Source organism: Nitrososphaera sp., assembly GCF_037447015.1.
Classification (GTDB): Archaea; Thermoproteota; Nitrososphaeria; order Nitrososphaerales; family Nitrososphaeraceae; genus Nitrososphaera.
The window spans coordinates 3,519-55,384 of sequence record NZ_JBBIHK010000011.1 but is presented as its reverse complement, the minus strand read 5'-3'; the positions used below and the strand labels follow the sequence as shown (position 1 = coordinate 55,384).

Annotated in this window: 68 protein-coding genes and 1 tRNA gene; 26 read left to right on the top strand and 43 right to left on the bottom strand. The window is 57.5% G+C overall.

What is annotated here, in order from left to right; genetic code table 11:
* A partial coding sequence (locus WKI84_RS06200) for a methyl-accepting chemotaxis protein (protein ID WP_337862662.1) occupies positions 1–1,221 on the bottom strand: 1,221 nt, incomplete at its 3' end.
* Between the two features lie 246 nt (positions 1,222–1,467).
* Positions 1,468–1,698 carry a hypothetical protein gene (locus WKI84_RS06195; protein ID WP_337862661.1) on the bottom strand — a complete coding sequence of 77 codons (231 nt, stop codon included), beginning with the start codon at positions 1,696–1,698 and terminating at the stop codon, positions 1,468–1,470.
* A gap of 177 nt (positions 1,699–1,875) precedes the next feature.
* Between WKI84_RS06195 and WKI84_RS06190 the strand changes: the two genes are divergently transcribed.
* Positions 1,876–2,625 carry a hypothetical protein gene (locus WKI84_RS06190; protein WP_337862660.1) on the top strand — a complete coding sequence of 250 codons (750 nt, stop codon included), beginning with the start codon at positions 1,876–1,878 and terminating at the stop codon, positions 2,623–2,625.
* On the opposite strand, the gene endA is transcribed toward WKI84_RS06190, so the two are convergent.
* From endA to WKI84_RS06135, 11 genes are all read right to left on the bottom strand, one after another.
* Entirely contained in the window at positions 2,622–3,212 is a 591-nt protein-coding gene (gene endA, locus WKI84_RS06185) for a tRNA-intron lyase (protein ID WP_337862659.1), read from the bottom strand. The genes WKI84_RS06190 and endA overlap by 4 nt on opposite strands.
* Before the next feature lie 120 nt (positions 3,213–3,332).
* Positions 3,333–3,641, bottom strand: coding sequence for a hypothetical protein (locus WKI84_RS06180; RefSeq protein WP_337862658.1), 309 nt, complete (start codon positions 3,639–3,641; stop codon positions 3,333–3,335).
* 67 nt (positions 3,642–3,708) lie between these two features.
* Positions 3,709–4,590: a radical SAM protein gene (locus WKI84_RS06175; protein WP_337862657.1), complete on the bottom strand. Its 882-nt coding sequence runs from the start codon at positions 4,588–4,590 to the stop codon at positions 3,709–3,711.
* Between the two features lie 113 nt (positions 4,591–4,703).
* The gene (locus tag WKI84_RS06170; protein WP_337862656.1) at positions 4,704–5,135 is read right to left on the bottom strand and encodes an Rpp14/Pop5 family protein; all 432 of its coding nucleotides are present in this window, start codon (positions 5,133–5,135) and stop codon (positions 4,704–4,706) included.
* Positions 5,090–5,629 carry a hypothetical protein gene (locus tag WKI84_RS06165; protein ID WP_337862655.1) on the bottom strand — a complete coding sequence of 180 codons (540 nt, stop codon included), beginning with the start codon at positions 5,627–5,629 and terminating at the stop codon, positions 5,090–5,092. Before WKI84_RS06165 ends, WKI84_RS06170 begins: the two co-directional genes overlap by 46 nt.
* A gap of 53 nt (positions 5,630–5,682) precedes the next feature.
* A complete protein-coding gene (locus WKI84_RS06160; RefSeq protein WP_337862654.1) occupies positions 5,683–6,153 on the bottom strand; it encodes an RNA-binding domain-containing protein in 471 nt (156 codons plus the stop codon).
* A gap of 51 nt (positions 6,154–6,204) precedes the next feature.
* Positions 6,205–6,906: a 40S ribosomal protein S3a/S1 gene (locus tag WKI84_RS06155; protein WP_337862653.1), complete on the bottom strand. Its 702-nt coding sequence runs from the start codon at positions 6,904–6,906 to the stop codon at positions 6,205–6,207.
* Between the two features lie 41 nt (positions 6,907–6,947).
* A complete protein-coding gene (serS, locus tag WKI84_RS06150; RefSeq protein ID WP_337862652.1) occupies positions 6,948–8,231 on the bottom strand; it encodes a serine--tRNA ligase in 1,284 nt (427 codons plus the stop codon).
* A 20-nt stretch (positions 8,232–8,251) separates the two neighbouring features.
* Positions 8,252–8,548 (bottom strand): KEOPS complex subunit Pcc1, encoded by a 297-nt coding sequence (locus WKI84_RS06145; protein WP_337862651.1) that lies wholly within the window; start codon positions 8,546–8,548, stop codon positions 8,252–8,254.
* Entirely contained in the window at positions 8,505–9,974 is a 1,470-nt protein-coding gene (locus tag WKI84_RS06140; RefSeq protein WP_337862650.1) for a DHH family phosphoesterase, read from the bottom strand. The genes WKI84_RS06145 and WKI84_RS06140 overlap by 44 nt, the downstream gene beginning before the upstream one ends.
* Before the next feature lie 9 nt (positions 9,975–9,983).
* Positions 9,984–10,433 (bottom strand): 30S ribosomal protein S15, encoded by a 450-nt coding sequence (locus WKI84_RS06135; protein WP_337862649.1) that lies wholly within the window; start codon positions 10,431–10,433, stop codon positions 9,984–9,986.
* A 126-nt stretch (positions 10,434–10,559) separates the two neighbouring features.
* Between WKI84_RS06135 and WKI84_RS06130 the strand changes: the two genes are divergently transcribed.
* The 3 genes from WKI84_RS06130 to WKI84_RS06120 all read left to right on the top strand — a co-directional run bounded on the left by WKI84_RS06130 (position 10,560) and on the right by WKI84_RS06120 (position 11,859).
* The gene (locus tag WKI84_RS06130) at positions 10,560–10,997 is read left to right on the top strand and encodes a hypothetical protein (protein ID WP_337862648.1); all 438 of its coding nucleotides are present in this window, start codon (positions 10,560–10,562) and stop codon (positions 10,995–10,997) included.
* Between the two features lie 112 nt (positions 10,998–11,109).
* Positions 11,110–11,481, top strand: coding sequence for a hypothetical protein (locus tag WKI84_RS06125; protein WP_337862647.1), 372 nt, complete (start codon positions 11,110–11,112; stop codon positions 11,479–11,481).
* 135 nt (positions 11,482–11,616) lie between these two features.
* A complete protein-coding gene (locus tag WKI84_RS06120) occupies positions 11,617–11,859 on the top strand; it encodes a hypothetical protein (protein WP_337862646.1) in 243 nt (80 codons plus the stop codon).
* Positions 11,860–11,939: 80 nt separating this feature from the next.
* On the opposite strand, the gene WKI84_RS06115 is transcribed toward WKI84_RS06120, so the two are convergent.
* Together WKI84_RS06115 and WKI84_RS06110 are read right to left on the bottom strand one after the other, a co-directional pair.
* On the bottom strand, positions 11,940–13,145 hold the full coding sequence (locus tag WKI84_RS06115; protein ID WP_337862645.1) for a nucleotide disphospho-sugar-binding domain-containing protein: 1,206 nt from the start codon (positions 13,143–13,145) through the stop codon (positions 11,940–11,942).
* A 41-nt stretch (positions 13,146–13,186) separates the two neighbouring features.
* Positions 13,187–13,807 (bottom strand): TIGR00296 family protein, encoded by a 621-nt coding sequence (locus WKI84_RS06110; protein WP_337862644.1) that lies wholly within the window; start codon positions 13,805–13,807, stop codon positions 13,187–13,189.
* Between the two features lie 428 nt (positions 13,808–14,235).
* On the opposite strand from WKI84_RS06110, the gene WKI84_RS06105 reads away from it, so the two are divergent.
* The 3 genes from WKI84_RS06105 (at position 14,236) to WKI84_RS06095 (ending at position 15,565) form a co-directional block, all read left to right on the top strand.
* On the top strand, positions 14,236–14,403 hold the full coding sequence (locus tag WKI84_RS06105) for a hypothetical protein (RefSeq protein WP_337862643.1): 168 nt from the start codon (positions 14,236–14,238) through the stop codon (positions 14,401–14,403).
* A gap of 65 nt (positions 14,404–14,468) precedes the next feature.
* A complete protein-coding gene (locus tag WKI84_RS06100; protein WP_337862642.1) occupies positions 14,469–15,335 on the top strand; it encodes an isocitrate lyase/PEP mutase family protein in 867 nt (288 codons plus the stop codon).
* Positions 15,335–15,565: a hypothetical protein gene (locus tag WKI84_RS06095; protein WP_337862641.1), complete on the top strand. Its 231-nt coding sequence runs from the start codon at positions 15,335–15,337 to the stop codon at positions 15,563–15,565. The genes WKI84_RS06100 and WKI84_RS06095 overlap by 1 nt, the downstream gene beginning before the upstream one ends.
* Here WKI84_RS06095 and WKI84_RS06090 read toward each other — a convergent pair whose 3' ends face one another.
* From WKI84_RS06090 to cobO, 5 genes are all read right to left on the bottom strand, one after another.
* Positions 15,566–16,105: an acyl-CoA thioesterase gene (locus WKI84_RS06090; protein ID WP_337862640.1), complete on the bottom strand. Its 540-nt coding sequence runs from the start codon at positions 16,103–16,105 to the stop codon at positions 15,566–15,568.
* Positions 16,106–16,140: 35 nt separating this feature from the next.
* Entirely contained in the window at positions 16,141–17,187 is a 1,047-nt protein-coding gene (locus tag WKI84_RS06085; RefSeq protein WP_337862639.1) for an NAD(P)/FAD-dependent oxidoreductase, read from the bottom strand.
* A 22-nt stretch (positions 17,188–17,209) separates the two neighbouring features.
* The gene (locus WKI84_RS06080; protein ID WP_337862638.1) at positions 17,210–17,407 is read right to left on the bottom strand and encodes an RNA-protein complex protein Nop10; all 198 of its coding nucleotides are present in this window, start codon (positions 17,405–17,407) and stop codon (positions 17,210–17,212) included.
* 10 nt (positions 17,408–17,417) lie between these two features.
* On the bottom strand, positions 17,418–18,227 hold the full coding sequence (locus WKI84_RS06075) for a translation initiation factor IF-2 subunit alpha (protein ID WP_337862637.1): 810 nt from the start codon (positions 18,225–18,227) through the stop codon (positions 17,418–17,420).
* A gap of 69 nt (positions 18,228–18,296) precedes the next feature.
* Complete coding sequence (gene cobO / locus WKI84_RS06070; RefSeq protein WP_337862636.1) at positions 18,297–18,884, bottom strand: cob(I)yrinic acid a,c-diamide adenosyltransferase; 588 nt, start codon at positions 18,882–18,884, stop codon at positions 18,297–18,299.
* A 108-nt stretch (positions 18,885–18,992) separates the two neighbouring features.
* Between cobO and WKI84_RS06065 the strand changes: the two genes are divergently transcribed.
* Entirely contained in the window at positions 18,993–19,952 is a 960-nt protein-coding gene (locus tag WKI84_RS06065; protein WP_337862664.1) for a PH domain-containing protein, read from the top strand.
* A gap of 121 nt (positions 19,953–20,073) precedes the next feature.
* The gene (locus WKI84_RS06060; protein ID WP_337862635.1) at positions 20,074–21,537 is read left to right on the top strand and encodes a cobyrinate a,c-diamide synthase; all 1,464 of its coding nucleotides are present in this window, start codon (positions 20,074–20,076) and stop codon (positions 21,535–21,537) included.
* Here WKI84_RS06060 and WKI84_RS06055 read toward each other — a convergent pair.
* From WKI84_RS06055 to WKI84_RS06025, 7 genes are all read right to left on the bottom strand, one after another.
* Positions 21,526–22,233, bottom strand: a complete 708-nt coding sequence (locus tag WKI84_RS06055) for a precorrin-8X methylmutase (RefSeq protein ID WP_337862634.1) — start codon at positions 22,231–22,233, stop codon at positions 21,526–21,528. The two genes, WKI84_RS06060 and WKI84_RS06055, sit on opposite strands and share 12 nt — an antisense overlap.
* Complete coding sequence (locus WKI84_RS06050) at positions 22,226–23,005, bottom strand: CbiX/SirB N-terminal domain-containing protein (protein ID WP_337862663.1); 780 nt, start codon at positions 23,003–23,005, stop codon at positions 22,226–22,228. Before WKI84_RS06050 ends, WKI84_RS06055 begins: the two co-directional genes overlap by 8 nt.
* 46 nt (positions 23,006–23,051) lie before the next feature.
* Positions 23,052–24,212: a cobalamin biosynthesis protein gene (locus WKI84_RS06045; protein WP_337862633.1), complete on the bottom strand. Its 1,161-nt coding sequence runs from the start codon at positions 24,210–24,212 to the stop codon at positions 23,052–23,054.
* A 32-nt stretch (positions 24,213–24,244) separates the two neighbouring features.
* A complete protein-coding gene (locus WKI84_RS06040) occupies positions 24,245–25,489 on the bottom strand; it encodes a cobalt-precorrin-5B (C(1))-methyltransferase (RefSeq protein WP_337862632.1) in 1,245 nt (414 codons plus the stop codon).
* Positions 25,490–25,492: 3 nt separating this feature from the next.
* A complete protein-coding gene (locus WKI84_RS06035) occupies positions 25,493–26,251 on the bottom strand; it encodes an SDR family NAD(P)-dependent oxidoreductase (protein WP_337862631.1) in 759 nt (252 codons plus the stop codon).
* A gap of 70 nt (positions 26,252–26,321) precedes the next feature.
* Positions 26,322–27,464, bottom strand: a complete 1,143-nt coding sequence (gene metK, locus WKI84_RS06030; protein ID WP_337862630.1) for a methionine adenosyltransferase — start codon at positions 27,462–27,464, stop codon at positions 26,322–26,324.
* Between the two features lie 60 nt (positions 27,465–27,524).
* Entirely contained in the window at positions 27,525–27,782 is a 258-nt protein-coding gene (locus WKI84_RS06025) for a U6 snRNA-associated Sm-like protein LSm6 (RefSeq protein WP_337862629.1), read from the bottom strand.
* 190 nt (positions 27,783–27,972) lie between these two features.
* On the opposite strand from WKI84_RS06025, the gene WKI84_RS06020 reads away from it, so the two are divergent.
* Together WKI84_RS06020 and WKI84_RS06015 are read left to right on the top strand one after the other, a co-directional pair.
* The gene (locus WKI84_RS06020) at positions 27,973–28,743 is read left to right on the top strand and encodes a hypothetical protein (protein ID WP_337862628.1); all 771 of its coding nucleotides are present in this window, start codon (positions 27,973–27,975) and stop codon (positions 28,741–28,743) included.
* A 57-nt stretch (positions 28,744–28,800) separates the two neighbouring features.
* Positions 28,801–29,964 carry a glycosyltransferase family 2 protein gene (locus tag WKI84_RS06015; protein ID WP_337862627.1) on the top strand — a complete coding sequence of 388 codons (1,164 nt, stop codon included), beginning with the start codon at positions 28,801–28,803 and terminating at the stop codon, positions 29,962–29,964.
* Between the two features lie 284 nt (positions 29,965–30,248).
* Here WKI84_RS06015 and WKI84_RS06010 read toward each other — a convergent pair whose 3' ends face one another.
* Positions 30,249–31,274: a hypothetical protein gene (locus WKI84_RS06010; RefSeq protein ID WP_337862626.1), complete on the bottom strand. Its 1,026-nt coding sequence runs from the start codon at positions 31,272–31,274 to the stop codon at positions 30,249–30,251.
* Between the two features lie 106 nt (positions 31,275–31,380).
* On the opposite strand from WKI84_RS06010, the gene WKI84_RS06005 reads away from it, so the two are divergent.
* Positions 31,381–31,725, top strand: coding sequence for a dUTPase (locus WKI84_RS06005; RefSeq protein WP_337862625.1), 345 nt, complete (start codon positions 31,381–31,383; stop codon positions 31,723–31,725).
* Positions 31,726–31,739: 14 nt separating this feature from the next.
* Here WKI84_RS06005 and WKI84_RS06000 read toward each other — a convergent pair whose 3' ends face one another.
* The 5 genes from WKI84_RS06000 to WKI84_RS05980 form a co-directional block, all read right to left on the bottom strand.
* Positions 31,740–32,234 (bottom strand): hypothetical protein, encoded by a 495-nt coding sequence (locus WKI84_RS06000; RefSeq protein ID WP_337862624.1) that lies wholly within the window; start codon positions 32,232–32,234, stop codon positions 31,740–31,742.
* A 19-nt stretch (positions 32,235–32,253) separates the two neighbouring features.
* Entirely contained in the window at positions 32,254–32,658 is a 405-nt protein-coding gene (locus WKI84_RS05995; RefSeq protein ID WP_337862623.1) for a pyridoxamine 5'-phosphate oxidase family protein, read from the bottom strand.
* Positions 32,659–32,735: 77 nt separating this feature from the next.
* Positions 32,736–33,050, bottom strand: coding sequence for a hypothetical protein (locus tag WKI84_RS05990; RefSeq protein ID WP_337862622.1), 315 nt, complete (start codon positions 33,048–33,050; stop codon positions 32,736–32,738).
* A gap of 62 nt (positions 33,051–33,112) precedes the next feature.
* Positions 33,113–33,721: a hypothetical protein gene (locus WKI84_RS05985; RefSeq protein ID WP_337862621.1), complete on the bottom strand. Its 609-nt coding sequence runs from the start codon at positions 33,719–33,721 to the stop codon at positions 33,113–33,115.
* A complete protein-coding gene (locus WKI84_RS05980) occupies positions 33,718–33,930 on the bottom strand; it encodes a hypothetical protein (RefSeq protein WP_337862620.1) in 213 nt (70 codons plus the stop codon). The genes WKI84_RS05985 and WKI84_RS05980 overlap by 4 nt, the downstream gene beginning before the upstream one ends.
* A gap of 64 nt (positions 33,931–33,994) precedes the next feature.
* On the opposite strand from WKI84_RS05980, the gene WKI84_RS05975 reads away from it, so the two are divergent.
* From WKI84_RS05975 to WKI84_RS05965, 3 genes are all read left to right on the top strand, one after another.
* Positions 33,995–34,831, top strand: a complete 837-nt coding sequence (locus WKI84_RS05975) for a methyltransferase domain-containing protein (protein ID WP_337862619.1) — start codon at positions 33,995–33,997, stop codon at positions 34,829–34,831.
* Between the two features lie 56 nt (positions 34,832–34,887).
* On the top strand, positions 34,888–35,271 hold the full coding sequence (locus WKI84_RS05970; protein WP_337862618.1) for a hypothetical protein: 384 nt from the start codon (positions 34,888–34,890) through the stop codon (positions 35,269–35,271).
* Positions 35,272–35,406: 135 nt separating this feature from the next.
* On the top strand, positions 35,407–35,592 hold the full coding sequence (locus WKI84_RS05965; protein ID WP_337862617.1) for a hypothetical protein: 186 nt from the start codon (positions 35,407–35,409) through the stop codon (positions 35,590–35,592).
* Positions 35,593–35,866: 274 nt separating this feature from the next.
* On the opposite strand, the gene WKI84_RS05960 is transcribed toward WKI84_RS05965, so the two are convergent.
* From WKI84_RS05960 to WKI84_RS05950, 3 genes are read right to left on the bottom strand one after another with little or no spacing between them, the layout of a single operon-like run.
* Entirely contained in the window at positions 35,867–36,280 is a 414-nt protein-coding gene (locus WKI84_RS05960) for a hypothetical protein (RefSeq protein WP_337862616.1), read from the bottom strand.
* 44 nt (positions 36,281–36,324) lie between these two features.
* Positions 36,325–37,017, bottom strand: a complete 693-nt coding sequence (locus tag WKI84_RS05955; protein WP_337862615.1) for a hypothetical protein — start codon at positions 37,015–37,017, stop codon at positions 36,325–36,327.
* A gap of 2 nt (positions 37,018–37,019) precedes the next feature.
* On the bottom strand, positions 37,020–38,174 hold the full coding sequence (locus WKI84_RS05950) for a plastocyanin/azurin family copper-binding protein (RefSeq protein WP_337862614.1): 1,155 nt from the start codon (positions 38,172–38,174) through the stop codon (positions 37,020–37,022).
* Positions 38,175–38,376: 202 nt separating this feature from the next.
* Between WKI84_RS05950 and WKI84_RS05945 the strand changes: the two genes are divergently transcribed.
* Complete coding sequence (locus WKI84_RS05945) at positions 38,377–38,778, top strand: VOC family protein (protein WP_337862613.1); 402 nt, start codon at positions 38,377–38,379, stop codon at positions 38,776–38,778.
* A gap of 18 nt (positions 38,779–38,796) precedes the next feature.
* On the opposite strand, the gene WKI84_RS05940 is transcribed toward WKI84_RS05945, so the two are convergent.
* A complete protein-coding gene (locus WKI84_RS05940) occupies positions 38,797–39,810 on the bottom strand; it encodes a methyltransferase domain-containing protein (RefSeq protein ID WP_337862612.1) in 1,014 nt (337 codons plus the stop codon).
* A gap of 284 nt (positions 39,811–40,094) precedes the next feature.
* On the opposite strand from WKI84_RS05940, the gene WKI84_RS05935 reads away from it, so the two are divergent.
* Positions 40,095–40,331: a hypothetical protein gene (locus WKI84_RS05935; protein ID WP_337862611.1), complete on the top strand. Its 237-nt coding sequence runs from the start codon at positions 40,095–40,097 to the stop codon at positions 40,329–40,331.
* A gap of 96 nt (positions 40,332–40,427) precedes the next feature.
* Positions 40,428–40,571, top strand: coding sequence for a hypothetical protein (locus tag WKI84_RS05930; protein WP_337862610.1), 144 nt, complete (start codon positions 40,428–40,430; stop codon positions 40,569–40,571).
* Between the two features lie 96 nt (positions 40,572–40,667).
* Here the strand turns inward: WKI84_RS05930 and WKI84_RS05925 are convergent, their stop codons facing one another.
* Together WKI84_RS05925 and WKI84_RS05920 are read right to left on the bottom strand one after the other, a co-directional pair.
* Complete coding sequence (locus WKI84_RS05925; protein WP_337862609.1) at positions 40,668–41,162, bottom strand: GTP-dependent dephospho-CoA kinase family protein; 495 nt, start codon at positions 41,160–41,162, stop codon at positions 40,668–40,670.
* Positions 41,163–41,195: 33 nt separating this feature from the next.
* A complete protein-coding gene (locus tag WKI84_RS05920) occupies positions 41,196–42,323 on the bottom strand; it encodes an Mrp/NBP35 family ATP-binding protein (protein ID WP_337862608.1) in 1,128 nt (375 codons plus the stop codon).
* Between the two features lie 149 nt (positions 42,324–42,472).
* Between WKI84_RS05920 and WKI84_RS05915 the strand changes: the two genes are divergently transcribed.
* The 3 genes from WKI84_RS05915 to nadC are packed head-to-tail and all read left to right on the top strand — an operon-like array spanning position 42,473 to position 44,191.
* On the top strand, positions 42,473–43,087 hold the full coding sequence (locus WKI84_RS05915; protein WP_337862607.1) for a DNA-directed RNA polymerase: 615 nt from the start codon (positions 42,473–42,475) through the stop codon (positions 43,085–43,087).
* Positions 43,088–43,276 (top strand): transcription elongation factor subunit Spt4, encoded by a 189-nt coding sequence (gene spt4, locus WKI84_RS05910; RefSeq protein WP_337862606.1) that lies wholly within the window; start codon positions 43,088–43,090, stop codon positions 43,274–43,276. It abuts the gene before it with no gap.
* On the top strand, positions 43,277–44,191 hold the full coding sequence (nadC, locus tag WKI84_RS05905; RefSeq protein WP_337862605.1) for a carboxylating nicotinate-nucleotide diphosphorylase: 915 nt from the start codon (positions 43,277–43,279) through the stop codon (positions 44,189–44,191). It abuts the gene before it with no gap.
* Here the strand turns inward: nadC and nadA are convergent, their stop codons facing one another.
* Positions 44,192–45,142, bottom strand: coding sequence for a quinolinate synthase NadA (gene nadA / locus WKI84_RS05900; RefSeq protein ID WP_337862604.1), 951 nt, complete (start codon positions 45,140–45,142; stop codon positions 44,192–44,194). It abuts the gene before it with no gap.
* 191 nt (positions 45,143–45,333) lie between these two features.
* Between nadA and WKI84_RS05895 the strand changes: the two genes are divergently transcribed.
* Positions 45,334–45,516: a 30S ribosomal protein S30e gene (locus WKI84_RS05895; RefSeq protein WP_337862603.1), complete on the top strand. Its 183-nt coding sequence runs from the start codon at positions 45,334–45,336 to the stop codon at positions 45,514–45,516.
* Between the two features lie 67 nt (positions 45,517–45,583).
* A complete protein-coding gene (locus WKI84_RS05890; protein ID WP_337862602.1) occupies positions 45,584–46,417 on the top strand; it encodes an aspartate dehydrogenase in 834 nt (277 codons plus the stop codon).
* 75 nt (positions 46,418–46,492) lie between these two features.
* Here the strand turns inward: WKI84_RS05890 and WKI84_RS05885 are convergent, their stop codons facing one another.
* Positions 46,493–47,488: a plastocyanin/azurin family copper-binding protein gene (locus WKI84_RS05885; protein ID WP_337862601.1), complete on the bottom strand. Its 996-nt coding sequence runs from the start codon at positions 47,486–47,488 to the stop codon at positions 46,493–46,495.
* 157 nt (positions 47,489–47,645) lie between these two features.
* Here WKI84_RS05885 and WKI84_RS05880 point away from each other — a divergent pair, with 157 nt between their 5' ends.
* A complete protein-coding gene (locus tag WKI84_RS05880) occupies positions 47,646–47,909 on the top strand; it encodes a TRAM domain-containing protein (RefSeq protein ID WP_337862600.1) in 264 nt (87 codons plus the stop codon).
* A 183-nt stretch (positions 47,910–48,092) separates the two neighbouring features.
* Positions 48,093–48,503: a cupredoxin domain-containing protein gene (locus tag WKI84_RS05875; RefSeq protein ID WP_337862599.1), complete on the top strand. Its 411-nt coding sequence runs from the start codon at positions 48,093–48,095 to the stop codon at positions 48,501–48,503.
* Between the two features lie 10 nt (positions 48,504–48,513).
* On the opposite strand, the gene WKI84_RS05870 is transcribed toward WKI84_RS05875, so the two are convergent.
* Positions 48,514–49,635: a GTP-binding protein gene (locus WKI84_RS05870; RefSeq protein ID WP_337862598.1), complete on the bottom strand. Its 1,122-nt coding sequence runs from the start codon at positions 49,633–49,635 to the stop codon at positions 48,514–48,516.
* Between the two features lie 77 nt (positions 49,636–49,712).
* Positions 49,713–51,374, bottom strand: a complete 1,662-nt coding sequence (locus tag WKI84_RS05865; RefSeq protein ID WP_337862597.1) for a zinc ribbon domain-containing protein — start codon at positions 51,372–51,374, stop codon at positions 49,713–49,715.
* 109 nt (positions 51,375–51,483) lie between these two features.
* Here WKI84_RS05865 and WKI84_RS05860 point away from each other — a divergent pair.
* Positions 51,484–51,589: transfer RNA gene (locus tag WKI84_RS05860), tRNA-Glu, on the top strand.
* Positions 51,590–51,866: the final 277 nt, after the last annotated feature.

Here is a 51,866-nt window from a genome sequence, read left to right as displayed (position 1 = left end):
GAACATGACCATCAGCTCTGTGACGGGGGCGCGGACTGACACGTAGCCGGTTATCCGGCCATCCCCGTCCCTTATCGGATTGATTGTGGCCTTGACCCAGTATATCGAGCCATCCTTGGAGCGGTTGCGCACGTAGCCTGTGAACGTCTTGCCTGCTGTCACCGATTTCCATAATGCTTCAAAGAGCAGGGGCGAATGGAATCCCGACTTTAGGAGGCGATGACTCTGGCCCATCAACTCGGAGGAGGCAAAGTGGGCGACTTCAAGAAACTTGTCGTTCATGTAGGTGATGTTGCCGTCAAGGTCGGTCATCGAGATGATGTTGGCCTGGTCCATGATGCCGGTTATCTTGGCCAGCGTCCTGGCAGCGTCGCTTGCGTCGAGGATGGTCGAAGTCTCGTTGCGTTTCAGCTCCCTGAGCCGGTCGATCTGGCGCAGGTTTTCCTGCGAGACCGAGGCGACCTCTTCGCCAGACTCGGCTACCTCTTCGCTCCCGCTTGCCGCTTCTTCGGCAGCGCTCGATATCTCGTGCATGGATGCGGTGATGCCGGCAACCATCTGTGCCACCTTGTCCAGCGAGCTGAGAACTTTTGTTATTACTTCATAAGATTCTGCAAGCGAGACGTTCCCCTGCTCGATATGCTGCATGGTCGTTGCGGCAACCTTCTCGAGGTTCTTGACCGTGCCAGAAATGTCATCTGCGCCCTTCATAGAGCTGTCTGCCAGGCGCTTGACCTCGTCGGCCACGACTGCAAACCCTTTGCCGCTATCCCCCGCCCTGGCAGCCTCTATCGCCGCGTTGAGAGCCAGAAGGCTGGTCTGGTCGGCTATCTTTGTAATAAGGTTCACCATGCTGTAGATTTTTTTGAGTTCGCTTCCAAGGATGGCTATCTCGTCAAACGACTTGGAGACTCTCTCCTTGAGGATATTCATCTTCTCCATGCCCAGCTGGGCCTCCTTTGCAGCCTGCTGGATCGCCTCGTTTGAGGAGGTGGTCTTTTGCATTGCGGAATTGACGCTGGTAGCGGTATTTTGCACCGCAGACGATATGTCTTGGACGCCTTTGGCGACCTCCTCTATGGTGCGGGTCTGCGTCGTAGTGGCAGTGGCCATTTCGTCCAGGGTCGCAGTTACCATTTTCGAGGCAGAATCTGCCTTGTCAAATGACTTTAAAACACGACTTATCAGCTTCTCGTCGCCAACTTCTTCTTCTTTGTGCACTACCTGTTTCTGTTTCAGCACCTGCATACGTCAAAAATTTTGGCGGGCCTATAATTCGCAGCGTGTGTCGTGTGCCATACATACACACATACACGCGCGCATTCGCGCACGCATACACACACATGCACCGCCTCAAGGTACGGCGACATGTCAAAACACGTCTAAAAAATGGAGAGCGCGGCTCCGCAGGGGCAAACAGGGTAAAAGCAGGCCCCGGGTCCCTACACCGTCGCCAACTTTTTCCGGTCAGCGGCCCCTGCCGCTACTGCTGCCCGGCTTGGCGACCTTGGTCTCTTTGGACTCGTCGACGACCTTGACATCGACCGGCTTTTTCATGCGCTTTTTGTACTCCTGTGCGTATTTTTCCGCCTGCTCTTTCGTGTCAAATATCGCTTCGCCCCGGAACGAGCCTTTTTCGTCTATCAGGCTGACGGTTCCCCACTGCCCATTCTTGCCCATCTTTTTTACTGAAAACATTTTTGACGGCACGCATGAAAAGCCAGTGCCGGTATTTAAGATCACAGGAACTTGGTTGCATGGTGCCAGGCAGGCAGGCAAGCAAGCAACCTGCACACATGCATGCGCGCCCTGCCCGTGATGAGGCGGGGCGCGCCACCAACTTGATAAACAACCCTGGAAATATTATCGGCGGGATTGAGCTCGGGAAATCCGGAAGCAAGATTTACGATAAACGTCAAAGAGGGCATAGTCGAACTCGAAGGCAAGGAGAGCTTTGTTGACAAACATCTGGAAAAGTTTGAGGAGATATTCAAGGCGGCAGTCAGGGAGGCCATTTCAAACAACATCAACGCCGTGGCGCTAAAGGCGCAGCCAGCTGCGGCGCAGGCGATGGCCTTGCCCAATAACCACCCTCATCATCAACATCAACAACAACAGCAGCAGGAGATGATGATGGCTCCATTGCAACAGCAGCAAGAACCTGCCGCGGCCATCACCAGCCCAAGCAACGCCGTAGCCCGTGCGCCAGAGCAGCAGCAAAAACCCCGGCAGCAGACGCCGCGTCCCTCGCCCACCCTGCCGCCGATACCGGTTGACCTGAAGGCAAACGCAGAGAAGCCTGGCCTGCGCGAGTTTTACGCAGAGAAAAAGCCTGCCAACCACTACGAAAAGACGGCCGTGTTTGCGTACTATTTGACGAAATTCAACAAGGAGCAGGAGGTCAGGTACGGCGAGATACTTTCGTGCTATGAGGAGGTGGACGAGAAAAAGCCAAGCGTGGTCGACATCGTCAAGAACTCGGTGCGCTACAAGGGGTGGCTCGAACACGGCTCTGACAAGTTCTCGTGCAGGCTGACGATATCCGGCGAGAATTTCGTCAAGTTCGACCTGCCGGCCGCAAATGGCAAGAAAGAGTCTCCTCCTTCTTCGCTGGCGTCGGCCTAGGCGCGCCACCAGTCAAAGCCGACGTAATCTATTTTCTTTTCAGCCATTTTTGGTATGGCAAGTATGAACTGCTTTTTCACCGTCGTGGCAAGCCTGCCGGCAAGCACGATGCCGGTTGCGCTCAGCTCGTCAGTCGCCCTGAACACCTGCACCAGGTAAGGCGCGTGGTCGATACCCGGCCCTCTTTCATAGACTGCAAAGTCGCAGCCGAACTTGATTCCCGGCGTCACCGCATAGCCCTTGTCGCGCAGGTCCTGGAAAACGAGGTACTTGGCATCAAAGTCGACGTACTGCTTTTTGCACATCTTTTTTATCTCGCCAAGCGGGACGGCCCTATTGCTGCCACTACCGTCGCCCTGCTGCTGTTGTTGTTGCGACGACACCTTCAGCCTGCCCTTTTCCACGAGGTAGCAGCCCTCTATCAGGTCGAGGACAAGCGGCGAGTCGAACTCGACCCCCTTTGGCTTGGGCACGCCTATGGGCTTGCCGTAATAGCCAGAGCCGTAGAGGGCGCGCGAGCCGGCAATGTCCCACACCACTATCCTGTTGCCGACGAGCCTGCCGGATATTATTGTCGCTGGCGACACGGTGCAATAGTGGCGACGCCTGCAGGATATTAACCCTACCTACTGCCACACAACCACCTTGGCGGAGAGAAAAAGAAAGATCGTCGCGCATATGTGTGTGTGTGTGCGTGTGTATCTCTTTTAGCCGGCCTGATCCCCGTTTCCGCCCTTTGCCAGCCCCATGCCGTAAACCGCGGCATAGAATATCCCGACGGCGACTCCGAACGCGGCACCTCCTATGATCAGGGTAAGGACCGCGGCTATCGCCATTGTCACAAGGTTCTGCCAAAAGTCGCCTGCGTCAGGATGCAGCGCGCCGTAAACCGCGGCAAATATCAGCTGCCCCACGATGATCACGGTGGCGATGCCTACTGCAAGCCCGAGGAGCACTATTGCAAGGGTCCGCCGGGGACTGCCAAAGCCCATTCCGCTGTTTTTCTTTTGGTGCATCGATACGGGTACTCTTGCGCATAGATGTACTTGACAGTTGCCGAACGTAATACCCGAAAATAGTTAGTTAGAATCCGCGCAGGAACTTGGGCTTTAACATCTCTGGATGCTGCTTTAGGTTCTGTATCAGAGCAAGCACCCTTTCCCTGTCCTCCGGCATCGTCCCCTTGATGGAATACACGTTGGACGCGTGGTTTGCCCGAAACACCACCGACGTCTTGGGGTTCATCCCCTGCACGAGCATCTCCAGCTCGTCGAGCACCTGCATGTCGTCGATAAACTCAAAGGGCTCGCCGTACTTGCCCATGAACTCGTCGCGAAGGCTGTCGTCAAGGTGCAGCGTTAGCGCGCCCACATAGTCTGGCGCTATCTCGCTCAACACTTTTGCAGTGTCTGCGATGTGCTCCTTTGAATATTTCCTGCCGCCAAGGCCCAGTATCACCATGCACGAGAGGACGTAGCCGTGCTTTTTGGCCTTGCCGCACGCCTGCACTATCGACTTTTGCGTGGCGCCCTTGGTCACCTTTTTCAGCACAATGTCGTTGCCGCTCTCTATGCCGACGTAAAACATGTCAAGCCCTGCCGCCCGCAGCTCCTGCAGTTCTTTGTCGGTCTTTTGCAGCAGGTTCTTGGGCATGGCGTAGCAGGACACCCGCTCAAGCGCAGGGAATTTCTCGCGCAGGTACTTCAGTATCGGCACCATTTTGTCTTTTGACAGGTTGAGCGCGTCGCCATCTGCCAGGAACACCCTTCTGGTGTCAGGATAGTATTTTGACATCATGTCTATCTCAGCTCGGATTTCGTCCCACGGCCTCTCCGAATATTCCTTGGTGCGGTACATGTCGCAGAAAGAGCACTTGTTGAAGGAGCAGCCAAGCGTCACCTGGAATATCATCGAGCCGGCTTCAGACGGCGGCCTGTAGAGCGGGTAGTCGTAGGCTAGCTCCATAATACATTCCTAAAACGGCGCTCCGAATAATTATAACTTTTGGGTCAGTTCGTCGCGAGATCTTCATCGCTTTTGACTCAGTCTGGAGCAGCGAAACTCACCTCATCCCCGTTCTAAAGCTTGTCACCGACAGCGGTATTAACCTTTGCAGCAGCCTGCGCTTTTGCCGCGGCAGCTGCAATCCTCCGCTTTAGCCTCCTTGCGCTTGAAGACATGTCGAGCGTGACCATCGCCGGGGCCGGAACAAGAGCTATAGAGGCCAGCACGTGCTCTGCCTCACGCAGGCTGCAGCGCACGATGATGATGATAGAGTTGTTGTTATCGTCGCGGTAGGATCTCAGGAGCTTGAGGGACGCCCTTGCCGACCCGACGCTGCCAAAGAGCTCTGAATGGCGCCTGACTATGGCGGCAAACGCCTCGTCTCCGATGGAAGGGGCCGTTGCTGCTGCAGGGCCGCCGCATGCCATGACAGAGATGTAGCGCCGCTTTTCGCGCCTCTTTAGCGTACGCGCACCCTCCTCCCCGACAGGCGGGATTCCAGCCACTTTTCAAGGCCCGCCCAGTGCCTTTCCGGGTCGATTCCACAGGTGCGGAGCAGGGCATCGAAGGACCTGCCCGACACCATCTCGCACCGGGAAGTGGCGCCGCTTGAAAGCACGAGCTGGCAGCCAGACGAGTGGCAAAAGCCGGCCAAGGCCGAGACATCTGCAAGCCAGCGGGCCACGCCTGCGGCGTCCATGCGCCTTGCCTGCGCGACCGTCATTTCAAGCCCGACTCCTGCCTTGGCCTTTTTCTTCAGCCGGTCCTTGACCCTGCCAAAGTCGCTGACCGTGACAAGGTCTGCGTGCGAAGCGTCGTCGGCGTTGTCGGAAACCATGAGATAGTCGTATGCCACGGCCGCCTTGCCCGGGGGGTGCTGCCGCAGCCTGTATATGAAATGGGTGCTGCCGTTGTGGTTATTGTTGCCCGCCGGCGCCAGGGAAGATACTACCCCGATTCTTGCAAGGCCAAGCTCCCTTGCAGCCTCTGCTATGGCCATATCCAAGTCGCTGCCGCCCGCACCAGCAGCAACAACAACTGCTGCTGCAAGATCTATCCTGTTGACGAAGAAAAGAGCCCCCTGTAGCTCGAAACATTGCCCGAAGGCTGGTAGCGCCTGACGGGCTTGAACTTGATCCTGACCGCATCCGACTCTGCAAGCGCGACCCTGCCGTTGCTGCACAGCCTCTGCTTGTCCAGCCGGAGGTACAGGTTGCCCCGCTCGTCTGAATACTCGTCGATATAGTCTGCAAGGTGCTGCCTGTCGGGGCTGTTAAGCGCAGAAGCTATTCTGGCAAACAGCTCGCCGGCCTGCCTGCTGTTTGCCACGTTTGCCCGCAGCAGCAGTATCCGGTTGCCAAAGTGGCCCTCCGACGCCTCCTCTTCAAACCCCGAGACGCCCAGCGCAGCCTCTACCGCTGCAAGCACCTTTTCTCTGTCCTCGGTTGCGTGCAGTACGAGGTTGACCTCGGCTCCAGAAAAGCGCGGCTCTTCCTGCTGCTGGTGATGATGGGGGTTTGGCATTTGAGATGCGACTACAACAAAAGAAGGAAAAAGAGGGGCTAAAAAAAGTTGTTATTGTGCCGGCTGCTCGGCCGCGATTTCGACAGGCTTGGCGTCGGTCATGGCCCTCGACTCGGGGGTCGAAACAAGCTTTGTTTTCTTGATGCCGATGTGCCTTATCGTGGCGATCTTTTTCACTTCGTTCAGGATCGCCGCGCCTATCAGGCTGTTGGTCTCCCTTGGCACCTCGCCGGACTTGCTGCCCGTGACTTGCTGCACAAACTGCTCGACTGTCATCTGCGGGATCCTCTCCGAAAGCACCCTGTGTGCTGTCAGGCGGATCTCGTGCTTTTTGGAGGCGTTGACGCGCCTCTGAGTGAACGCGATGAGTGCGACCCTGAAGGTGTGGCCGTCCTGCGTGGTATAGTCGTGCACAAAGTTGACCATCGAGCTTCCGCGCCTTATCAGCGAGCGCAGAAACTCCTTGGCGTACTCGTGGCCCTTAAAGCGCGTGTTGGCGGTGCCGTCGTTTATCTTCTCGACCTGTATGAAGACCTTTATCTGGTGCTGGTCCATGCTCTGGTCGGGGTTGCCCTTCATCATGTCATGGAGTGTATTTTCAATGACCCTCCCCTTGGCCTGCTCGGCGTCGGTTATGGGAACGTAATTAACTGATCCAGGCGGCTCGAACCCGGCCGGCTTGTTGACGACGACCCATTGCTTGTCTCGCCACTTGTCGCGGACACGGCCCCCCTTCTTAGCTCCTTTAGCCATTGCAAGTTACGCTTGCTGTCCAGAATATATATTGTTCGTCGTCAGGCGGGAGGGCGGATTTCCTTCTCATCGCCCATGTATTTCTGCAAGACCTGCGGGATCCTTACGGTGCCCTCTGCCATCTGGTAGTTCTCCATTATTGCGACCAGAGTGCGCTGCACCGCCACGAGTGTGCTGTTGAGCGTGTGCACGTACCTGGTGTCCTCGTTTGTGCGGTCGCGGAACCTGATGGACAGCCGGCGCGCCTGGTAGTCGAGGCAGTTTGAGCACGACACTATCTCGCGGTAGGCGCCCTGGCCGGGCATCCACGCCTCGATGTCGTACGTCTTGGCCGAGATCTTGCCGGTGTCGCCTGACGACAGCAGCACGACGCGGTACGGGATTTGCAGCCGGTCGAAAAACTCTTGCGAGATTGCGAGCATGCGCTCGTGCTCTTGCCAGGAATCTTCGGGCCGGCAGTAGACAAACTGCTCCACCTTGTCAAACTGGTGGACCCTGAAGATGCCTTTCATGTCCTTGCCGTGCGCGCCGGCCTCCTTGCGGAAGCAGGGGCTGACGCCGGCGTACCTTATCGGCAGCTGCTTGCCTTCCAGAATCTCGTCCATGTGCATGGCCGCTATGGCGTGCTCGGACGTGCCTATCATGTACAGGTCCTCGCCCTCTATCTTGTATATCACGTCCTCAAAATCGCCCAGGATGACGGCCCCTTCCATTGGCTCCCTGCGTATCATGTACGGCGGCTGGATCAGCGTGTAGCCCTTTTCTGACATAAAGTCAAGCGCAAAGTGGACAAGCGCCGTGTTCATGCGCACGAGCGCGTTCTTTAAAAAGTAAAAGCGTGCGCCAGAGATTTTTGCGGCCCGCTCGATGTCCATCAGGTTCAGGGCGTTGGCAATGTCAACGTGGTCTTTGGGCTTGGCTGTTGGGTCTTTCAGGATGATTGTTGGCGGCGTCTTGACCACGACGTTGTCGCGCTCGTCCTTGCCGTCCGGCACCGACTCGTGGAGCATGTTTGGCAGGAGCATTGCCAGCTTTTTGTATTCGGCCTCTGTTGCCAGCCTGTCCTGCTCTGCCTTTTCAAGGCCGGCTCCGACCTGCTTCATCTCGGCAAGCTCTGCGCTGGCGTCCTGCTTGGCCTTTTTCTTTGCAGCGACTGCCTCTGACAGCCTGTTTTTCTTGTGCTTCAGCTCCTGCGTCTGGATTATGAGGTCGCGCCTCTTTTTGTCCAGCGCAAGCAGGTCGTCTATCGGGAAATCAGAGTGGCGGCGCGCAAGCATTGCCCGCACGGCGTCAGGGTTTTCCTTCAAAAGCCTGGGGTCGAGCATTTTTTCTTTCTTTCTCCCCCTTATCCCATCATTACCCTTTTTGCCACCGACAGGTGCTCAAGCACCTCGTCAAGCGTGCTTGCAACCGTAGCCAGCGAGACGAGCCCTCCCCTGCCGGCCAGCCTCACGTGGACGGTTCTGCCTTTTGCAAAGATCTCGACGGACAAGCCTTCTGGCATGTTTACATTGTCTGGTATTAATGCCTTGACCGCCGAGCGCGCCTGCGCGGCAGACGGGAACGCTATTGCGACTGCCACGTCAGAGTCAGGCTGTTTACGTTGGTGTTGCTGCTGCTGTCGTCGCAAACTTTTCGTCATTTATGGCCGACCTCAGGCACGCAAGAAAGCTGTCAATAGAATGGGAAGGTATCCTGCAGCCGGCCGCAGCCGCGTGACCGCCGCCGGTCCCGCCGTTCTGCTCGGCGCAGTGGCGCATTATCAGGCCAAGGTTCGCATTGGACGTGCAACCCAGGGCCTTCCTCGACGAAAAGCGGTAGCTTCCGTCCTGCGCAAGCGTGCGCACGAAAAGGAGCCGGCCAGCAAGGGTGGGTGAGCCGCTCAAAAGCGACGACACGGCTCCAAGCATGTCTTCTGCCACCAGCCCGTCGCCGTTTACGATCGCTACTCTACCGCCGCCACTGTCGTCTGACGACGACACCCTCCACTTTTCGCTGAAAATTGTAGAGATGTACGTCCGGAGAGTAGTCCTGTACTCGGCGTTTATCTCCTCGCCGGCGGTGAGCATGGCGTTCCTGTCGCCCATGCATATCGCCACTCCGACGCCGGACTTGCCTATCCTGCCGCACGCGTTGAGCAGGGTGGCAAACTCGCGGGCGTCGCGCAGCTGGCTGCGCTTGTCCTCGCCGGTGAGCGTGTACACGTTTCCTATCAGGTCGTCAATCACGCTTGCAGAGGTCTTGCTAGAAGTGACGACGAACTTGGCGATGGCCTCAAGTATCGCGCTCTTTTCCTCCTGCGAAAACTCGGCCGGCACGCGCCAGCGGCCGTTGTCCTTTAGCTTTATGCCTGCGTTTTTCAGCACGGCGTGGCAGTTGTCCCTGTTCCACGTCAGCCCGTCAATGTACGGGAACGATGTGAAGGCAAGCGCCTCGTGCAGCGGCCTGGTCTCCCGGCCTGTCAGCATTATGTCCAGGTCGACCTTGACAAGGCCGGCCGACTTGGCGACTTCAAGTATCTCTCTGTTGACGCCGAGGAACGATTTCTTGTCGCCCTGGTCCTGCCTGTCGCCCACCGCCGAGACGATTGCGATACATGAAAGGTCGCGGTTTTTGCGGTCAAGCGCGCTTGCCACCATGTAGGCCATGCCGCCGGCAGATATCTCTGTCCCGCCGTCGATTCCAAACTTCCATGCGTTGAGCACCTGGCCGGCGTCGTCTGTCAGTATCTCCTCCTCAGGTATCTGGTGGTGGTCGATGACCACCCACCTGTCTCCCAACGCTTTTCTGAAATTGGCGGCCATCCCCCCGCCAAGGTCTGTGATGACGTAAAAGTCGTGGCCGTCTGACTTCATTTTTTCTATGACGGAAGGGTTCATGTCGGAGACGGTGCGGACGCTGCAGCGCGCCCCCATGCGCGCAAGGGCAAGGGAAATAATGCTGCCGGACGTTATGCCGTCGGCATCCAAATGGGTGATAATTGCGATCTCGCTGCCGCTCTCGACTACAGAGCGGAGTTTCTCGCAGAAAGGCTTGAGCGCCTGGACGAGCCGGGTGCTGTCGCCCATTTCGTTTTCTTACTCTAGCTGGGCAATGACTGCGGCGTATTTCCAGTTCTGCGCAAGCTTGCCGGAGCGCTTGTAATACTTGGCCAGCCGGTGGATCTTGGCCTCGACCAGCTCCAGCGAGCGGACGTTTCTGTGGTCGCTGTTGTGGGCCTTCAGGTGCTTTTGCAGGCCGAGCGCCTTGTGCACCAGCCTCTCGAGGTCTTCAGGCATGTCGGGCTTGACGTTGTTCTCTGCAAGCACCTGCGTCACCGTCTTGCCTGTCACAGATTTTACGAGCGGGACTGCGTGCTCGTCGCGAAGCTTCATGCCTATCTCGCTCGGGGTGGCGCCGTCCTTGGACATCCTGACCACGAGGGTCGATACCTGGTCCGGGCTCTGCGTCAGCCAGGAAGGAGAAGACTTGGAAGTGGGACGGATTGAATGCGACTTGCCATGAGTGTGAACGTGAATACGGGCCATGCTGGATGGGTATGAACGACAATCCCCTTAAATATCATGCGCTAAGCGGCAGGGCAAAGTCTCGAAAATGGAACACCGTTACATAATGGCTAAGAAAGAGCGGACGCGGTAACAGCAATCAGCGTAATGCGAAAAGAAGGAGACCGGCTCTACCTCTCACTGATCTTTGTGCTTGTGGCGGCCCTGAGCGTGTCTGTCTACTATAACCTGGCGGCGCCTTTTGTCCCAAACACGATCGTCGGGACGGTGGATCACAGGCACGTTGGAGAGGGATTGGACAAGCAGGGGCAGCCAGTGACGTGGTACACCGTGTCCGTCCGGCCGATAAACAGGGACAACGTCACGCCGCTAGACGCAGGCCAGACGATGGCCTACATCGTGAGCAAAGACGACTATGACTCGGTAAACGCCAACGACATCGTGGTGGGCCGCGTCTCGCAGGGCATGAGCCTGGACATAGTGCAGGTCTCCCCTTCGGAGAGCTGGTTGAGGGAGGAATGCGTTGGTGTTAAAGCTTCCAGCGATCCCGTCACCCCTTCTGAACACTATTGCGTCATGGGCTGAGCTTGCACAGCATCATTTGTCCGCGTGTGCGCGTGTGTATATACACGCACGGATTTCCGCACGGCAGTGCGTTCACAAAAGTTAAATATTCGAAATCGAAAGGGTAAATGATATGAACAAGCCTACTATGATGGCTTTGGTCGCAATGTTCGCAGCGGCGGTTTCAATTCCAGCCATACAAGCTGCATATGCACAGGGATATGGCGGAATCGGCGGAGATGTTGTTACGGAAGAAACTAAAGCCAAGTGCGAACAGTACGGCATTCCGGAAGCACAGTGCACTGAATTGAACGTCCTCGCAAAAGAGAGGCTAATCACCGCCCAGAAGACTACTTATGGCAACAAACCAGAGGGTTCCGGCACGTCGATGGTCGCTCTGGAAGCTAACCAGACATGGGTGTTCATAGGAGTCCTGGCAGCAATCTTTGGCGGAGTAGCAGCGGCGTTCTTCTTCAGAGGCAGAGGCGCAGCACCGCCAAGCTAGACGCCCCCACCACTTTTTCCTTTTTGTTTATATTTCCAGCTCCCCAAGCCACCCCTCGCGCAACCCTTTCCTGCACGGTTTGGCCATGCACAGCAACCAAAATGTATATATCATACGTCTTGCTGGACTATCGTAATGAACTTCGGAAGTCTATTTGGGCAGATCGGTCCGAACTACGACCCACTGTTCTATGATGTCATGGTCTACATATTCGGGACCATGCTGTTTGGAGTGTTCCTGCTGGGCGTGATCGCCTTCTGGCTTAGGAGGAAGGGTCTTGGCGGGGGCTCTGCAAAGGAAAAGTGGACGCAGGAGCTCGAAAGGTACTTCGAGCGCGAGCAGATCGGCCTGATTCCGGACGAAAAGCACCACTGGTAAGCAAGAAAACCGGGGCCACAGGCCCTTTTTACTTCTTTTTACTATTACACAACCATTATCCTCCTCATCATCATCTGCGACTAAGACAGGTATGACTTTACTATCTTTACCACGTTTTCGATGCCGTCGAGGCTTTCCGTCATCTTTTTCAGCTCCAACGTCTTTTTCGCAAAGCGCGGATCTGTCAGCACCTGCTCTACCGCCTGCGCTATCTGCTCCGGCCCCAGTTTTTTTGGATGCAGCATGATGCCGGTGCCAAGCTCGGCCACCTTTTGCGAGTTGCCCAGCTGCTCGCCGTGGTTCTCTATCGGTATCGTCACCACGGGCTTGCCAAACTGGATGGCCTGGGAAAGCACCGTGTGCCCGCCCCGCAGAACAGCCAGGTCGCACAGCGCAAAGACCTCGTCCCTGACGGGGCACCATTCGTAATACCAGGTGGACTGGCCCACCTTTTTCGGCTCCGGGTTGCCCCTTGGCCGGCCCTCTGAAAATATGAACTGGATCCTGCCGTCCAGGATCCTGGCCGCCTGGAGCGCCAGCCTTATCATCGGCAGCCGGGTTTCCATCGGCCCGCTGATGTGGACAAAGACCGTCGGGACCGACCGGTCAAGCCCGAGCCCGTCTGCCACGGCCTGCACCTGCTCGCCTGTCACATGCGGCCGGGGCGCCGTAAAGCCGATGTACTCCAGCCTTTTTGCCACCGAGCCCACGCCCCACAGGTTGTGCGCCGATATCGTGTACGGCGGGGGCAGGTCTGGCACCAGCACCCTGTCGGCGGTGCCCCACATCGAGCCGAGGAACTCGCCCACCACGCTCTCAAAGAGCCGGGCGACTGCAATCTGGCGCAGGCGGGGCGACAGCAAGAGCTTTACCTGGTTGAGCAGGACTATTGACGGCACGCCCACGAGGCGGGCCGAGATCAGGGGCGACAGGCGGGAATCGGACAGCACCACGTCCGGCCCTGCCGCAGTCATGTTGCGCGCCTCCTGGTTCACCTGCCGGGCCAGGTTGGTGAACCACACCGGTATGTTGGAGATGCTGTCCTTTATCGAGAAACCACCCTCGTTGTTCCAGGAGAACTCGACCGGCGGGACCATGAGGCAGCGGTAGCCCCGCATAGAGACATAGTGGGCCGCCTCGCCGTAGGAAGAAAAGTGCACCTGCACGCCGTCTTGGCGCAGCCGGTCGGCTATCATGACAAGGCGGCTTGCGTGCCCAAGCCCTACGCCGTACGGCGCAAGGTATGCCGTGCCACCGCTGGTTGCCGTTGCCTCTTCCATCATCATGTTCTATCTATATGTCCTTAAAGCAGGAATAGCCGGAATGGTTATTTGTACTGTTCCTGCAGCCTGACGACGGGGCCGCCCGGCCTGAGCTCTTTAAAGACGCTTGCCTGGAACGTGTACAGCCTGGACGAAGGGTCGAGCCACACGTCCGGCGGGGCGCCGGCCTTGTAGCAGATGTTTGCAAGGTACTCGTCTGCGTCCCATCCAAGCTCGGCTGGCACCTGCGGCAGCAGCAGGCCCGAGCCGTACCTCCATTTCAAGAGCAGGCCGTCCCGGCCCACCCGGATGGCATCCCTGTAGGCGGCAGGCGATGCCACCTTCAGCTCCTCCGGCTCGGTAAGCACGCTCACCTCAAACACGATGCGTGCAAGCTCCTTGGCGTCAGATACCGGCGGAAAGCGCGGGTCCTGCGTGGCCGCGGCGATTGCGGCCTCCACGACGGACTGGTGCAGGGGCTTGTACGGCAGGGGAAAGCCTATGCAGCCGCGCAGGTGCTCCTCTGCCCCTTTCAGGTAGTTGAGCGTCACAAAGACGCCTGCGCGCGTGGCAAGGCCGTCATAGTTATTACTGTCAGGAACGATGATAGTCGAGTCGGCGACGTACCGCTCGGCCGCGGCCCTTGCCAGCCGGACCAGCCGCTCGCCCTGAACGTCTGTAAGCACGGTTCTAGTTTGCAATACGGGCTAAAAAATCATCCTGCCGGGGCATTTATGGCGGTGATGAGAGGTTCTGCCCAGACACACCGATATGTTGTGCGTGCACTGCAGCAAGCCCCTTACCTTTGCCATCGGGACGGACAGGGGCACCGGGAGGCAGGCCGAAGTCTACCGATGCCACTTTTGCGGCTTTGAGGTAAGGGAACGGAGGCCAAAGCGCGAGATAGGCAGGCTGACGGTTTTCAGTGATGCTGCTTTAGCACAGCAGCAAAAAGCCCTGCCCCGCGCGTTTTCTTGTTTCCCATTCTGCAAGCAGAGAGAGAGAGTGAGAGGGAGAGACTAATCAAGACACACGTTCACGCAACAGCCTTTGCAATGCCCTTACGGGAAAGCATATTAACAGACACGCTGCAAACAACTGTGCATATAGAGATATGATGAACTGTCCTTCGTGCGGGGCGATAATGGTCTGGCTCAACGGCTCGGTTCTGCACGACCCGCCCACCAAATTCTACCAGTGCAGGCAGTGCAGGATAGACGTGACCCAGCTGCCGGATGGCACCACCGAGATAAAGCAACAGCCGCAGCCTGCGCAGCAGTAATAACAACGTCTCTCTTGCTGCAGCAGCAAAACGCATAATAAAACAGCCCGCGCCCCCTTCTCCAAATGCCAGACAAGCCGCCCTCGCTTAGAGAACAGCTTGAGGACAAGAACCGCATTATCGTGCTTCCCGGCGTCTTTGACGCGCTGAGCGCAAGGATAGCAGAGCAGGTCGGGTTTGAAGCCATGTTCCAGACGGGGTACGGCTCTGCAGCCGCGCTCCTCGGGATGCCAGACTTTGGATTTCTGAATGCAGGCGAAACGGTAGACAACGCCCGCAGGATAATCCGCGCCGTGAGCGTGCCTGTGATGGTGGACGCAGACACGGGCTATGGAAACCCGCTCAACGTGTGGAGGCTTGTACGCGACCTCGAATCGCTCGGCGCGGCGGGCATATTCTTGGAAGACCAGGTGTGGCCCAAAAGGTGCGGCCACATGATAGGCAAGGACGTGATACCCAAGGACGACTATTTGCCCAAGCTAAAGGCAGCAGTCGAGGCGAGAAAGAGCAAGGAGTTCATAATCGTCGCAAGGACCGACGCCCGGGCTCCGCTCGGGCTCGACGAGGCCATCTTGCGGGCAAAGGCGTACAGGAAGGCAGGCGCCGACGTTATTTTCGTCGAGGCGCCAAGGACGGTGGCAGAGCTGAAAAAGGTGGCAGACGAGGTGGACGCCCCGCTTGTGGCAAACATGATAGAGGACGGCGTCACGCCGACCATGCCTGCCAGGGAGCTCTTGAAATTGGGCTACAGGGTGGCCGTGTTCCCGCTCTCTGGCCTGTACAGCGCCACGTACGCCATGCGGGAGGTGTTCACGGAGCTGAAAAAGACCGGCGAGACGAAAAAGACGCGCAGGATGATGGTCACGTTCAAGGACTTTAACGAGTTTGTGGACCTGCAAAAATACATGGACCTGGAAAAGAGGTACCGCTGATGCCGCCAAAACACAGGGCCGCCCGGACTTCTCCCAGAGGCGGCAATGGCGAAGTGACGCAGCTGCTGCAAGAGATACTGGCAGAGCTTCGCAGGCTCAACGCAAACCTGGAAAAGAGAGACATGCAGCAACAACAACAACAGCAACAGTTGTCGCCTGCTCCTCTCGAGGGAGGTGGCGACGGTGACTTGGACCTTGATGATTCTGAAGAGCTGGAATATTTCGAGTAGCTAGCTGACGCTGCTTTTCTTGCCGGCCTCTTGCAAGCGCGCCTCCATGCGCCGCTGGCCTTCTGCAAACCTCCTCCTGTCGTCGTCTGTTTCTAGCAGGAGCGGCGGGAGCGCGGCCGACTTTTTGTCCCCGCCCTTTTCCCTGCCCAGCGCGACCATCGTGACAAACGCGGTGGCGGTCCTGACCCTCTTCTTGTCGCCCTCGCCGTCAAAGTCCTCCGAGTCGACTGTCACCTCGACTTCCATCGACGACCTGCGCACATAGTTTATCCTTGCAGACAGCACGAGCGCGTTGCCGATAAAGACGGGGCGCAGGAACGTCATCCTGTCGATGCTTGCAGTCACAAGGTTGCCGTGGCCGGCGTGCCTCCTGGCTACGATGCCGGCTATGAGGTCGACGTGCTTCAGTATCACGCCGCCAAACACGTTCCCCATAGGGTTTGCGTCAGACGGCATCATGAGCACGGTTGTCTCGGCCTGCGACTCGCGTGGGCTCTTGGGCTTTTGCTGCGGCTCCTCTGGCGGTAGCGACGACGACATTAGGCGCTATAACAAAAATCGCAGGCACCCAGCTGCTATAAAGCGTTTACTAGCCTGTTCATCTTGTCCAGGCTCACTTCAAAGCCAAAGCGTTGCTCCTCCTTCTTCATGTGCCTGTACATGCTCATGAGCAGGTTTGCGTGGCGTATGGTCGAGAGCTTGCCGTCCATCTTCAGGCGCACGATGCGGTACACGTCGTCGTAATAGCCGAAGTAGTCGAGCACCTTTTTCCTGTATTTTTTGGTGTCGAATTTTTTTCCCTGCTGCTTTGTGCTTTCGTCCAAGACTTCGAGGAAGATGTCGCAGCATATGAGCGACGGTATTATGCCCTCGCCAAGCATCGGGAACACGGTGCCTATCGACTCGCCGACCCCAACCACGTTGCCCTCAAAAAAGGGCTCCATCCTCTTTGGAGGGGCAAGCCTTATCGGCCTGCCTATCTTTTTCACTATCTTTGCCTCGGGATGGCGGACAAAGAACTCGTCGACGCCGCGGTACTTTTTCATCACGTCGCCGGCGCCCATGTAGCCCCTGCCCTCGCCAAGCGGGAAATACCAGAAATACCCCTTGGCGCCCTCGTAGCCTATGGTGTAAAACTCGTCCTCGCCCCTGACGCCTTCAAGCAGGTACTCGTATGCCGGGATGAGGAAATCCTCCTTTGACCGGGGCAAGAGCGTCCTGTGCAGGCCGGTGCAGTCCAGGACGTAATCGTATTTTTCAAACGGAAAAGATTCTTTTGTCACCTTGGTGCCGAATTTTATCTCGACCCCCTTCATGAGGTCCCGCTCCCACCTGTGCTTGTCGTATGTGACAAGGCCCCTGAGCTCCAGGTGCTCGACCTTGCCCCTTGGCAGGTCCATGCGCAGGTCCTTGCCCACGTGCAGTATGTATTTTTCAAAGTCGAGGCCGGCTTTTTCTGAAAAGCGCGACAGCATGTGCCTCGACGCGCCCCAGGCGCAGACGGGCCAGTGGCTCTCCGGCCGGGATGCCTCGAATATCTCTACCCCGTGCCCGCGCCGCGCAAGCATGTTGCCAAGATAGCTGCCGGCTACCCCTGCCCCGGCTATGGCAAACCTCAACACCTTTGAATCGGCGCCGGTTCATTTAATCCTTGTCAGAATCTTTTCCTTCTTCTTCTTTGTTTTCGCTGTACCGCTCGGCCACGCGGTAGCGGACGTACCTGTCGTCAGGCGAGTACTTGGGCGGGTGCGGATCCGCAGTCGGAGCGCCGCATTTCGGGCACGATGTCGGGGCAAGCGTGTAAACGCCGCAGGACGTGCACTTGCGTATCAGGTGCTTCATTTCTCTTTATCTAGCCCTGGTGCGACTTTTTCGACTCTTCCCTGACGAAATTAAAGGTGCCGTGCTGCTTTTCTATCGCGCTGCGCACCTTTTCGACTGCCGCGTTCATCGACTTTTCGGCCACCTTGAAATTCTCTGCCGTCACCACTATACGATAGCGCGGGGCGCCCACGTACGTCACCTCGGTCTTGGCGCCGCCCTTGCTGCCCTCCACGCCTGCCAGCGTGGACTTGATGACCTCTATGCCGTCGGGCCTCCTCGACGCTATCTCCATGACTCCCCTCACCTCGACCTGCGGTATCTGGATCTTGGCACTTTCCTCCTCTATCGCCTTTCGGACATCGTCTGTCAGGTCCACCTTTTGCAGGATCTCCGGCCCGCGCCGGGCCACGTCTTCAAAAAGGTCGTAAACGTAATCGTACTTTTGCTCTATCTTGCCCTTTATCTCGGCCACCTGGGCGTCTGTCAGCTTCAGCTTGGCCTTTATGAAGTCCATGAACGCCTCGGCCTTCTCGTTCTTCTTTACCTCTATCAGCTTGGACTTGCGCTCCTCGCCTGAAACCTGCTTGAGCGAGCAGTCCACCTCGCCCCTCGCCCTGTTCACGCGGATTACCTTGAGCACCGCCTTCTGCTTTGGCCGGACGTACCGCTCGATGTTGCGTATCCAGCCTGTTGCTATCTCGGACACGTGAAGAAAGCCCGTCTTGTTGTTGTACTCGTCGAGTGTGACGTACGCACCGTGGCCCGTGACCTCCTTGACCGTCGCAATGACGATCTCGCCGTCTTCCGGCAGCCTCTGGGCTTCTTCAGCAGCAGACATTTTCCCTTTCAATACGCGGGGCGCGCACACCATACTTTAAGGTTGTGCCCCTTTTTTCTGAAAGAAGGATCAAAAGTCGATGCCTTTCTTTGCCTTGATGCCCGACTGGTACGGGTGCTTGATCTCTTTCATCTCTGTAACGAGGTCGGCAGCCTCTATCACCCTGTCAGTCGCATAGTTGCCTGTGAGGACAAGCGTCGTCCTGGCAGGTTTAGACTTGACAAGGTCAAGCACGTCCTGCTCGGATATGAGGTTCAGCTTGACTGCATAGTTTATCTCGTCTAGGACCATCACGTCGTACGAGCCGGTTGCCAGCTTTTCCTTGGCTATTGCAAGCGCCTGGCGCGCCGCCTTCTGGTGGTCCTCAATCGGGTGGTCGTCGTCCATTATGCCCACAAAGCCCCTGCCGGCGGCTATCATCTCAAACTCTGGCTCCAGCCGCTTTGAGCTGGTGAGCTCGCCATAGTACCACTCGCCCTTGATGAACTGGATCATTCCCACTTTATAGCCGTGGCCTACTGCCCGCAGCACGATGCCAAGCGCCGCGGTGGTCTTGCCCTTGCCCCTGCCGGTATAGACCACCACCAGGCCCCTGTCACCATTATTGTTGCTGTTATTGTCGTTGTTGTTGCTATTGCTGCTGCGGCCACCAGACATTTCTTTCCTTCAGAACAGAAAAGGAGAGGCAGACATCAGATAAAAATCAATCTACTAGAAGGGCGTTCCATATGGTATTAAAGCCCAGGCTGCGGCGGATATTTGTTGATGCTAGAGAAAGTAGATCCGGAGATAGCAGGCATGCTGATGCCCGACGAGGAAATACTTCTCATAGCGTCCCAGTCCAAGATGGCCCCAGGCGGCTCGCTATCGTCGCCAAACAAGATCTATGTCACCACGGGCAGGGTGCTTTTCAAGGATCCGAAGTGGTTCGGCCTCAAGGCCAAGATAATCGGGGTCAAGTTCGAGGACATTTCTACCGTCATGCTCAGGCGTGGCGTTTTCACCACCGAGATCTACTTGAAGCCGAGGTTCTCGTCGCAAAAGATAGAGCTGCCTGCAGTGGACAAAAAAGTCGCGATACACGCAAGCCTCCTCATACAAAAAGGCATGAGGGGCGAGCTCAACCAGTTCAAGCGCAAGACCCGCATCGCAATGCAGCAGCAGGTAGTAGACGATGAGCAAGGTGAGGATGATGACGACGATGGAGCAGAACCCATGATAGTGCAGAAAAGGAGGTACAGCGACAACAATAACAATCACCACCACAGGCTGAGGGGGGCAGACCCTCTGGCAAAGGTGGAAAAGCTCGCAGTTCTGAAACAGCAGGGGATCATCACGGAGCAAGAGTTCCAGGTGCTGAAAGAGGAGGTGATGTTCAGCCTGAAACCAGAGGTTATCGAAGAAGACTGGCAGCGACAACAACGACGACAACGACAACAGCGGCAGGAAGGAGCTGGAGAAAATACAGATGGCGCTGCCAACCCTTCTGCAACAACAACGGCAGCAGAGAAAAAGGCGCAGTCATCAGGCATCGAGCTGACCACCTGCAGGTACTGCAACTCTGCCGGCGTGCCTGCCAAGGCCAAGTTCTGCCCTGACTGCGGCAAGGATCTCAGGACAGAGACTAACGTGTGGAAGATGTGCCCCTCTTGCGACGCGCTGATGACAGGGGACTCGGTCTTTTGCGCTGCCTGCAAGGAAAAGTTTCCCGAGACATTGAGCTAGCTCTGCTACTGCTACTATTGCTACTGCCGCTGCATTTGCGGGAATGGATGCCGGCCTGTAAAAACATTATACGTCCCTGCCTCTCTCTCTGCACATACAGAAAGAGAAAGAGAAGCGGCACTTGGCGGCAAAAGAAGAAAATAATGATGATGATTATCGGGACGGCGCTGGGGACAGCCCGGAGACAGCAGCAGTGGTAGTCGCCGGGACTACAAGCGGCGTCGGCAAGACCACGATTGCAGTCGCAGTCATGCACGCCCTGTGCAAAAAAGGGCTGAAGGTCCAGCCGTTCAAGGTCGGGCCCGATTTTATCGACCCGTCCTACCACACTTTTGTCACGGGCAGGCAGTCGCGCAACCTGGACGTGTGGCTCATGGGGAGACATGGGGTGCTGGACTGCTTTGGCAGGGCGTGCAGGGGCGCCGACGTGGCCGTGGTGGAGGGAGTGATGGGCCTGTACGACGGCATGTCGGGCAGGGACAATTATGCCAGCACCGCCCACGTCGCCAAGATGCTGGGCGCGCCCGTCATACTCGTCCTTGACGCGGCCAGGGGCGCAAGGTCGATAGCGGCCATCGCGCTTGGCTTTATGCGCTTTGACAGGGGCGTCAGGATAGCCGGCCTCGTGCTGAACAACATCGCAAGCGACAGGCACGCCTCCTACGTCATGGAGGCCATAGCAGGCAAGGTCAGGGCCCCCGTGGTAGGTGTCGTCAGGCGCAACAGGGAGGTTGCAGGGATGGAGGAGCGCCACCTCGGCCTCGTGCCCGCGTTTGAGCTGCAAAAGAGCAAGAGGAACAAAATAGCAATTGCAGCAAGATACGTCGCAGAGCAGATCGACGCCGACGCTGTATTAAAGATCTGCAACTCTGGCCCGGCTGCCGCCAAAAGCATTACTGCAAGGCAGGGCAAAGAAGAGAAGAAGAAAAATGGCGGCAGCGGCGCTGTCAGGATAGCAGTCGCGCTGGACGAGTCGTTCAACTTTTACTATGCAGACAACCTCGATGCGCTCAGGAGGCTTGGAGCGCGGCTTGCGTTCTTTAGCCCCGTGCACGACAGGGCGCTCCCGGATGGCATCGACGGCATAATGCTTGGCGGCGGGTTCCCAGAAGTCCTGGCAGACAGGCTGGAAAAGAACAGGCAGATGATCAAGTCGGTTTCAGACGCCGTCGGGCAGGGGGTGCCGATTTACGGCGAGTGCGGTGGGCTCATGTACCTCACGCGCTCCATCCGGGGATACATGGGTGAGCGCAGGGGGCGGCGGATGGTGGGTGCAATCGACGCCGACACCGTGATGACGCAGAGGCTGACCCTCAACTACACTGAGGCCAGCTGCGACGGCCCGGTTTTTGGCAGGATGGCGCGCGTGCGGGGCCACGAGTTCCACTATTCTTCGATAACAGACATTGCCAAGGACAGCAGGTTTGCATACTCGATGAAAAAGGGCGCCGGCGTGGCAGGAGGCAGGGACGGCTTTGTGGTGGGCGGGGGCACGGGCCTTGCCGCGTACATGCACGTGCATTTTGCAGACGCCAGGCTGGCAGCGGCGCTGGTCAGGAGCTGCGCCGCGTATTCACGCAGATGACTGTGAAGACGGTGAAGATGCTTTGTACAGCAGCATGATCGCGTTTACTATCGACGACGCGGCCGGGCTTCCGCCCTTTCTGCCAACGTTTGTTATAAAGGGCACCTCGTCCATCCTGGCAAGCTCCTCCTTGGATTCTGCGGCCGACACAAACCCGACTGGCACACCGACTATGAGCGCCGGCCTCGCAACCCCTTCTCGGACCATCTTGATCACTTCATAGAGCGCGGTGGGCGCGTTCCCGACAACCACGATGCCGCCCTGCATGTCGCCGGCGGCGCGCCGCATCGCCATCTCCGACCGGGTCTTGCCCGCCTTCTTTGACTGCTCTGCAACCTGCGCGTCTGAAATGTAGCAGGCAGTCCTGAGCCCGAGGTCGGCAAGCGACTTTTTGTTGATGGCTGCAAGCACCATGTCGACGTCCGTCACTATCGTGCACCTGTTCTTTATCGCCGAGAAAGCAGACTCGACTGCCCGCCGGTGGAACAGCATCCTGCCCTTCTCGCCGGCAAAGTCAAAGTCGGCAGTCGCGTGTATCACCCTGCGCACGATGGGCCACTCTAGCTTGCCGTAGCCGTGATGATTCCCGGCTTCCCTGTCGATTATCTCAAAGCTTTTCTTTTCGATGTCAAAGGCGCGCTCAAGCATGTCCCGGCTCGCCGCCGTGCCAAAGCTGCCGTCATTTGGGCTAGACAAGCCTCTTTTCCACCTCAGCCGCCCTTTCAAGCACCAGGTCGACCAGCGCGTCGTCGACTCCCAGGTGCTGCGCCATGTGGGCATGCGCAAATTCTGCCTGCGCAAGCGCCGCCTGCACGTCGTTTACCACGTCGCGCTTGATGTGCGCGCCCCTGTGCAAAAAGTAGGGCATCATTATCAGCACCTTGGGGCTTGCGGCCACTGCCTTCATTACCCCTTCCCCGATGTTTGGCCAGTCAAGCTCCAGAAAGCACGGGTGCACCCCCCTGTAGCGCGGCGCAAGCTCCTCGGACAGGCGGATGAACGAGTCGTGCGCGTTGCGGTCGCTGCTGCCGTGCCCTATCAGGAGCAGGTCGCACTCCCCGTCAGGGATCGCGATGCCCTTTTCCTTTTTCAGCTGCGACACGCGCTCCTGCACGAGCCGGGGCATCGAAGGGTGGTGGCTCAGCGGCCGGGTTATGGCGATCTTTAGGCCGCGTTCTTTGGCGACTGCTGCGCTCTGCCTCACTGCGTCTTTGAGCTTCATGCCAGGGTAGAGAAAGTAGGGCATCACGGTTATCTCTGTCGCGCCGCTTGCGACGCACCTGTCGATGCCTTCGGCGATAAAGGGCGGCAGAACTTCGAGAAAGCAGTAATCCGCATAGCCGTACCCTCCCCTCTTCTTTGCGAGCGCGCAGATCTCTTGCAGCTCCTGGCGGACTTCGGGCTCTCTGCTGCCCCTGTCCACTATGAGGAGCGCCCGGGCAGAGGAGGTGGAAAGAGAGGAAGACATTTCGGACAAAGAGAGATGGAACATTCAGGCTCTAATAATAATTACTTTAACCGCTCTTGTCGTCGTTGTCGTCATCGGCGACCCTGCACACCGCGACGGTAAGGTTGGGCGGGAACTTTTGCTTTGGCACGACGAGGACGCCTCTGGAGCTCAGGAGCGAGGCCGCTTCTGAAACCGACGCCGTCCCTTCAAACTTTTTCACCGCTTCAGAGGGGTTTGGCACCTCCACCCGGGCAAGGTCGGCCTTTTTATAGACCTCTACAGGCAGCCCGTGCTGCGCGGCAAACTCGTCAAGCCCCTTTACGGGCGCCCCGCGGTTCACGCTTGCAATGTTGCGTATGCTTGCAGTAGATAGGCCGTGCGACTTGAAAACCTCCTGCACGCCTGACTCGATCGTGTCCCTGCCCGTGTCCCAGTGGAGCCCTATCCCGACCACCAGGCTCTTTGGGCGGTAAATGACCGACTTGGCCGCTACCTCTGCCGGCACCGCCCTGTCGGTTATCACGAGCGCGGCCTTGAACTCGTCTGACATGATACGCTCCATGCCGTCAACCACGACGACGTTCTTGGGCAGCGTCACTGCCGCTCCTGCCGCCCACCAGTTGCGCTCGCCGGCGTCCTGGTACAGGGCTATCTTTTCCTCGTTCACCATCATGGCGCTCACCCGGGTCACGTTCTCGAAATTTTCAATCGTCCAGCCAAACTCCCTTCCTACGAGATCCACTGCGATGGTCTCGTTCACGTCGGCAGCCGTGGTTATCACCGGCCTTGCCCCAAGCACCGACGCAAGGAGGCGCGCAAGCGCGTTTGCGCCCCCGAGGTGGCCCGAGAGCGCGCTTATCACGTGGGTGGCCCTGTCGTCGATTACCACCACGGCGGGGTCGCTCTTTTTGTCGCCAAGATGGGGAGCAACCATCCTGATCACGGCGCCAAGCGAAAAGATGCAGACGAGGGCGCCGTGCGACCTGAACAGGTTTGCGACAAGCTGCGTGCTCGGCTCGGAGAACCAGTTGATGTCGGCACCAGAGTCGCTGTGCTTTGCAGGGACGTATACCTCTGCTTCCGGGAGGCGGGCCTTTATCCTGCGCGCTATTCCTATGCCGTTCTTGGTTATCGCTATTATTGCAATAGGGTTGTTTGCTGTTTTTGCCGTCATGGTCATGTCATCTTTTTTTGCTGCTGCCGCTGCTGCTATGCGCGTCTGCACGCCGCAGAAGGAGCAGGCGCTTGCAGATTATTTTAACCTCTCGCCGGCTCTTTTTCTTTTTCTCTCTTCTGATCGCTACTGCCAGAGAGCGGAGGATAGGAGGCAAGGACGCGCCCGTCAAACTCGAACATGACGACCTGCAAGTCGAGCTGCCCCTTTGCATGCTCGTGCATCTGATCAAACACCTTTTTGCACAGCAGGTCGAAAAAGCCGGCCACGCCGTGCCTTGCGACTATCTCGCCGGCGTGCCGGGCCGTGTTTGCCTTCCTTATTTCCTCGATAACCTCTTTGGGAGCGCCGCACTGCTCCGCAAGTCCGGCCATGAACTCCATGCTGACGTGCGAGCCCCGCACGTGCGTCTGCTTGATCCCCATCGCCATCTTGGTCAGCTTGCCGATAAAGCCGGCTATGATTGCCCTGCGCATCTTTTTGTCGGCGCACTGCCTGACAGAGTAGCCGGCAAAGTCGCCCATCTGCACAAAGCAGTGGTCTGGAAGAGCAGGAAACAGCGCCCGGGCAAAGTCCTCGCTCCTGCCCCCCGTGGTCAGGACGGCGGTGTCGGCCCCCATGGCTATTGCGACATCGAGGCTCTGGCGTATAGCGGCTGCAAACGACGCCGTGGAGTAGGGGAGGACGATCCCCGTCGTGCCGAGTATGGAGATGCCACCCATTATGCCAAGGCGCGGGTTGTCTGTCTTTTTCGCAAGCTCCTCGCCCTTTGGGACAGAGATCACGACATCGACCCCGCGCCCGGAAAGGTCGGCCGCAAGCTCCTCGACTGTCTTGCAGATCATCCACATCGGCGTGCTGTTGATAGCAGCCCTTCCGATCTCAAGGCCGAGGCCGGGCTTGGTCACCCTGCCTACGCCCCTGCCGCCGTCTATGCGGATAGTTCCGCTGTCGTTGAAAGAGACGGTGGAGCATATCTCGGCGCCGTGCGTCACGTCCGGGTCGTCGCCCCCGTCCTTGATGGCCGCGCACGTGGCCCTGCCTGTGCTTTCTTCCACCTTTGTCCACGCTATCGCTATCGTGGCAGTCCTGCCCTTTGGGAGCGTGACTGTCACCTTTTCGGCGGGCCGGCCAAGGAGCGCCAAGAGCGCACCCCGGGTCGCGGCCGTGGCAGTGGTGCCGGTGGTGTAGCCGGTGCGGAGCGCGCCCTTTCTCTTTTTCTCCTCTATCTCTGCCGGGAGCTCTTGCTCCTGCTCGGCAAGCTCGATGTCATCATCATCATTATCATCGTCATTATTGCCACGAACATCTGCGGCAGGAGTGGTCATGCGCTACAGCAGCACCGCCCCGCCGTCAATAACGATGGTGTTTCCGGTGGCAAAAGAGAAATCGTCGCCGGCCAGGCTCGCCGCCACCCTGGCGACTTCCCGCGGCCTGCCCCACCGCTTCATGGCGTTCTCTTGCGCGGCCGCCTTGCGCTCCTTTTCGCCCATGGCGCCGTACGTGGCGTCCGTGGCGATGTTGCCAAGCGCAAGCGTGTATGCCCTTATGTTGTCAGGGCCGTACTCAAGCGCAATGTGCTTTGTCATGGCAACGATGCCGGCCTTGGCAAGCGTGTAGGGCGCGCCTTCCGTGTGGCCGGCCACGGCAGGCGTTGACGAGATGCTGATGATTACGCCCCCCCTGCCGCCCTGCACCATCACAGGCAGCACTGCCCTTGTGAGCCGGAACGTGCCTTTCAGGTCGACGTCTATTACGGCGTCGACTTCATCGTCAGTCACGTCGTGGAACTTTTTGTACCACGTTGCAGGCGCAAACGGGTAGCCGGCGTTGTTGACCAGTATGTCTATCCTGCCGTGCTCTTTTTTTGCGCCCCTGACGAAATCCCGGACGCTTGCAGCTTCGGAGACATCGACCTGGCCGGCGGCGCAGCCTATCTTTTTTGCGGCCGCCTGCGCGCTCTTGATGTCTCTGGAGCAGGCTATCACGCTGGCGCCCCTTGCGGCAAGCTCGCTTGCGACTTCAAAGCCGATGCCCCTTGTGGCCCCGGTGACCACCGCCACCCTGCCTTTCAGCGACAAAGACGACAATATTATGATCTTGGGTAAGGGTACATGGTGGACATTATTTTACGTTGCCAAAAGAATCCTTTCTTACTTTTTATTTCAGCTGCTGCGCCCTGTCGGTCCTTTCCCAGGTAAAGCCCGGCTCGTCCCGCCCAAAGTGGCCGTACGCCGCAGTCTTGCGGTACACGGGGCGCTTTAGGTCAAGCGTCCTGATGATGCCTGCCGGCTTCATGTCAAACACCTTGCGCACGCGAGCCTCGATCTCCTCTTCTTCGACCTTGCCCGTGCCAAACGTGTCGACCATGATCGAGACGGGCTCTGCGACCCCGATGGCGTAGGCGACCTGCACCTCGCACTTGTCTGCAAGGCCGGCCGCGACCACGTTCTTGGCGACGTAGCGGGCCATGTAGCAGGCAGAGCGGTCCACCTTTGACGGATCCTTGCCCGAAAACGCGCCGCCGCCGTGCCGGCCCATGCCGCCGTACGTGTCTGCGATTATCTTTCTGCCTGTCAGGCCGGTGTCGCCTGGCGGCCCGCCTATCACGAACCTGCCTGTCGGGTTGACCAGGTAGCGCGTGTTGGCGTCGACCCAGTCGCCGCAGACCGGCTTGATTATCTTGTTTACCACTTCTTCGCGCAGCTGCGCCATGGCAATGTCGGGCGAGTGCTGCGTCGATATTACAACTGTGTCGATGCGCTTTGGCACGCCGTTTTCATACACTACAGAGACCTGCGACTTGCCGTCCGGCCTGAGCCAGTCCAGCTCTTTGCGCTTGCGCGCCTGAGCCAGCCTCATCGACAGCTGGTGGGCCATCGTTATCGGAAGCGGCATCAGCTGCGGGGTCTCGTTCGTGGCGTAGCCGAACATCAGCCCCTGATCGCCTGCGCCCTGCTCCTTGTTCTCTGTAGCCGTGACGCCCATCGAGATGTCGGGGCTCTGCTCGTGCAGCGCTGCAAGCACGGAGCAGGAATCGCAGTCAAAGCCGTAGGCAGGGTTATCGTAACCGATTTCTTTGATGGTGTCGCGCACTATTTTCTGCACGTCGACGCGGCCTCTGGACGTCACCTCGCCGGCCACAAACACGATGCCTGTCGTAGTCATCGACTCTGCGGCCACGCGCGAGTCGGGATCCTGGCGCAAAAACTCGTCAAGCAGGGCGTCCGAGATCTGGTCGCACACCTTGTCCGGATGCCCTTCTGTCACGCTTTCAGATGTGAAAAGCCAGCGTTTTGCCATCGCGCTCACAAACCCCCAAGATATTTTTGTTATATTATGTTATTCCTCTGTGTGCTTTTGTCAGATGTCTTTTTCGAGGCGTATAAAGAGGACGTTGTTGCCCCTGATGACTACCTTGCCATAGTTTGCCATGACGTCGTTGCCGTTGAACTCCTCGGCGTCTGTGAGTATGAGGTTCATGTACGAGTCGACGTTGTTCATCCTGCCCTTGTACTCGATCTCGCTCTTGAGACGGACTGCCACCTTGCGGTTTATTGAGCGCTGGAGTATCGAAAGCGGGCGTTTTGGTTGCGGAGACGATGGCGACGATGATGACACGCTAGTTAATCAAGATGCAAGGATTGCATGGCGAATAAAAAGGTTGCCTTGATTTCTGCCGCAAGCGCTGTCGTTTCCTGTCTTTCTTTCTTCTTTGGCATGCCGCAGCAGCTCCAGTCGAGTTTTCCGCAGGCGGCGGGGGCTAATTCATAAAAAGGCAGTCCTGCATATCTTGTGTGTGTGCGCGCACATGCAAAAGCTCCTGCCTTTCATACCGACCGGCGCAAGGGCGCTTGACGCCATGCTTGGAGGCGGGGCAAGGGCGGGCTTTGTCACCGACTTTTACGGCGAGAGCGGGTCGGGCAAGTCGCAGCTGTGCTTTTCCCTGTGCGCCAGCTGCGCAAGGGCAGGAGGCAGGGCGATGTTCATAGACACAGCCGGCACGTTCCGGCCGGAGCGCATAGTCGAGATGGCAGGGAAGGAGGATGGCGGCAGCAGCGGCAACGTCCTTGACAGGATAGCGTTTGTCAGGGCGCTTGGCACTGCAGACCAGCTGGCGGCAGTCGAGAGGGCAAAAGGCATGGACCTCCAGCTGCTGATTGTCGATACACTCACGTCCCTCTTTTCTGCAGAATACTCGGGGCCGGCCAGGCACCTTGCCGTGATGAGCCACCTGCATGACCTGGCAGTCTATGCGATAACGTCGGGCTGCGCAGTGGTCGTGACAAACATGGTGAGAAACGTCCCGGTGGCCTATGACGAGGAGGCGCAGCAGCAGAGGCGGCAATGGCAGGGCTCATCCCCCACGACGCCGACATCGATCCAGCGCGAGTACCTGGGAAGCTCTGTGTCGCTATATTCGCACGTGAGGGTCCGGCTCTCGATAGAGGACCCTGCGCGTGGCGCGTTCAGGGCGACGCCCGTCCAGCCCCCGCCATCGCCGCAGGCCGGCGGCGGGGGAGGAGGAGGAGAGGCCGCGCTGTTCTCCATCACGACATCCGGCATACAGGACAGGCAGTGACATCGAGGGCCGCACAGAAACTAACTGTTTTATATTGCGCCAAGCGATTATCCAGCGTTGGACGCGCCAAGGCAGCAGCTCAGGCTGCCCCTGTCTATAATCCTGCCCACCTACAACGAGTCGCAGAACATTGCCAACGTCCTTGACTCGATAGTGGAGGCACTCCCGCAGGACATGCCGGCGGAGATCATCGTCGTCGACGACAATTCGCCGGACGGCACCGCCGACATTGCAGAGGAGTGGTGGCGCGGCAACATCGTCAACCACGGCAACATCAGGCTCCGCGTCATACGCAGGCCCGGCAAGCTGGGGCTCAGCTCGGCCATACTTGCAGGCGCGCACAACGCGGCAGGCGAGGCGGTGGTCGTCATGGACAGCGACATGTCCCACCCGCCGCAGACCATACCGCACATGCTTGCAGAGCTGGAGAGGTGCGACATTGTAGTCGCCTCGCGCTATGTGAAGGGAGGGTCCGTTTCGGGGTGGCCGTTCAAGCGCAAGGTGGCAAGCAAGGGCGCCACCAAGATAGCGCGCTACAGCCTCGGCATACGCATCAAGGACCCGATGTCAGGCTTTTTTGCCTTCAAGCGCCACATCATAAACGGGATTAAGTTCGACGCCATAGGCTACAAGATGCTGCTTGAGATACTGGTCAAGGCCCGGGGCGCAAAGGTGAAAGAGATCCCGTACACGTTCATCAACCGCAGGCTCGGCACCAGCAAGCTAGACTCCAAGGTGACCTTTGACTATCTGAGGGCCGTGTGGCGGCTGTACCGCTACGGCAGGACGGCATCGCCGGCCGAAGGCCGCAAGTCTGTCAGGTTCTTCTCAAAGGCCGGCAGGTTCTACACCGTAGGCGCAAGCGGCCTGCTCGTGAACTACCTTGCCTCCTTTGCCTTTACGCTCCTGTTCCCGGACATATGGTACCTGCACGCAACCGTCTTTGGGATACTTGTGTCGATAACGTCCAACTTTGTCCTCAACAAGCTGTGGACGTTTGAGGACAGGGACTTTGCCGCAAGGAAGGCCATCTTGCAGTACGGCCTGTTTGCAGGTTTCAGCGCGTTTGGCGCGCTGGTCCAGCTTGGGATGCTTTACTGGCTGGTCGAGGGCCAGGCGCTTGCATACCCCGTCGCGCTCGTGATGGCAGTGGCGATAGCTTCTGTGGGCAACTTTTTGCTCAACAAAAAGTGGACGTTCAAGGAAAAAGTCTGGGGCTAGCCCCGTTTTTCCGCCAAAATTAATTTCTTCAACGTAGTTATATAGAATTTACATGAAATTGCATTCTAGATGTGATAATTTGAACATTAAAGCTGATAATAACATTATCCGCAAATTCCATGATAAAAAGACTTAATAATTTACCACCTTATCGCAAGGTAACAGCAAAAACGTCTGCTAAATAGATAGGAACCCCCCGCATATCCAGCGCACAATTTGCAAAAATGCGCTTCCGATAGGGGGACGATCCTATCTAACCAATTTGTTGCAAGTGTTATTATTGTCTAGGCCGAGCGCCTTTTCCTCGGCTCTATGAGGCCCATAAGCTGGTACCCGTATTCGAGGTTGTGCTTGACGTGGTTTATCCCGTGCGTGCCGTGCGGCACGAACTTGCCATCAAGCACGTTTTCGATGTATATCTTGGACTTGCGTATAGAGTTGACTGCGTGCTGGAGCTGGTTGTCAGACAGCTTGCGGCCGAGGTCCTTTTCGACCTCTTTTTTCAGCTCTTCCGGCCTGGCAAGCTTGCTGTACTTTTGCAGGCGCCTATAGTTGGCAGAGAGGTCGGCGATCTTTTTCACGTCGGCCGGCGGCAGGTTTGCAAGCGACTGCTCGAGGTCTTTCCTTGGCCGGCCGGTTATCTGGGACAGGTTTTCGACCAGCTCGCTGCTGAACGCCACCGGCGCCGCCGACTGCTGCTGATACTGAGCGTGGCGCGCCGCATGCGGCGGCCTGCCTGCGATCTCTTGCGGCTGCCGGGCCGCCGCTGCCGCATAGCTTGCGGCAGGGTCTTCCTGCGGAGCGGTCAGCTTGCGGTCCTGGTAGTAGCGCTCGATGCCATAGACGCCCACCGCCTCGCCCCTCGTGTTCACCCCTTTGTCGAGTATCGAAATCACGTCCACGATTATCCTTGGAAAATGCAGGCGGAGCCTGTCGTCGGCCTTCTGGTAGTTCTCCATGATGTCCATGTAGATGTAAAAGGTGGCGTCGTTCACCGCCTTTGTGCCGGCCCTCTTCGAGTCCATGCCCTTGGCAGCTACTGTCAAAAAGTCGCACAGCTCTGACTGCGAAAAGACGTGTCCCGTGACGGCGCAGGCGTCTGCGATGGCCTTGACTGCGGCTATCCACTTGCCGTACGCGTTCACGGTGGCGACAGGCACGCTGCCCAGGAACTCGACTGCCTTTTTGCGCGCGTCTGCGTCCTCCACCTTTAGCATGTCAAGCGCCGACGTCAGGACGTTGCCCATCGAAGAACTATCTTTGTTGTCGCCGTCGTCTGCGGTCGTAGCAGGGTTCCTGCCAAAAGTCATGCGAGCACAGCTTATTCCCCCGGTGCCTTAAAGCTTTTGCAGGCGTTCGTCAATAGTCGGGTTGTTACTGCCAATCTTTTTTTAGCGGGGGCAGAGAATGCTCCTGATGGCCGACGGAAAAAACGACACCCTTGAAGCCATATTTTCGATGCAGAAAGAGCTTGCCGCCATGATGGATCTCTCTCGCTACCCAGCTTCTGCAGAAGGCAGGGTCTCGGCGCTCTCGACGGCGATAATCCACGAGGCTGTTGAACTCCAGCGCCTCACAAACTGGAAGTGGTGGAAAAAGCCGTCAGGATTCGACGAAGCGGCCGCCCGGGAGGAGCTAATAGACATATGGCATTTCGTCGTGCAGGCGTCTATAGAGCTGGGCATGGCGCCGGCAGACATACTTGCCGAATACAAAAAGAAAAACAAGGTGAACCGTGACAGGCAGGCGTCGGGCTATTAAAAATAGTATCAGCATTACAGCAGCCTCGCTATCTTTTCAATGTCGGTCTCGCCCACGGCGTCTGTAATTTCCCGGATCTGGCTGCGGAAGCGCGCCACCTGCTGCGCGGTGGACGCAAGGACAGGGTAGGGCCCCTTTGCCCCTATTATCCTGCCGCTGCTGCCGTCGGTGCCGTTTCTGTAAAGGGAGAGCAGGGCCTGGCCGGCCATGTGGCCCTTGACTTCCCTGCCGCAGAGGACAATGCGCTCAAGCCGCGGGTGCGCCAGCGCGTACTGGACGATGGCGTCTATCCCCTTGTTCTCGGACAGCAGCCTGCCGGCGAGCGCGACCCTGCTCATTATCTCGGGCCTTTGCGATATCTGCGCAAGCAGGCCGATGCTCCCAAGCGTGCATATGGCCACCCTGCCGTCGTTGCCGGCTGCGCCCTCGTAGAGCTCGTGCCGGATGGGCAGCACAGCCTTGCACACCCTGCCGGCAGCGTCGTCGAATTTCCTGCGCAGAGTAGACATGTTATGTGCGCACCATGCACTATCTTGACAGTCCCCAGCTGACCTTGCTGGTTGGGGTCACCCGCACAAAGGGCGCCTCATCCTCCTTCCACGGGTCGCGCCGGACCCACTCGAACCTTTTCTGGAACACCGCGTACAGCCTCTTGAACTCGGGCCCGCGCTCTATCAGCGCCGCAGTCCCCTGCACGCACACAGCCCTGTTGCCCACAGAGCTGTCATAGATGTCGACTGCGAGCGCGACGCGGCCGTTCTTTTTGATGTTTTCCAGCTTGCGGGTCTCAAGGTCTGTGGCAAAATAAAACAGCCCGTCTTCAAACACGTACGACACCGGCACGACGTGGGGCACGTTGTCGTGGCACGTCGCCACCCTGCACGCCTCGTTCTGGAGCAGGAACTCTTTTTCAGCCTTTGTGAACGAAACCAATCTTTCTTTCTTTCTCCTTCCTCTTCCAGCAATGATCCCGGCGCGCCGATATTTAAAAAGCGGGGCGGGCGGCCAGCCTAAGTCTGGACCCGGGGCTCTCTCCACCGGCTGTAGCGGATCATCACGATGCCGGCCGCGATAGTGAGCAGCGAGGCTGCCAGAAAGCCGGGGCTCACTATGTCGCGCAGGCCGCTTGGTGCGGTGGACTCGTACGTGCATTTGCTGCTGTTGCCATCGTTGCTGTTGTCGTTGTCGTAGCACTCTTTGATAACCGGAAACGCCAAAAGGACGGCTACAAACGCCACAAGCAGCGCGACGCCGGCCGTGGACACGATGGCGCCGACCTTGACAAGCACGGCCAGCAGCCTGATTCCCTGCGACGATGGCGGCAACGAGCCGGCAGCAGCCTGGCGAGACAGATAATCGTTGCGAGCTTGTTCTTCTTCTTCTTTTCTCAGAGGTCGGTCGCGTCTATGGTGGCAAACCGGTACGAGCCGTCGCTGTTGACGCGCTTGAACTGGCTGTCAAAGTACAGGTACGGCCTGCACTTGTCCCTGTGCTGTAGCCAGACCTTGTGGACGTTGTCAAAGTACTGCTGCTTTTTCTTGCCCTTCATGCGCAGCGCCTCATGGGCAAGCACGTGCGAAACGCGCGGGCAGTTCTCTGACGCAAAGAGCGCAAAGCGTTTCGTCTCGCCGACGCCGGGGTCGTCCGGCCTGTCCCAGAGCACCATCCCGAAATTGGGGGTCGTATAGCCCTCCGTCTGGCAGTCGGTAAAGAACGGCTTGAAATACGCAAGGTAAAAGTGGTAGACGTCCTTGCCGCGCTCTTCGTGGTCGCGCAGCAGGTACGCAAGCGACATCCTGTCAAACAGCTTGCCCGGAATGACTGGCAGTATGTCGGCCTCTACGTTTATCGACAGGTCGAAATAGCGCCTGAGCCACCAGTGGAAAAAGCGCGCCATCGATGAGACATATTCCCAGTCCTCCTGCTGCATGCGCTGCCACTCGTCGGCCTTGGCCAGGTATATGAAAAACAGTTTTTCCGCAGGGAGAGGAGTCATTGCTGCTCCGGATCACTGTGATGATGATGGCCGCTGCTGCTGCCGCAGCTGCATCCGTGCTCGCCGCCTCCGGCCCACCCCGTCCTTCCCTCGGCCTGCTGCATCACCGCCGAGGGGTGGCTCCTGCTCCTGTGCTTTACCAGCTTGTAGTCAGAATCAAACGACTCGCCGCAGAGCGGGCACGTGACAAGGACGCGGAACTCCTTCATTTTCTTTCTATCTCTCTCTTTTTAACGTGCATGATTAATTAGTCAGCAAATAAAACTTTTTTGCGTGTACGACCCTGTCAGGTACAAGCAGGACTCGATAGACAACTGGAACAGGCGGGCCCGCGACTACCACGACGGGTGGGCCGGCTGCGGCAGGGGCCCGTTCAGGTCGACAAAAGAGCTCGCAGACGCGGCAGACATCCGCAGCGGCCACGCGGTGCTTGACGTGGCCTGCGGCACCGGCGCCGTATCGTCAGAGGTGTCAAAGAGGCTTGGCCCGGATGGGACGCTGGCAGGCTTTGACTTTGCAAGAGGGGCGCTTGAAATCGCAAGGGCAAACAACCCGCAGGGCCATTTTGCAGAGATGGACGCCGAGCATCCCGGCCTGCGCCCCGGCCTGTTCGACAGGGTGGTGTGCCAGTACGCGCTGATGTTCTTTCCCGAGCCTGCCGGGGCGCTTGCGCAGATACGCGGCCTGATGAAAAGGGGCGGCAAGGGCAGGCTTGCGGTGGCAGTCCACGGCGACGCAAAAGGCGTGCCGTACTTTGGCATCATGATGGATGCCATAACCCGGCACGTGCCGGGCATCGGGCAGGAGGGCGCCCCGACAGTCACGCGCCTTGGCGACCCTGACCGCCTGAAGAGCGTGATCGAGTCGGCCGGCTTTGTGGACGTTTCAGTCAGGAGGTTCACGTTCGAATACGACGCAGGCATGTTTGGCCAGTACTGGTCCGACTATTCGACGACGACGGCCGCTGCAATCTGGCCCAGGGTGGAGGCAAGCGGTTTTGTGGAAAAGATACGCGCAGACGCCGAGCAGAGCGCGCGCCCCTTTGCACGCGAAAACGGCAGGCTGGTCCTGCCCTGGGACGTGCTGATAGCAACTGCCGCGACCAAATAGACTAGAACAGGATTACTGCATGATTAATAACTGGATTCATAGTGGGGCTTTTTGTATTGGTAATTTCTACGTCAGAGCATGTACTTGCCAGCGACGACAACATACTTGCCGCATGCCTGATGGACGACAAGTTCAACATGGTCGAGTCTGCGGCAAGGGATGGGTTTGCGCAGAAATTCAAAATCACAGACGACATTGAAAAGAGCTCCAGCGCATGGGCCGCCATAATGTTTGGCATGGCAGAGCTCACAGACAGCGTCTTTGGCAAGACAAGGTGCGTGCTGGTCGACCACGACTTTGCCAAGCTGCTCCTGCTCCACGTCCCACCAAGCGGGTTTGTAGGGCTCGTCCTGAACAGGTCAGCAAACGCCGACTATATCACGCTCAAGGTCAGCACTCTTCTGGAGCCGGCAGAGCACGACATTGCCAGGTACGCCTGAGCGCGGCCGGGCGGCGCCATAACTCTGCGGGCACACATACACGCGCTCACGCGCACTCACACGCACATATACATATACACATATTATCTACGGCAGCGATTTACAGCAAGGGAGAGAGAGGGAGAGAAGCCATCTATGGAATCGGCAACTGGCATGGACTGCACGCACTGCGGGCATCCGCTATCAATGCATTTCAGCAACGACGCAAGGGGCCTTGGGAGCAGGGACGCGTCGCAGGTCCACAAGGGTTGCAGCTACGTGGACGGCAGAGGGATGCCATGCCCGTGCCCCGGCTTCAGGCACGGGTCGGTGCAGAGATAGTTCAGCTGACGTTAGAGGCGAAACCTAGCGGAGACCGGCGGCAGATGGGACGGTCAAAAGTTATTGTAATTTTGTTTTCCAAACAGCTGTCGCACCAAGGCAGGCAAGAAAGAAGATACAGAAGCAGATTGAGGGGTCAGGCGGAGCAGAGGGGTTGGCTATGGTCATACATGCATACCCGTGTTCGTCATTTTGCAATTACTCCCCTGATCCCGCAGGTACTTGTCGATTTCATCGGCAACCATCGCACCTCCAATGACCGCCGCTGCTGAACCTAGGATAGAAAGCCACAAGTGCAGGCCATCGCTCCAGTAAAACTCATGGCAGCGCTCAGCTTCCCGAGATTAGCCTGCTCAGAGTCGGGTCCGTTGGTTGCAATTGCCCTGCTAAGGTCCTCCTGAGCTTCCTTGACATTTCGCGCCACATCTGACTGCCGGAGCTGGATGAGTGACCATTTTGCGTACATGTTGGTCGCCTGGCCGGCAATGCGACCCGCAGACGGAATTACTCTGGCGGAGGCAAATACTGCCTTGTTATTTAGCTCGGCCGCTCTCTCCGCTGCCTGCTGCTCGCTGCGGTACTGTCGCCAGGCTTTGTTTGTCCTCTTTGCAAAACTCTCTACGACTGGATTGGCATTGTCCTTGGCATTGATATTGACCTCAGCATCCGCTTTAAAGTTGCCCGACAACAGAGAAAAAGGAAAAAGAGGAAGAGTTGCGAACTATCAATCAATCAAAGCAGTATTGTTTCTGCACTGAAGGTTTTGCCATTGGGTAGAGTCACCCAGATCTGCGCTTTTGTCAGGCCGGTGTCATCAGTTTCAAACTCGGAGGCATCAATCTGCCACATGTACGCAAAGATCTTGTTGCCAGTCATGATGATTTCGTATTCACGGAAATCTGGGGCCCGGACATCAAATTCCTCCGTGTAGAGTATCCGCTGTCGCCCTGCTTCCTCCAAAGCCTTGATTTGCTGGTCTATCGCAGCAGCATCTTTCTCGGCCGCCTTGACCCACCTAGCTGCTTCAGAGACGTATTCAGATTCCGGCCCGTATTCCACAAAGGCACGGTTTAGATCCTCCTTTGCTGATGCCACCCTATCAGCTGCATCAGACCGCTGCGATTTGTAGATAGGCATCATAGTGTCATATTCGTATGTGTTGTCATCGATAACAACGAATTTCACATGTGCATCGCTAGCTGCAAAGGCATTTTCTGCATCAGTCAGGCTAAACCGCACCTTGTAAAGGCTGCCATCTTTTATTGCATAATACTGGGTTACCCCCGTTATCCTGCTGGAGGAATCTCCTGCCAGCACCTTGGAGCTTGGTGACATGAGAGAGTCCAGCGAGTCCGCAACCAGAATGCCAATGAACACGACGGCAACCGTGGCTGCGATCAATAACACTGTTGTCTTTTTACTCATCTCTAGCGCACTCGGGCAGCAACAGATCCTTCTTTCAGCAGGTCACCGTCCTCGCTGTAGGCCTGCCAGTCGAACTGGCTTATTGGCGACGCAGAGTAAATCCTGAAGCTGAGTTTCTTTCCCTCTTCAAGCGGGCGCCCTTCTGTGGAGAATATCACACTGTTGTCTATCACGTCACCAGTCCAACCACGCGGCGCCTTTACCTTCTTGATTGTCGAGCCCTCTGGCAGAACGACTGTAAAGTCGTATACCATCACACCCCCTGTTGAAAGATTCTTGACCGTTATGCTGGTACTCTTGGCCTTGACAAAGCTTGTTGCAGTGACCCCAAAGTCAGGAATGGGAATAGCGGATGACGGCGCGGACTCATCTGGTGGAGAAAGCATCTGCGAGTTATCGGAGCTTTGCGCCACATCAACGGGCCCAGTAGTAGGAGAAGGAGCCGCTTGCCTGTCTACCACTATCTTGCCCGCCATCGTCGGGTGCAGCTGGCAGTAATAGTCAAAAGTGCCCTCTTTCACGAATTGGAAGCTATACTCTTTCTTTGGCCCCATTATCTTGGAGTCGAAATCCTTGGTCGGCTTGGATGCCGTCCCTGAAGAAACGGTGTGTGCAGCCGAGTCGGCATTTACCCAAGTAAGTGTCGTTCCAGGCTGGATCTTGACAGGATTTGGAGAATATGCCTTATCAGCCTTGTTAGTCGCGCCCGGCACTATCTCCACACGCGAAACACCTTCAGTCGCAGGAGTATCAGAAGAAGCAGACTGAGGGCTGGGTTGTTGTTCTGGACTTGCTGGGGTATTTTCATAAGTAAAGAATGTCTCACTGTTAAAGCTCTGCCCTCGTACAACTGCCTTGTATGTGCCACCTGTACTGAAATGTGCTCCGATAATAAACGATGCACGGGCATTGAATCCAAAGCTTTCATCCTGCAACATCTTTCCGGTCGGATCGAACAACTCAAAAGTTGCGAAGACGGTATTGGTCGTGTTACTCGTGATAGTTACTTTGATATCCTCGCCACTTTTGTAAGATGGTTTATCAGTAATAACGCTAACAGTGACTGCCTCTTGCGCATAGGAAGGCAGGACGGCAGCCGCCACGGCTGAAAAGAGCAAGATGGCGGCTACGACAAGAGGCGAAATTACCTTGTCCATGGGAATACTGTATCTGTTTCCGGTGTATTTTTACATTTCCACAAGTCAAGTTAACTTCCCTTTCTCTTCTTTGCTGCTTCCCAACCTGCCAAAAAGATCTCGGAGAATACCAGCAGCTCGCTCTTTGTCCATCGGCACTGCCAAAACCATAGATAAGTTCTTAATTTACCTCCCCCGATCACCGGCTGGTGTATTGAGAGACATGGCATTTCGCAAGGTGGGCGCCGTCATCTTACTCGTATCCAATATGCAGGCATCGATCAAATTCTACAAGGACACGCTCGGGCTTCCGCTAAAGACAAAGTCCAAGGACTGGACCGAGTTCTTCAAGGACGGGACTGTGCTTGCGCTTACGCCGGCCAAAAAGAGGAGCATGGTGGGCTCTGGCACTGGCATGCTGGTAGGGTTCATGGTGAGCGACATGGACGCCACCGTGAAGGAGTTGAAGGCAAAGAAGGTCAAGTTCTTCAAGAAACCAAAAGAGGAGCCGTTTGGCAAGCACGCGGTGATCGAAGATCCTGACGGCCACCTGATATCGATAGCCGAGATCAAGACCAAGTCCGAAGAGGGCTTTGACATGCTCGGCATGCTTGGCGCTGACTAACCGACTGGCCGGCCGAGATCAGCGTTTCCAGGCAATCACCAGGAACAGCGACCCGCCAAGGTCAGAGAAGGAGACGCGCGCAAAGCCCGCCACTCTCAGCAGGGACTCGACCTCTTTTTTCGTCATAAAGCAGTGGCCCTGCAGCGCAAAGTCCAGCTGCATCCCCATTATCAGGCGGCTTTCCAAGTCGAGGTTCCTGTCCCCGGCAGCGGGCAGCAGCCCCTCCACGATAGCCACGGCGCCGCCTTTTTTCAGCGCCCGGTAGCAGTTTGCCACCACCGCCTTTTTGTCGCCGGCCGCATAGAGCGACTCGCCCAGGTAGCAGATGTCAAACTCGGAATCAAACTCCATGCCCTCGCCGGCCATGTGCACTATTTTTATGTCAGCAGCGGCCGCCGCTGCCGCGACAGCCATCGCCTTGCGCGCTGCCTCTTCCGAAGGCTCGACGCCCACAAACGACGAGCGCGGGTAGAGGTTGGACAGTTTCTCGATGAGGGTGCCGGTCCCGCAGCCTACGTCCAGCAGCCTGCAACCGCCTGACAGCATGGCGTGCAGACTGCTTCCTTTTCTTTTTCCCTTTTTGCGGATGGCCGACAGGAACGCGTTGTGGTCCCAGTCTGTTGCCTGCTCGATGGCCTCAAAAGTGCGCGCCATGTCACGCGTCTTGCCCGACCTAAAGAGGTCGTCCAGCCCGCCGTATTCCAGGCTGCGCAGGGCAATGTACGAGAACTGCCCGCCAAGGTAGTGAGGGCTCTTTTCGTCAAGCAGCATCTCTTTCATCTCTCTGCTCATGCGCAAGAGCCCGCTCTTGCTTTCCCTGTCCACAAAGCCCAGCGCAACGGCAGCAGACGCCCAAGCCCCCACAGCATTCCCGTCAAGGCCCGACCTCTTTGCAAGCTCCAATGCGCTGGCCGGCTTTTTGGCGAGTTCGGCAAACAGCCCCATCCTGCGCCCCGCGTGCGCGACCCACACGCCGTAAAAGCCGACAGAGTAGCCCCACAGCCGCCAGAACCCCCTTGGGTGCCTTGCCACGGCTAGCATAGCCGGCGCACCCGTTCTTAAACGATCAGCCGCTGCCTGTGCCGCGTCGCCAGAGCAGATATGCAGGCAGCCACAACCCGAGGATCGTCGATAATTGTTATTGTTGCAGCATACAGATCAAGAATTTCAAGATGTCGTACAAAACCTAGAAGCAAGATATGAGAATTTGACTATGCCATTTCCGGGCTCTCGTACTTGCAGAGGGCAACCATAAAACTCCTACAAAGTGGATTATCGCTTCACTTAAATATGGATAGCTGTTGCTAGCGGGTGTAATGATGCAAGAGGCAGAGCGCTGCCCCATTTGCTCCGGCAAAGGCATGATCGAGCTTACAGACTCGCAATGCCCATTCTGCAACGGCACTGGCGAGCGAACCAAGGCAGCTGAAAGTTACATGAAGGTCCACATCTGCCAGTGCATATTCCTGGACAGAAAGAACTGCCCCATCTGCGGCAAGAAGTGCCACCATAACACGCCAAACCGTCCAAAGATACTCATCGCCCCGATGTAGAGGCGACGCACTGGCCTTTTCACTTTTTAGCCTTTTAAAGAAAGGGCGCAAGAGCGCACACAAGACTTAAAAATCATCAGCCCTTCATCTTTACTGTTGAAGCCCCTCACAGCAGAGATGGTCTGCACCTTCTGCAACGCCAAGATAGACTATGGCAAGAGCGTGTGCGACGGGTGCGCCAAGAAATACCACATCGGCACCTACGACATGAGCAGCGACGGGTGCGGCTGCGACGGCTGATTGATAGAGATTATTTCTTTGAGGGGTCAGAAAGTGGTATATTCAATCATCCGCTAGTGTCAGCCAGCCACCACATCATCATACCCCTTTCGTGTGCTAGTCTTGCAGACCAATCCTGTCCATTAAGTCTTTAGCCTTTTTCCGCTTTTCAGCGTCCACCCTGACGACTACGAGCCCTTCAAGCGGCTGGCCGTACAGGACGGCAGAGCCGTCGGGGGCCATCGCAAAGACTGGCAATGCTAGCAGGTCTTCCTCGCCGTCCACCAGAACGCGCACGGGCCCTTTTGCAGAGAGCGCTTTTTTCAACACCTGCACCGCGGCCTTTGAGATCGTGCCGGCAGGGTTCCTGCATTTCAGCTCCTTTGCCTGAAACGACGGCGGGCTGCGCCGGCCCCTGCGCTCCTGGCCGTCCACAACCGAAACGTCGGGCGTCATGCCAAACGAGATCAACCTTTCAGTGGTCGCGTCCCCGACTGCCACCATCTTTGGCGCGCCCTTGATCTCTCCAAGCACCCGCTCTTTTGTGACCTGCGCGTCCGGTATCAGGGTGCCAAACGGCTTTTTCAGCTCTGCCAGGATGTCAGGCGTCAAATGCAACGCCTTGCTGTTGTGACAGGGCGCTTATCAAGCTGGCGGCTTTTCTGCAGCCGTGGCGGAGGTAGTAGTAGCAGCAGAAGAAGCGTTCTTCTCCGCCTCCTCCTGCGCGCGCAGCTCGGCCGCGATTATGCTTATCCTGCCGGCGATGACCTTGGCTGCCTTGTCAAACGACTGCGCCTGGAACGAGTCCGGCTCTGAAAGCACAGTCGGCTTGCCGGTGTCGCTCCCCGCACGTATCTGCTGGTGGAGCGGTATCTCGCCAATGAACGGGATCTTGAAATCCTCGCTTATCTTTTTGCCGCCTCCCTTGCCAAAGAGGTATATCTGCTCGTTGCAGTGCGGGCACATCAGGTAGGACATGTTCTCTACCACGCCTATTATGGGCACGTTGAGCTTGTTGAACATGCCCACAGCTTTTACAGCCACGTTCATAGCCACGTCCTGCGGCGTGGTGACGATCAGGATGCCCGTGATCGGGATGGTCTGCGCAATTGTCAGCGGCGCGTCGCCGGTCCCCGGCGGCAGGTCTATTATCAGATAATCGAGCTCGCCCCAGTTCACGTCCGTCAGAAACTGCTTGACGATGCCAGAAACGATGGGCCCCCTGTATATCCCGGCCTGCTGCGACTGCTCGTAGAAAAAGCCCATCGAGATCACCTTGACGCCGGCCATCTCTGGCGGCTGGATCTTGTTGTCCACGACCTCGGGTTGCGCCTTGAGCCCGAGCATCAGAGGCACGCTTGGCCCGTAAATGTCTGCGTCAAGCAGGCCGACCCTGGCGCCGGTCTTGGCAAGTGCGAGTGCAAGGTTGACAGACACTGTGGTCTTGCCGACTCCGCCCTTGCCCGACGCGACTGCGATGATGTTCTTTACTCCCGGCAAGAGCTCGTCGAGGTTGAGCGCCCTGCCCTCCATGACCCGGGCAGTCACCTTCATGCTCAGGTCCTTGACGCCTATCGACGCAATAGCGGCGCGCACGTCGCGCTCGATGTCGCTGTTGAACGGGCAGGCCGGCGTCGTCAGTTCCAGCGTGAACGCCACCTTGCCGTCATTTATCGAGAGATCCTTTATCATTCCCATTGATACGATGTCCTTGTGGAGCTCGGGGTCTACGACCTTTTTGAGCGAGCTCAGGACTTGGTCGACAGTAACCATCTGTCGAATTTTTTCCCTGCACGATATTTAAATCGTGATATTAGTACAGCCTATCCTGCAGGGAGTGAGGTTGCGGCAGGATAGAAATTTTTAGACGATTGCAATCCAAAAGTTCATAAATCAACATTTTGCAAGAGGATGCGTATATTATGTTTGCCATAGTGCACATGAGCGACGTCGTCAGGATTCCCCCCAACAGGCTGACAAACTCTCTCAAAGATGCCGCTATATCCATTCTGAAGGAAAAGTACGAGAGCATGCTCTCGGCAGACGTTGGCTATGTCGTCATGATCACCGACGCCGAGGTCAGCTCGGTTGGCAAGCTGGTCGCCGGCGACGGCGCCACGTACCACAAGGTCACTTTCAAAGCCCTCACGTTCTACCCCAAGCTGCAGGAGATAGTCGAGGGCGAAGTCGTCGAGATTACAGACTTTGGCGCGTTTGTAAGGATAGGCCCGACCGACGCGCTCCTCCATCTGTCGCAGATTACCGACGATTACCTAAAGAGCGACGTCAAGCAGGGCATGATAGTCGCAAACCAGTCTGCCAAGTCGCTAAAGATCGGGTCCAAGATAAGGGCCCGAATCACCGCAGTCAGCCTCGGCAAGGGCGCAGGCATGGGCAAGATAGGCATCACGTGCAGGCAGCCGTTCCTTGGCGCGCTAGAGTGGATCCAGGAAGAGATCAAGAAATCAAAGGGCGGCGCGCAGCCTGCGGCTCCAGCTCCGAAAGGCAAGGGAGGAGGAGGAGGCGGCAAGCAATAGATGGCAAGGGAAAAGGCGTGCCGCAAGTGCAAGGCCCTCACCACCGGCAAGGTGTGCCCCGTCTGCAAGTCGTCGGATCTGAGCCCCGACTGGCAGGGCATCATACTGATCTTCGACCCAGCCAAGTCGCTTGTCGCAAGCACGCTCGAGATAACCGCGCCCAGCAGGTACGCGCTCAAGGTATCCTAGTTGCCGGCTGAAGAACCGCAATTGCCGCTAGAGTCGTTCCTGCAGGTCAGGCAGGCCCTCGCACGCTTTATCGAAGAGGACGTAGGGAGGGGCGACATTACAAGCGACAGCATAATCGGCGAAGGCGTTGACGCAGAAGCAGAGGTGGTCTGCAAGACTGAAGGCGCCACAATCTCCGGCCTTGAGGAGGCGGCGGCAATCTTTGACATGTGCGGCTGCTCCTGCCACCTGCTTGCCCGCGACGGCTCGCTGACAAGGAAGAAAAAGACTCGCGTCATGCTCGTGTCCGGGAAGGCAAGGGCGATATTGAAGGCAGAGCGCACCGCGCTCAACATGCTCATGAGGATGAGCGGCATTGCCACCGAGACGCGGGCGCTTGCAGACCTTGCCCGGCCCGTCAGGGTCGCGGCGACGCGCAAGACCGCGCCGGGGCTGCGCCTGTTTGACAAAAAGGCAGTGCTTGCAGGCGGCGGGCTTGCCCACAGGATGCGCCTTGACGACATGGTGCTCATCAAGGACAACCACCTGGTCGTCGCAGGGCCGCCGGGCGAGTGCATAAAGCTTGCAAAAGACAGGGTCGGCTCGGCCATCAAGGTCGAGTGCGAGGCCCGCAACCAGGAGGAGGCGATAGCGGCCGTAAAGGCAGGCGCCGACGTGGTGATGCTTGACAATTTCACGCCGGCGCAGGCTGCAAGGGCCATAAGAGAGATAACGAAACTTGGCCTGCGCAAAAGAGCCCTGATAGAGGTCTCGGGCGGCGTGACCAAGAAGAACATCAGGCAGTACGCCAGGGCTCGCCCCGATTACATCTCGATGGGCTACATCACCCACTCGCCAAGAGCAGTCGACTATAGCCTTGAGATCCTTGCAGCGGCGACTAGAAAAGAGAAAGAGAAAGAGAAGAAAAAAGGCTGATCAAGAGATTGCAAGCATCCGGTCGATTGCCAGCCGGGCTTTGTCGGCCACGTCCGGCTTGACCTTGACCTCGTAGACGTTGTTTGCAAGCGAGTTGTACACCTTCTCGAGCGTTATCTTTTTCATGTACTTGCAGACGGCGTCCTCCTTGACCGGTATGAACTCTTTGTCGGGGTTCTCCTTTTTCATCCTGTACAGTATGCCGGTCTCTGTAGCCACCACGAACTGCCTGGCCTCTGACGACCTTGCGTGCCTCATCATCCCCTCGGTGGAGAGCACGTGGCCTTTCTGCGCCAGGTCGCCCTTTGCCATGTGGTACATCGTGGAAGACGTGCACGAGCACTCCGGGTGCACCAAAAAGTCGGCGCTCTTGAGCGTGGCCAGCATCTTGTTGATGTCCTCCGCCTTTATGCCGGCGTGCACGTGGCACTCGCCGGGCCAGATGTACATGTTCTTCCTTTTCGTGACCTCTGCGACATAGGCGCCAAGGAACATGTCTGGCAGGAACAGAACCTTCCTGTCTGCAGGGATGCTTGCCACCACCTTGGCGGCGTTTGCAGACGTGCAGCAATAGTCTGACAGCGCCTTTACCTCGGCGCTCGTGTTGACGTAGCTGACGACGACTGCGTCAGGGTGCTCGGCCTTCCAGGCCGCAAGCTCGTCGGCGTTTATGGCAGACGCAAGCGAGCACCCTGCCTCAAGGTCGGGTATCAGCACTTTTTTGTCGGGGCACAGTATCGAAGCGGTCTCGGCCATAAAGTGCACGCCGCAGAACACGATGAGGTCTGCCTTTGTGGACGCCGCGTTGCGCGAGAGCGCAAGCGAGTCGCCAATAAAGTCGGCAACGTCCTGCACCTCCGGCACCTGGTAGTTATGGGCCAGTATGACGGCATTCCTTTCCTCCTTCAGCTTCAGGACCTGCCGCCTAAAGTCGGTTTCGAGCATGGTCATGTCTATGTGTATGCAGCTACAGATCTATTGCATCTACATTTAAACCAGTACAATTCAGGACATGCGTGCCTGCCAGATGGGTATTGCAGGCAATACTTGCCACATTTACCGCACGTACGAGTGCCTGGAACAATGAATACAATTATAAGCACTGGAGCGCATACAGGCTCCCAAGAGAGAGTAGATAATCGATGCCAACACACGGATCGCTCACAAAGGCAGGCAAGGTAAGAGGCCAGACCCCAAAGGTGCAGGCCAAGCCGCGCTCAAGCCCGATAGCAAGGGAAAGGAACAAGAACAATTTCATCAAGCGTTTTGAGAAAAAGCGCCTCCCGGGCCAGAAAAAGCCGGAACGCCGCGGGCCAAGAAGGTAATACACACACGCACACATAACGGCAAAAGGTAAAATCCCCCTCCTCCTTTTCATTTTACTGTAACAACATGCCCCTCGAAAGGAAGGTAGGCATCATAGGCTGCGGCACCATCGGAGGCCAGCTCGCAATGGCAATCGACGGCGGCTCGGTGGGCAACGCAAGCCTCGTCTCGCTCTTTGACGCCGTGCCCGGCAGCGCCGAGGGGCTGAAAAAAAAGCTCCTGCGGTCAAAGCCGTCGTCGCACGCAGACTTTGAGCGGTTCGTCGGCACGGGCTGCGACATCGTTGTGGAGGCGGCGTCGCAGGAGGCCGTGAGGAGGTTTGCCGCCAAAATCCTGGAATCTGGCAAGGACATCATGGTAATGAGCGTGGGCGCGCTTGCCGACCCCGAGCTGCTGGCGGGCCTGAAAGAGTCGGCGGCCGAAAACGGCAGCAGGATATACGTCCCCACCGGCGCCATAGCGGGTATCGACGCGATAAGGGCTGCGAAGGGCCTGCTGGAGTCGGTCATGCTCACCACCACCAAGAGCCCAAAGGCGCTTGCGGGCGCGCCGTTCTTTGAGACCGGCAAAGTAAAGCTGGAAGAGGTAAAGGAGCGGACGCAGGTTTATGAAGGGCCGGCGGCAGAGGCAGTCAGGCTGTTCCCGGCAAACGTCAACGTCGCGGCCGTGCTGAGCCTTGCAGGAATCGGCTTTGAAAAGACGCGGGTGCGCATAGTGGCAGACCCCGCCGCGACCACGAACCAGCACGAGATCACCGCAAAGGGCGGCTTTGGTGAGTTCCGCTTTACGGTCAGCAACGTGCCGTCGCCGGGCAACCCCAAGACCAGCTACCTTGCGGTCCTGTCGGCGATAGAGTGCCTGCGCTCTGTGTGCGACGACGGGATGAGGATCGGCTCCTAGAAGAACGCAGAAAGAGCCTGCCGCACAATAGCGATTCCCACTGGTTGTCAGGCGCAGGGACAGACTTGAACCAGGCTAGGCGAAATTCTCTACCACAGTCACTTTCCCCCTCATCCACGGATGCGGCTCCCCGTGGTACGGGTATTCTCCCGGCTCTGTAAATACGAACTCGAATGTGCCACCCGGCGGTATCAGCCCCGAATCAAATTTCTTGCCGGTGAGCCTGTCGACATAGCCAGAGTCAGAGACTACGGACTGCGGAACGATATCCCTATTTGTCCAGATGACTTTGTTGTCCATCCCAACCGTGGCTCTCACTTCTTTTGGCAGATAGCTCCTTTGAGAGCTTTCTAGAGACGCCCCCTCTTCAATGTCTACATTCAAGGCGTGGGGAGGATTTACCCGTTCTTTGAATATCTGGCTCATTGTTTTGTTGTCAAAGTTTACGTTTGGCATCGGCAGCCTGTGCATCTCAAAATCGACATAGCTCCACACCACCTCCCCGGTTTCCGCATCGACCAGGTACAGGCTTTCGTTTATCGGGATCGGGGGCCCTTCCCACGTAAGCACGGCCCTGTAGACCAGCCTGTCCCTTGCTGCCTCCACAGCCTTTACTGGCAGAGGGCAGGTAAGCGAGGGTTTTTCGCACACCACCGTAAAAGTGCGGCTAGTGGAGTTTACAAAATATTGCGTCTGGTTTGCGTGCACAAAGAACAGGCCCAGATTCAGAAGATCGGGATTTTCCTTGACCTGCGAGAGCGGCCAGCCGCGCCACTCAAGGCGTTCCATCCTGTATTTGGCGTATTCCCTGTCAGCTTCAAACTTTTGCTGCGAGAAATTGTAGAGCGTAAACTCTAGCCTTATGTTTTGCGCTCCCCGCACTTTGGAAAGCAGATGGTTCTCGGCAGATTCTATCGCTCCAAGCTGCGATACCTGTGGCGCTGTCGGAATGACGTGCGGATCGTGGGCGATTCTGCCGCTGCCCGATTGGGCAGAAACATAAAGCATGGAAAAGAGCATCCCCATGCCAAGCGCCATCACCACCAGCGCGGACGAGCGTCCTGCTGCCATGCATGGAATCAATGAAAGGATTCTATTGAATTTTTATCCTAACGGCCAGCGAAAATCCGGGCGCAGAGCAGTGAGGGGCGTGTGCGCAGCCAGACCCACAGCGGAGGTGCAGGCTTTCCATGGTTTATATATGGTGCAGGCGTGGCTTTACTTACGTATGAGTTACGGAAGAAGAGACAACTTTGGTCCAAAGCCAGTAGAATCTGGCAAGGAATACGACGTGCAGATCACGGAAATCAGCCGCAAAGGTGACGGAATCGCAAGGATACAGGGATTTGTAATCTTTGTGAAGGACGGAAAGGTAGGTCAGAACGCCAAGATCCGAGTTACGCAGATCGGACCGAGGTTCGCGACTGCCGAGATCGTCAACGGCGCATCAGCAGCAGCTACGACCGCCCCGGCCGAGAACCCTGCAAACTAACGGACATACATACATACATACAGAATACAAACAGATACACACACGCTGCGTTCTGACGACGGATGCAGTTCGTTTTTCCTTTTTTGTTTCACCCTTTTTCCATTTCAGCCCTTTTTCCAAAAGAAAAAGAGAAAAGAAATATCCTAAACGGATAAAAGTGCATTCCTGCCAGCCAGTCTTGGCGTGTCCGTCCGCAACAACGTCATAGCAGTCGTGGCGATATCGTTCATAGTGGTAGGCGGGCTGTGGGCCTACGGCAACCTGTCAAAGGAGGGCGAGCGGCAAAAGGAGGAAGGCGCCCTGAGCGTCGAGGGGATCCTGCTTGTCGCGCAGAGGAGCACGTTCAACGGCACGAACCCCGAAATACGCGTCAGCGTCAACGTGCCCAAAAAGCTGGTGGTGGTCAACGAGGACGCAGTCACGCACGACCTCCAGATAAAAGATTCCGCAGGCGGGATACTGAACGTCAACACCGCGCCGCTCAAGGGTGGCCAGCACTTTAACGCCGCAATCGTGGCGTACAAGCCCGGCACCTACGAGTATTTCTGCTCGTTCCACCCCGGCATGAGAGGCAAGATCGTCGCCGAAAACTAGCTAACGGGGGCTAGAGGGCGCCGGGGTTCTTTACTATCGTGAGCACGTCCTCGTCTGCAAGCACGTGGTCGAGGCCGACCTTTTGCGCGTCGAACTTGGCCGAGCTGCCCCACACCAGGGCGTACTTGAAGTTCCTCGCCATGCTGCGGTGTATCTTGTTGCAAATGTCGCCAACGGTCGAGCCGCGCTGCACTATCATGGGCTCCTTGTAGTCGGTCTCGCCGCCCTTGGGGCGCATGTAGACCCGGATAAAGTCGAGCTTGTTGTATATCGCCTCCTTCACCGCGTCGATGTTGATGTTGGCGTCAGCAGAGATTGGCAAAAAGTTGTTCCCTATCTGCGACTGCACCTCCTTGACAAAGCCCTGGTTGACCAGGTCTATCTTGTTGAGGAGCACCAGCGACTTTGTATAGACCCTGTTTTCAGACAGCACGTCTATGAACTGGTCGTCCGTGAGGCCCGGCTCTCTGATTATTATCCTGCCGTTGTGGATGCCGTAGACGCGGGCTATCTCCTTTACAGACCGCTCCTCCATCTTGATTGGCACCTGGCAGTTTATCGACAGCCCCCCTGTCGAGGTCTTTTCGATCACGACGTCAGGCGGCTGCTCGTCCAGCTTTATGCCGGCCTCTGCAAGCTCTCTTTTCAAAAGGCCCACGTGCTGCGGCTGGAACACGTCCAGCACGAGGAGCACGAGGTCTGCGCCCCTTGCAACGGATATGACGCGCCGGCCAAAGCCCTTGCCTGCAGCCGCGCCTTCGATGATGCCTGGCAGGTCGAGCACCTGTATCCTGGCGCCGCGGTAGTCCATCATTCCGGGCACCGCGGTGAGCGTGGTGAACTGGTACGACGCCACCCTAGATTTGGCGTTTGTGAGCCTGTTCAAAAGCGTGGACTTGCCGACGCTTGGCAGTCCTATCAGCACTACCGTCGCGTCGCCGGCCTTGCGAACGTCAAAGCCGGCGTTCTCGCCGCCCGTGTGGACCGTCCGGCCGTGTATGTTTGCCTCCTGCTCCCTCTTGAGCTTGGCTATCTTGGCCTTTAACAGGCCGATATGGAACTCGGTGGCCTTGTTTATCTGGGTCTTGTGTATCTCGTCCTGTATGGCCTTGATCTTTTCAGGGATGCCCATTTGTGCCGCTCACTCGCTCCGCCTGTTCCTGTAACAGGGCTACTTTGGCGGACAGGCGATAAAAGCATTGTCACGTGTCACAGCTGCGAGCCGCACTGGTTGCAAAAGCGCGCGTCCGTGGCGTTCCTGCGGCCGCACCTGGGGCATTTGTAGTCCAGTTTCGAGCCGCACTTGTTGCAGAATATCGAGTCGGCGGCATTTTGCGAGCCGCACCTAGGGCAGACCATGCCGCTGCCTCTGGCGGCAGCGGCATGGTCTGCCTCTGCTGCTTCCGGCGGCCGCCGCCGCTTTCCCGCATGGGACGCTTCTTCCAGCCCGGCAGCCCGGGGAGGCTCCTCCTGTCCGGCGCCGGGTTCTTTGCCTGCACCCCGGATGTTGGACTTGGACTCGGCCACCGCATATTTTATCATCGCGGCCACCCCATCAGGATCCTTCACGGACGCCAGCTTCATGAAGGGGTGGCCTCCATGCATGATGAGGACGTTGCCGTAGACCGTGCGCGATGTCTTGGCCTGGGTTGTCCTTCGGCTATGGCCCATGTAGCGCACCCTGTATCCGGCGTCTGTGGAACGCTCCGTCTTGGTCTCTGTCCATTTGTTTGTCACAAGTACGTCGCCGACTCCGGGGAGCATCACGGCGTCGGCCCGGTGCGCCTCAAAGTCGTAATAGATGGCCCTAAAGTTTGTCACCGCCTTGAGCCACTTGTAGCGTCTGGAGAAAAGGCCCTCAGTCCCGTACTCGCTCCAGATCACCCTCTCGCCAGGGGCCAAAAACGGCGTGGCATAGAATACCACAGTGGGCGCCCAGCTGCTGCCGTCCGCCCGGTACTCCAGGTTCAGATACCTGAAATACGTGCCCTCCAGTTCCAGCTTGCGGAGCGACGCAAGCTGGTCGACGATGGCGCCGGCCTTGTCGTCTTCGACGTCAAGCGTCATTGACACCAGCGGCCGGCCCTCTGGACCGTCGCTCCTGTAGGCCAGGGTGACCTTGCGGTTCGTCTTTTCTCCCAGCAGCCCCTTTTCCCGGTCTGTGGTGGCAGCAATGCTCTCAAGCGAGTGTATAGGCAACTCGCCCAGTGAAAAGTCGCCCTTGAAAAAGCGGATGACGTTGCCGGCCTCTATCGGGAAGACGACCATCCTGTCTGCCGCGGCATAGGGGCCACCCCCTTCCACTGCCTTTATGCCGTACTTGTATGTCCCGATGCTGCTGGTATCCACCACGAGCTTCAGGTGCGCCGCCACGATTTTCGCGCTCCCCGCCGCGCTTGCCGGCGACTGTTGATTGGGGCGGCGGCCCCCTTCTTCTGCCACAGATGGTACAGGTGGCGCCGCTGCTGATGATGCAGCATCAGCAGCGTCCTGTTCTTTTTTTGCGGCGTCAGCTTGGCCGGCGGCGCTTTTTATGTCCTCGACGGTTTCATAGTCTACTTCGCCGGCCAGTTTCACCGCCGTGCCGACCTTTTTTACAAGAACTTCGATGAAGCGCCTGTCGGGCGCCACAGGGCTAAAGTCATAGACCTGCAGCACCGCCCTGCCGCTCTCCTTGCCCGGCGCTATGCGGGCGTAAAAGCGAAAGGGAAACCTGTTCTTCATCCACATCATCCCCGACTTGCCTTCGACAGCGCGCAGCTCGGCGCTTGACTGCTCGACCTTGGCCCCTGCATCCTTGCACGCGGCCAGCAGTGCATCGTATGCGGCGTCTGCCGAGGCCTCAAGTTCGACTGTGCCGAGGGTGGGCAATACAGGCCAGCTAGTCGTGGCGCAGATTATTTCCCTTTCGGCGCGCTGCGCCAGAAAAGGGCGGGAAAGTTACATTTTTATGAAGTGCGTTTGACATGAGCAGCTGCAGGCTCCGGTGGTGTAGTCCGGCTAAGCATTTCGCCCTCTCAAGGCGGAGATCCCGGGTTCAAACGACGTGGGGTAACTCCCCGTCGGAACAAATCCCGGCCGGAGCACTTTCTCATTTTTTCTTTTTGCGCTCAAAATGTCCGCTTTTTCGTTTAGTCTATCGCCGTAGTTGCCAGCGTTAGCGCTGGCTCTAACGGCGTTAGCATCAGCACTAACTCCGCCTCCGAGGGCTCCAATGCTTAGCCGGACTACACCACCGGAGCTCATGAACTGCCTGACAAGAGGGAATTCTTCGTTAAGGAAGACGTGGAGCTTCTTGCGAATGGAATGGCGAAGATAACGCTCGTAACCCTTGGATACCTGCTTTTCACCTTTCAGCCAAGC

Bases quoted from the DNA above. Each gene is read 5' to 3' on its own strand.
- WKI84_RS06195 (WP_337862661.1), bottom strand. From the start codon at position 1,698: ATGTTTTCAGTAAAAAAGATGGGCAAGAATGGGCAGTGGGGAACCGTC.
- WKI84_RS06180 (WP_337862658.1), bottom strand. From the start codon at position 3,641: ATGCACCAAAAGAAAAACAGCGGAATGGGCTTTGGCAGTCCCCGGCGG.
- WKI84_RS06175 (WP_337862657.1), bottom strand. From the start codon at position 4,590: ATGGAGCTAGCCTACGACTACCCGCTCTACAGGCCGCCGTCTGAAGCC.
- WKI84_RS06165 (WP_337862655.1), bottom strand. From the start codon at position 5,629: ATGGCCATAGCAGAGGCTGCAAGGGAGCTTGGCCTTGCAAGAATCGGG.
- WKI84_RS06160 (WP_337862654.1), bottom strand. From the start codon at position 6,153: ATGCCAAACCCCCATCATCACCAGCAGCAGGAAGAGCCGCGCTTTTCT.
- WKI84_RS06155 (WP_337862653.1), bottom strand. From the start codon at position 6,906: ATGGCTAAAGGAGCTAAGAAGGGGGGCCGTGTCCGCGACAAGTGGCGA.
- serS (WP_337862652.1), bottom strand. From the start codon at position 8,231: ATGCTCGACCCCAGGCTTTTGAAGGAAAACCCTGACGCCGTGCGGGCA.
- WKI84_RS06145 (WP_337862651.1), bottom strand. From the start codon at position 8,548: ATGACGAAAAGTTTGCGACGACAGCAGCAGCAACACCAACGTAAACAG.
- WKI84_RS06140 (WP_337862650.1), bottom strand. From the start codon at position 9,974: ATGGGCGACAGCACCCGGCTCGTCCAGGCGCTCAAGCCTTTCTGCGAG.
- WKI84_RS06135 (WP_337862649.1), bottom strand. From the start codon at position 10,433: ATGGCCCGTATTCACGTTCACACTCATGGCAAGTCGCATTCAATCCGT.
- WKI84_RS06130 (WP_337862648.1), top strand. From the start codon at position 10,560: ATGCGAAAAGAAGGAGACCGGCTCTACCTCTCACTGATCTTTGTGCTT.
- WKI84_RS06125 (WP_337862647.1), top strand. From the start codon at position 11,110: ATGAACAAGCCTACTATGATGGCTTTGGTCGCAATGTTCGCAGCGGCG.
- WKI84_RS06120 (WP_337862646.1), top strand. From the start codon at position 11,617: ATGAACTTCGGAAGTCTATTTGGGCAGATCGGTCCGAACTACGACCCA.
- WKI84_RS06115 (WP_337862645.1), bottom strand. From the start codon at position 13,145: ATGATGATGGAAGAGGCAACGGCAACCAGCGGTGGCACGGCATACCTT.
- WKI84_RS06105 (WP_337862643.1), top strand. From the start codon at position 14,236: ATGATGAACTGTCCTTCGTGCGGGGCGATAATGGTCTGGCTCAACGGC.
- WKI84_RS06100 (WP_337862642.1), top strand. From the start codon at position 14,469: ATGCCAGACAAGCCGCCCTCGCTTAGAGAACAGCTTGAGGACAAGAAC.
- WKI84_RS06095 (WP_337862641.1), top strand. From the start codon at position 15,335: ATGCCGCCAAAACACAGGGCCGCCCGGACTTCTCCCAGAGGCGGCAAT.
- WKI84_RS06090 (WP_337862640.1), bottom strand. From the start codon at position 16,105: ATGTCGTCGTCGCTACCGCCAGAGGAGCCGCAGCAAAAGCCCAAGAGC.
- WKI84_RS06080 (WP_337862638.1), bottom strand. From the start codon at position 17,407: ATGAAGCACCTGATACGCAAGTGCACGTCCTGCGGCGTTTACACGCTT.
- WKI84_RS06075 (WP_337862637.1), bottom strand. From the start codon at position 18,227: ATGTCTGCTGCTGAAGAAGCCCAGAGGCTGCCGGAAGACGGCGAGATC.
- cobO (WP_337862636.1), bottom strand. From the start codon at position 18,884: ATGTCTGGTGGCCGCAGCAGCAATAGCAACAACAACGACAATAACAGC.
- WKI84_RS06065 (WP_337862664.1), top strand. From the start codon at position 18,993: ATGCTAGAGAAAGTAGATCCGGAGATAGCAGGCATGCTGATGCCCGAC.
- WKI84_RS06050 (WP_337862663.1), bottom strand. From the start codon at position 23,005: ATGTCTTCCTCTCTTTCCACCTCCTCTGCCCGGGCGCTCCTCATAGTG.
- WKI84_RS06040 (WP_337862632.1), bottom strand. From the start codon at position 25,489: ATGACCACTCCTGCCGCAGATGTTCGTGGCAATAATGACGATGATAAT.
- metK (WP_337862630.1), bottom strand. From the start codon at position 27,464: ATGGCAAAACGCTGGCTTTTCACATCTGAAAGCGTGACAGAAGGGCAT.
- WKI84_RS06020 (WP_337862628.1), top strand. From the start codon at position 27,973: ATGCAAAAGCTCCTGCCTTTCATACCGACCGGCGCAAGGGCGCTTGAC.
- WKI84_RS06010 (WP_337862626.1), bottom strand. From the start codon at position 31,274: ATGACTTTTGGCAGGAACCCTGCTACGACCGCAGACGACGGCGACAAC.
- WKI84_RS06005 (WP_337862625.1), top strand. From the start codon at position 31,381: ATGGCCGACGGAAAAAACGACACCCTTGAAGCCATATTTTCGATGCAG.
- WKI84_RS06000 (WP_337862624.1), bottom strand. From the start codon at position 32,234: ATGTCTACTCTGCGCAGGAAATTCGACGACGCTGCCGGCAGGGTGTGC.
- WKI84_RS05985 (WP_337862621.1), bottom strand. From the start codon at position 33,721: ATGACTCCTCTCCCTGCGGAAAAACTGTTTTTCATATACCTGGCCAAG.
- WKI84_RS05980 (WP_337862620.1), bottom strand. From the start codon at position 33,930: ATGAAGGAGTTCCGCGTCCTTGTCACGTGCCCGCTCTGCGGCGAGTCG.
- WKI84_RS05965 (WP_337862617.1), top strand. From the start codon at position 35,407: ATGGAATCGGCAACTGGCATGGACTGCACGCACTGCGGGCATCCGCTA.
- WKI84_RS05955 (WP_337862615.1), bottom strand. From the start codon at position 37,017: ATGAGTAAAAAGACAACAGTGTTATTGATCGCAGCCACGGTTGCCGTC.
- WKI84_RS05950 (WP_337862614.1), bottom strand. From the start codon at position 38,174: ATGGACAAGGTAATTTCGCCTCTTGTCGTAGCCGCCATCTTGCTCTTT.
- WKI84_RS05945 (WP_337862613.1), top strand. From the start codon at position 38,377: ATGGCATTTCGCAAGGTGGGCGCCGTCATCTTACTCGTATCCAATATG.
- WKI84_RS05935 (WP_337862611.1), top strand. From the start codon at position 40,095: ATGATGCAAGAGGCAGAGCGCTGCCCCATTTGCTCCGGCAAAGGCATG.
- WKI84_RS05920 (WP_337862608.1), bottom strand. From the start codon at position 42,323: ATGGTTACTGTCGACCAAGTCCTGAGCTCGCTCAAAAAGGTCGTAGAC.
- WKI84_RS05915 (WP_337862607.1), top strand. From the start codon at position 42,473: ATGTTTGCCATAGTGCACATGAGCGACGTCGTCAGGATTCCCCCCAAC.
- spt4 (WP_337862606.1), top strand. From the start codon at position 43,088: ATGGCAAGGGAAAAGGCGTGCCGCAAGTGCAAGGCCCTCACCACCGGC.
- nadA (WP_337862604.1), bottom strand. From the start codon at position 45,142: ATGACCATGCTCGAAACCGACTTTAGGCGGCAGGTCCTGAAGCTGAAG.
- WKI84_RS05895 (WP_337862603.1), top strand. From the start codon at position 45,334: ATGCCAACACACGGATCGCTCACAAAGGCAGGCAAGGTAAGAGGCCAG.
- WKI84_RS05890 (WP_337862602.1), top strand. From the start codon at position 45,584: ATGCCCCTCGAAAGGAAGGTAGGCATCATAGGCTGCGGCACCATCGGA.
- WKI84_RS05885 (WP_337862601.1), bottom strand. From the start codon at position 47,488: ATGGCAGCAGGACGCTCGTCCGCGCTGGTGGTGATGGCGCTTGGCATG.
- WKI84_RS05880 (WP_337862600.1), top strand. From the start codon at position 47,646: ATGAGTTACGGAAGAAGAGACAACTTTGGTCCAAAGCCAGTAGAATCT.
- WKI84_RS05870 (WP_337862598.1), bottom strand. From the start codon at position 49,635: ATGGGCATCCCTGAAAAGATCAAGGCCATACAGGACGAGATACACAAG.